Annotated in this window: 52 protein-coding genes (2 of these 52 cut by a window edge); 21 read left to right on the forward strand and 31 right to left on the reverse strand. The window is 60.1% G+C overall.

All coding sequences use genetic code 11. The features are described 5' to 3' along the window. The 8 genes from EJA72_RS02295 to EJA72_RS02330 all read left to right on the forward strand — a co-directional run. Positions 1–595 carry the 3' portion of an amino acid ABC transporter permease gene (locus tag EJA72_RS02295; RefSeq protein WP_157709921.1) on the forward strand. 71 nt of this gene lie to the left of the window's left edge, so 595 of the gene's 666 nt are visible here — the last part of the coding sequence; its start codon lies off the left edge, out of view; it ends in the stop codon at positions 593–595. Then, on the forward strand, positions 576–1,235 hold the full coding sequence (locus EJA72_RS02300; protein WP_157709922.1) for an amino acid ABC transporter permease: 660 nt from the start codon (positions 576–578) through the stop codon (positions 1,233–1,235). The genes EJA72_RS02295 and EJA72_RS02300 overlap by 20 nt, the downstream gene beginning before the upstream one ends. Then, positions 1,232–2,014 (forward strand): amino acid ABC transporter ATP-binding protein, encoded by a 783-nt coding sequence (locus EJA72_RS02305; protein ID WP_157709923.1) that lies wholly within the window; start codon positions 1,232–1,234, stop codon positions 2,012–2,014. Before EJA72_RS02300 ends, EJA72_RS02305 begins: the two co-directional genes overlap by 4 nt. Further along, positions 2,011–2,877, forward strand: a complete 867-nt coding sequence (locus tag EJA72_RS02310; protein WP_157709924.1) for a transporter substrate-binding domain-containing protein — start codon at positions 2,011–2,013, stop codon at positions 2,875–2,877. The genes EJA72_RS02305 and EJA72_RS02310 overlap by 4 nt, the downstream gene beginning before the upstream one ends. Before the next feature lie 229 nt (positions 2,878–3,106). After that, entirely contained in the window at positions 3,107–3,829 is a 723-nt protein-coding gene (locus EJA72_RS02315; RefSeq protein WP_157709925.1) for an RHS repeat-associated core domain-containing protein, read from the forward strand. Positions 3,830–4,316: 487 nt separating this feature from the next. Continuing rightward, on the forward strand, positions 4,317–5,420 hold the full coding sequence (locus EJA72_RS02320; protein ID WP_157709926.1) for an efflux RND transporter periplasmic adaptor subunit: 1,104 nt from the start codon (positions 4,317–4,319) through the stop codon (positions 5,418–5,420). After that, positions 5,417–6,484, forward strand: coding sequence for an efflux RND transporter periplasmic adaptor subunit (locus EJA72_RS02325; protein ID WP_157709927.1), 1,068 nt, complete (start codon positions 5,417–5,419; stop codon positions 6,482–6,484). The genes EJA72_RS02320 and EJA72_RS02325 overlap by 4 nt, the downstream gene beginning before the upstream one ends. Continuing rightward, complete coding sequence (locus tag EJA72_RS02330; protein WP_157709928.1) at positions 6,481–9,534, forward strand: efflux RND transporter permease subunit; 3,054 nt, start codon at positions 6,481–6,483, stop codon at positions 9,532–9,534. The genes EJA72_RS02325 and EJA72_RS02330 overlap by 4 nt, the downstream gene beginning before the upstream one ends. A gap of 134 nt (positions 9,535–9,668) precedes the next feature. On the opposite strand, the gene EJA72_RS02335 is transcribed toward EJA72_RS02330, so the two are convergent. The 13 genes from EJA72_RS02335 to EJA72_RS02395 all read right to left on the reverse strand — a co-directional run bounded on the left by EJA72_RS02335 (position 9,669) and on the right by EJA72_RS02395 (position 22,951). After that, a complete protein-coding gene (locus EJA72_RS02335; RefSeq protein WP_157709929.1) occupies positions 9,669–10,295 on the reverse strand; it encodes a bifunctional 2-polyprenyl-6-hydroxyphenol methylase/3-demethylubiquinol 3-O-methyltransferase UbiG in 627 nt (208 codons plus the stop codon). Between the two features lie 197 nt (positions 10,296–10,492). Further along, positions 10,493–10,849 carry a DUF6124 family protein gene (locus tag EJA72_RS02340; protein WP_157709930.1) on the reverse strand — a complete coding sequence of 119 codons (357 nt, stop codon included), beginning with the start codon at positions 10,847–10,849 and terminating at the stop codon, positions 10,493–10,495. Between the two features lie 520 nt (positions 10,850–11,369). Beyond that, on the reverse strand, positions 11,370–12,014 hold the full coding sequence (locus tag EJA72_RS02345; protein WP_157709931.1) for a methionine ABC transporter permease: 645 nt from the start codon (positions 12,012–12,014) through the stop codon (positions 11,370–11,372). Then, entirely contained in the window at positions 12,004–13,125 is a 1,122-nt protein-coding gene (locus EJA72_RS02350) for a methionine ABC transporter ATP-binding protein (protein ID WP_157709932.1), read from the reverse strand. The genes EJA72_RS02345 and EJA72_RS02350 overlap by 11 nt, the downstream gene beginning before the upstream one ends. A gap of 2 nt (positions 13,126–13,127) precedes the next feature. Next, positions 13,128–13,937 (reverse strand): MetQ/NlpA family ABC transporter substrate-binding protein, encoded by an 810-nt coding sequence (locus EJA72_RS02355; protein WP_157709933.1) that lies wholly within the window; start codon positions 13,935–13,937, stop codon positions 13,128–13,130. A 164-nt stretch (positions 13,938–14,101) separates the two neighbouring features. Next, positions 14,102–15,460, reverse strand: a complete 1,359-nt coding sequence (locus EJA72_RS02360) for an LLM class flavin-dependent oxidoreductase (protein WP_157709934.1) — start codon at positions 15,458–15,460, stop codon at positions 14,102–14,104. Next, positions 15,460–16,653 carry an SfnB family sulfur acquisition oxidoreductase gene (locus EJA72_RS02365; protein WP_157709935.1) on the reverse strand — a complete coding sequence of 398 codons (1,194 nt, stop codon included), beginning with the start codon at positions 16,651–16,653 and terminating at the stop codon, positions 15,460–15,462. Before EJA72_RS02365 ends, EJA72_RS02360 begins: the two co-directional genes overlap by 1 nt. A 23-nt stretch (positions 16,654–16,676) precedes the next feature. Next, complete coding sequence (locus EJA72_RS02370; protein WP_157709936.1) at positions 16,677–17,918, reverse strand: SfnB family sulfur acquisition oxidoreductase; 1,242 nt, start codon at positions 17,916–17,918, stop codon at positions 16,677–16,679. 396 nt (positions 17,919–18,314) lie between these two features. Then, positions 18,315–19,079, reverse strand: coding sequence for a hypothetical protein (locus tag EJA72_RS02375; protein WP_157709937.1), 765 nt, complete (start codon positions 19,077–19,079; stop codon positions 18,315–18,317). A gap of 399 nt (positions 19,080–19,478) precedes the next feature. Beyond that, positions 19,479–20,234 carry an L-cystine ABC transporter ATP-binding protein TcyN gene (tcyN, locus tag EJA72_RS02380; protein WP_157709938.1) on the reverse strand — a complete coding sequence of 252 codons (756 nt, stop codon included), beginning with the start codon at positions 20,232–20,234 and terminating at the stop codon, positions 19,479–19,481. Between the two features lie 4 nt (positions 20,235–20,238). Continuing rightward, positions 20,239–20,904 (reverse strand): cystine ABC transporter permease, encoded by a 666-nt coding sequence (tcyL, locus tag EJA72_RS02385; protein ID WP_157709939.1) that lies wholly within the window; start codon positions 20,902–20,904, stop codon positions 20,239–20,241. Next, the gene (gene tcyJ, locus EJA72_RS02390; protein ID WP_157709940.1) at positions 20,904–21,698 is read right to left on the reverse strand and encodes a cystine ABC transporter substrate-binding protein; all 795 of its coding nucleotides are present in this window, start codon (positions 21,696–21,698) and stop codon (positions 20,904–20,906) included. The genes tcyL and tcyJ overlap by 1 nt, the downstream gene beginning before the upstream one ends. 260 nt (positions 21,699–21,958) lie before the next feature. Further along, on the reverse strand, positions 21,959–22,951 hold the full coding sequence (locus EJA72_RS02395) for a D-cysteine desulfhydrase (RefSeq protein ID WP_157709941.1): 993 nt from the start codon (positions 22,949–22,951) through the stop codon (positions 21,959–21,961). Positions 22,952–23,141: 190 nt separating this feature from the next. Between EJA72_RS02395 and epsC the strand changes: the two genes are divergently transcribed. Both epsC and betT read left to right on the forward strand, forming a co-directional pair. Beyond that, positions 23,142–24,068, forward strand: coding sequence for a serine O-acetyltransferase EpsC (gene epsC / locus EJA72_RS02400; RefSeq protein WP_178128982.1), 927 nt, complete (start codon positions 23,142–23,144; stop codon positions 24,066–24,068). Positions 24,069–24,494: 426 nt separating this feature from the next. After that, the gene (gene betT / locus EJA72_RS02405; protein ID WP_178128988.1) at positions 24,495–26,450 is read left to right on the forward strand and encodes a choline transporter BetT; all 1,956 of its coding nucleotides are present in this window, start codon (positions 24,495–24,497) and stop codon (positions 26,448–26,450) included. An 8-nt stretch (positions 26,451–26,458) separates the two neighbouring features. On the opposite strand, the gene EJA72_RS02410 is transcribed toward betT, so the two are convergent. Then, complete coding sequence (locus tag EJA72_RS02410; protein WP_157709943.1) at positions 26,459–26,719, reverse strand: hypothetical protein; 261 nt, start codon at positions 26,717–26,719, stop codon at positions 26,459–26,461. Positions 26,720–26,855: 136 nt separating this feature from the next. Beyond that, a complete protein-coding gene (locus tag EJA72_RS02415; RefSeq protein WP_157709944.1) occupies positions 26,856–27,596 on the reverse strand; it encodes an SDR family oxidoreductase in 741 nt (246 codons plus the stop codon). 269 nt (positions 27,597–27,865) lie between these two features. Here EJA72_RS02415 and EJA72_RS02420 point away from each other — a divergent pair, with 269 nt between their 5' ends. From EJA72_RS02420 to mgrA, 3 genes are all read left to right on the forward strand, one after another. After that, positions 27,866–28,048, forward strand: a complete 183-nt coding sequence (locus EJA72_RS02420; protein ID WP_157709980.1) for a type II toxin-antitoxin system HicA family toxin — start codon at positions 27,866–27,868, stop codon at positions 28,046–28,048. Next, the gene (locus EJA72_RS02425; RefSeq protein WP_178128984.1) at positions 28,045–28,509 is read left to right on the forward strand and encodes a type II toxin-antitoxin system HicB family antitoxin; all 465 of its coding nucleotides are present in this window, start codon (positions 28,045–28,047) and stop codon (positions 28,507–28,509) included. The genes EJA72_RS02420 and EJA72_RS02425 overlap by 4 nt, the downstream gene beginning before the upstream one ends. Positions 28,510–28,673: 164 nt before the next feature. Next, complete coding sequence (mgrA, locus tag EJA72_RS02430; RefSeq protein ID WP_157709945.1) at positions 28,674–29,711, forward strand: L-glyceraldehyde 3-phosphate reductase; 1,038 nt, start codon at positions 28,674–28,676, stop codon at positions 29,709–29,711. Between the two features lie 150 nt (positions 29,712–29,861). On the opposite strand, the gene tauD is transcribed toward mgrA, so the two are convergent. From tauD to EJA72_RS02465, 7 genes are all read right to left on the reverse strand, one after another. After that, the gene (tauD, locus tag EJA72_RS02435) at positions 29,862–30,704 is read right to left on the reverse strand and encodes a taurine dioxygenase (RefSeq protein WP_157709946.1); all 843 of its coding nucleotides are present in this window, start codon (positions 30,702–30,704) and stop codon (positions 29,862–29,864) included. 64 nt (positions 30,705–30,768) lie between these two features. Continuing rightward, complete coding sequence (gene tauC, locus EJA72_RS02440; protein WP_157709947.1) at positions 30,769–31,602, reverse strand: taurine ABC transporter permease TauC; 834 nt, start codon at positions 31,600–31,602, stop codon at positions 30,769–30,771. Further along, positions 31,599–32,393 (reverse strand): taurine ABC transporter ATP-binding subunit, encoded by a 795-nt coding sequence (gene tauB, locus EJA72_RS02445; protein WP_157709948.1) that lies wholly within the window; start codon positions 32,391–32,393, stop codon positions 31,599–31,601. Before tauB ends, tauC begins: the two co-directional genes overlap by 4 nt. Before the next feature lie 15 nt (positions 32,394–32,408). After that, positions 32,409–33,386 (reverse strand): taurine ABC transporter substrate-binding protein, encoded by a 978-nt coding sequence (gene tauA, locus EJA72_RS02450; RefSeq protein ID WP_157709949.1) that lies wholly within the window; start codon positions 33,384–33,386, stop codon positions 32,409–32,411. Between the two features lie 277 nt (positions 33,387–33,663). Then, complete coding sequence (gene gshA, locus EJA72_RS02455; RefSeq protein ID WP_157709950.1) at positions 33,664–35,247, reverse strand: glutamate--cysteine ligase; 1,584 nt, start codon at positions 35,245–35,247, stop codon at positions 33,664–33,666. Positions 35,248–35,493: 246 nt separating this feature from the next. Then, positions 35,494–35,877, reverse strand: coding sequence for a PaaI family thioesterase (locus EJA72_RS02460; RefSeq protein ID WP_007972875.1), 384 nt, complete (start codon positions 35,875–35,877; stop codon positions 35,494–35,496). Next, entirely contained in the window at positions 35,877–38,201 is a 2,325-nt protein-coding gene (locus EJA72_RS02465) for a Tex family protein (protein ID WP_157709951.1), read from the reverse strand. The genes EJA72_RS02460 and EJA72_RS02465 overlap by 1 nt, the downstream gene beginning before the upstream one ends. Before the next feature lie 361 nt (positions 38,202–38,562). Here EJA72_RS02465 and ompR point away from each other — a divergent pair, with 361 nt between their 5' ends. After that, positions 38,563–39,303 carry a two-component system response regulator OmpR gene (ompR, locus tag EJA72_RS02470; RefSeq protein ID WP_157709952.1) on the forward strand — a complete coding sequence of 247 codons (741 nt, stop codon included), beginning with the start codon at positions 38,563–38,565 and terminating at the stop codon, positions 39,301–39,303. 102 nt (positions 39,304–39,405) lie between these two features. After that, positions 39,406–40,719 carry an ATP-binding protein gene (locus EJA72_RS02475; protein WP_157709953.1) on the forward strand — a complete coding sequence of 438 codons (1,314 nt, stop codon included), beginning with the start codon at positions 39,406–39,408 and terminating at the stop codon, positions 40,717–40,719. A 166-nt stretch (positions 40,720–40,885) separates the two neighbouring features. On the opposite strand, the gene rimK is transcribed toward EJA72_RS02475, so the two are convergent. Further along, on the reverse strand, positions 40,886–41,791 hold the full coding sequence (gene rimK, locus EJA72_RS02480; protein ID WP_007949201.1) for a 30S ribosomal protein S6--L-glutamate ligase: 906 nt from the start codon (positions 41,789–41,791) through the stop codon (positions 40,886–40,888). Then, entirely contained in the window at positions 41,788–42,234 is a 447-nt protein-coding gene (locus tag EJA72_RS02485; protein ID WP_178128990.1) for an ATP-dependent zinc protease, read from the reverse strand. Before EJA72_RS02485 ends, rimK begins: the two co-directional genes overlap by 4 nt. Before the next feature lie 249 nt (positions 42,235–42,483). Between EJA72_RS02485 and EJA72_RS02490 the strand changes: the two genes are divergently transcribed. The 3 genes from EJA72_RS02490 (at position 42,484) to EJA72_RS02500 (ending at position 45,800) form a co-directional block, all read left to right on the forward strand. Next, positions 42,484–42,891 carry an RNA-binding S4 domain-containing protein gene (locus tag EJA72_RS02490; RefSeq protein ID WP_157709955.1) on the forward strand — a complete coding sequence of 136 codons (408 nt, stop codon included), beginning with the start codon at positions 42,484–42,486 and terminating at the stop codon, positions 42,889–42,891. 285 nt (positions 42,892–43,176) lie between these two features. Next, entirely contained in the window at positions 43,177–44,079 is a 903-nt protein-coding gene (gene hslO / locus EJA72_RS02495; protein WP_157709956.1) for an Hsp33 family molecular chaperone HslO, read from the forward strand. 179 nt (positions 44,080–44,258) lie between these two features. Beyond that, positions 44,259–45,800 (forward strand): phosphoenolpyruvate carboxykinase, encoded by a 1,542-nt coding sequence (locus tag EJA72_RS02500; RefSeq protein WP_157709957.1) that lies wholly within the window; start codon positions 44,259–44,261, stop codon positions 45,798–45,800. A gap of 130 nt (positions 45,801–45,930) precedes the next feature. On the opposite strand, the gene EJA72_RS02505 is transcribed toward EJA72_RS02500, so the two are convergent. The 3 genes from EJA72_RS02505 to EJA72_RS02515 all read right to left on the reverse strand — a co-directional run bounded on the left by EJA72_RS02505 (position 45,931) and on the right by EJA72_RS02515 (position 47,388). Further along, complete coding sequence (locus tag EJA72_RS02505) at positions 45,931–46,296, reverse strand: DUF1493 family protein (RefSeq protein ID WP_157709958.1); 366 nt, start codon at positions 46,294–46,296, stop codon at positions 45,931–45,933. 84 nt (positions 46,297–46,380) lie between these two features. Continuing rightward, complete coding sequence (locus tag EJA72_RS02510) at positions 46,381–46,680, reverse strand: hypothetical protein (RefSeq protein WP_157709982.1); 300 nt, start codon at positions 46,678–46,680, stop codon at positions 46,381–46,383. A gap of 432 nt (positions 46,681–47,112) precedes the next feature. Then, positions 47,113–47,388 carry a hypothetical protein gene (locus EJA72_RS02515; RefSeq protein WP_157709959.1) on the reverse strand — a complete coding sequence of 92 codons (276 nt, stop codon included), beginning with the start codon at positions 47,386–47,388 and terminating at the stop codon, positions 47,113–47,115. 567 nt (positions 47,389–47,955) lie between these two features. Between EJA72_RS02515 and EJA72_RS02520 the strand changes: the two genes are divergently transcribed. From EJA72_RS02520 to EJA72_RS02530, 3 genes are all read left to right on the forward strand, one after another. Then, the gene (locus EJA72_RS02520; RefSeq protein ID WP_157709960.1) at positions 47,956–49,890 is read left to right on the forward strand and encodes an ATP-dependent DNA helicase RecQ; all 1,935 of its coding nucleotides are present in this window, start codon (positions 47,956–47,958) and stop codon (positions 49,888–49,890) included. Positions 49,891–50,038: 148 nt separating this feature from the next. Then, positions 50,039–51,274: a 3-hydroxyacyl-CoA dehydrogenase gene (locus EJA72_RS02525; RefSeq protein ID WP_157709961.1), complete on the forward strand. Its 1,236-nt coding sequence runs from the start codon at positions 50,039–50,041 to the stop codon at positions 51,272–51,274. 48 nt (positions 51,275–51,322) lie between these two features. After that, complete coding sequence (locus tag EJA72_RS02530; RefSeq protein ID WP_157709962.1) at positions 51,323–51,742, forward strand: thioesterase family protein; 420 nt, start codon at positions 51,323–51,325, stop codon at positions 51,740–51,742. A gap of 67 nt (positions 51,743–51,809) precedes the next feature. Here EJA72_RS02530 and EJA72_RS02535 read toward each other — a convergent pair whose 3' ends face one another. From EJA72_RS02535 to EJA72_RS02550, 4 genes are all read right to left on the reverse strand, one after another. Further along, positions 51,810–52,289, reverse strand: a complete 480-nt coding sequence (locus EJA72_RS02535; protein WP_157709963.1) for a glycine zipper domain-containing protein — start codon at positions 52,287–52,289, stop codon at positions 51,810–51,812. Positions 52,290–52,643: 354 nt separating this feature from the next. Beyond that, positions 52,644–54,992 (reverse strand): FdhF/YdeP family oxidoreductase, encoded by a 2,349-nt coding sequence (locus tag EJA72_RS02540; protein ID WP_178128986.1) that lies wholly within the window; start codon positions 54,990–54,992, stop codon positions 52,644–52,646. Further along, positions 54,989–55,828, reverse strand: a complete 840-nt coding sequence (gene fdhD, locus EJA72_RS02545; protein ID WP_157709964.1) for a formate dehydrogenase accessory sulfurtransferase FdhD — start codon at positions 55,826–55,828, stop codon at positions 54,989–54,991. The genes EJA72_RS02540 and fdhD overlap by 4 nt, the downstream gene beginning before the upstream one ends. A 92-nt stretch (positions 55,829–55,920) precedes the next feature. Then, positions 55,921–56,660: the 3' portion of a LysR family transcriptional regulator gene (locus EJA72_RS02550; RefSeq protein WP_157709965.1), read on the reverse strand. Its footprint extends 148 nt past the window's final position; 740 of the gene's 888 nt are visible here — the last part of the coding sequence; its start codon lies off the right edge, out of view; it ends in the stop codon at positions 55,921–55,923.

The following is a 56,660-nucleotide window of genomic DNA, read 5'->3' on the forward strand; positions in this document are numbered from 1 at the left end:
GGTCGGCTTTATCGCCATCGGTACGTCGCTGCTGGTGGCGCTGCTCAACGCGACGATTCTGGTGTTCCGCACACCCTATTTGCAGCGCCTGGTCGGCCTCTATGTCGAACTGGCGCGCAACACGCCGCTGTTGACTCAGCTGTTCTTCGTCTATTTCGCTTTGCCGGCGCTGGGCATCAAGGTCTCGGGTTTCACGGCAGCGATTATCACCATGACTTTCCTCGGCGGCGCCTACCTCACGGAAGTGCTGCGCGCAGGCGTGGACGCAGTGCCTCAGGCGCAATTGGAGTCCGGCCGGTCGATTGGCCTGTCCCACGGGCAATTGCTGCGCTACGTGATCCTGCCGCAAGCCGGGATTCTCAGCTTGCCTTCGCTGTTCGCCAATTTCATTTTCCTCCTCAAGGAAACCACGGTGGTCTCGGCGGTGGCGGTACCGGAAATTCTCTACACCACCAAGAGCTACATCGCGCTGTATTACAAAACCTACGAAATGCTCGCCGTGCTGACGCTGATTTGTGTCCTCCTGTTTTTGCCGCTGTCGCTGCTGCTCAGCCGTCTGGAAAGGAGGCTCCAGCATGGCCAGTTCGGGTCTTGAGTTGCTCTGGGTGTCGTTGCCGCAACTGGGTAAAGGCGCGGCGCAAACCTTGTCGATTTCTTTTCTGAGCATCGCCATCAGCACCCTTGGCGGCGTGCTCTATGGCGTGTTGTGCACACTGAATGTGAAATGGCTGAACGCGATTTTGCGGGTCTATCTGGAACTGTTCCGGGCGATTCCGGTGCTGGTCTGGTTGTACCTGCTGTTCTTCGGCTTGCCGATCTTCTTTGGCCTGAGCATTCCGAGCTTCTGGTGCGCGGTGCTGGTGTTGTCGCTGTGGGGCGCCAGCGAGGTCGGCGAGGTGGTGCGTGGCGCGTTGCATTCGTTGCCGCGCGGGCAGCGTGAGGCCGGGTTGTCGCTTGGCCTGAACACCCCGCAACTCTACGGCTACGTGCTGTTGCCTCAAGCGCTGAAACGCATGACCCCGCCGACCATCAACGTTTACACGCGGATCATCAAGACCAGTTCCCTGGCCGTGCTGATCGGCGTGGTGGACGTGATCAAGGTCGGCCAGCAGATCATCGAGCGCACTTACGAATCGGTGCTGATCTACGGCGCCCTGTTCCTGTTTTTCTTCTTCATCTGCTACCCGCTGTCAGCCGCCTCGCGCGTGCTGGAGCGGCGCTGGACGCAAGCATGAGTGCATTGATCGAGTTCAAAGGCTTCAACAAGTTTTTCGGCGAGCAGCAGGTGCTGAACGGCATCGACCTGACGGTGAACCCCGGCGAAGTCATCGTCATCCTCGGCCCCAGCGGCTGCGGCAAAAGCACCTTGCTGCGATGCCTCAATGGCCTGGAAGTCGCCCACAGCGGCAGCCTGAAATTTGCCGGACGCGAGCTGCTGGACAAGGGCACCGACTGGCGCGAGGTGCGTCAGCAGATCGGCATGGTGTTCCAGAGTTACCACCTGTTCCCGCACATGAGCGTGCTCGACAACCTGCTGCTGGGCCCGCTCAAAGTGCAGAGGCGCGAACCGCTTGAAGCCCGTGCCCAGGCTGAAGCGTTTCTGGAGCGCGTGGGGCTGTCGGACAAGCGCGACGCCTTCCCGCGTCAGCTTTCCGGTGGCCAGCAGCAACGTATCGCCATCGTCCGTTCGCTGTGCATGAACCCCAACGTCATGCTCTTCGACGAAGTCACCGCCGCCCTTGATCCGGAGATGGTCAAGGAAGTGCTGGAAGTGATTCAGGGGCTGGCCCGCGAGGGCATGACCCTGTTGATCGTCACCCACGAAATGGCCTTCGCCCGTGCCGTGGCTGACCGAATTGTGTTCATGGATGCCGGGCGAATCCTCGAACAGAACCCTCCCGAGATTTTCTTTACGAACCCGCAAACCGCACGAGCGCAGCAGTTCCTGGAGAAATTCTCCTACGTCGCCGCACTACCCAAAACGACTCAAACAAAGGAACTGGAACTGCCATGAAAACTGCCAAGTCTTCACTCTTTCTCCTGCCGTTGCTCGGCCTCGCATTGCTTGCCGGCTGCAACAAAGCCCAAGAGCCCACCAAGCCTGTGGCCTCCAGCGCCAGCTACCTGGAAAAAATTAAAGCTCGGGACAAGCTGATCGTCGGTGTCTTTACGGACAAGCCGCCGTTCGGGTTTGTAAATGAGGCCGGGCGCTACGTCGGTTTCGATACCGACATCGGCCGTCAATTTGCCAAGGACCTGCTGGGTGATGAAAACAAGGTCGAGTTTGTCGCGGTGGAGCCGGCCAGCCGGATTCCGTTCCTGCAAAGCGACAAGGTCGATCTGATCCTGGCCAACATGACCGTCACCCCGGAGCGCAAGGACGCGGTGGATTTCACCCACCCGAACCTCAAGGTCGCGGTGCAGGCGCTGGTGCCAGATGCCAGCGGTGTGAAGCAACTGGATGACCTGGCGACCCGCACCACTATCGTGACCATCGGCACCACGGCGGACCTCTGGCTGACCAAGAACCACCCGGACTGGAAACTGCTGAAATTCGAGAAAAACTCCGAGTCCTTGCAAGCCTTGGCCAACGGTCGCGGTGATGCGTATGCGCAAGACAACCTGGTGCTCTTCAGCTGGGCCAAGCAGAACCCTGGCTACCGGGTGCTCGACCAGAAACTCGGCGCCGAAGCACCGATTGCGCCGGCCGTGAAGAAGGGCAACGTCGAGCTGCGTGACTGGGTCAACGTAGAGCTGGCGAAATTGGGTGAAGAGAAATTCCTGCTCAAGTTGTACGACCAATATGTGCGCAAGGAATTGAGCGATGACACCAAGCCTGAGAGCGTGATTGTCGAGGGTGGGAAGTGGCAGGGGTGATTCTGTAATTTTTTGCGGCGGTTTCACTGCCGCCTTCGCGAGCAGGCTCGCTCCTACAGGATTCACGTGATCCCTGTGGGAGAGAGCCAGCTCGCGAAAAACTTTCAGGCGCCGCTTGATCCGGCGACATTCACACGCTCATCCATCTGACACCTAGCAGTTCTACTAGGTGTGTGAACGCCATGACCGGTGCAAGCTCAAGCCATGCACTGAAATGGGGGGATCGCTGATGAGCGAGTCAAAAAACCTGATATGTCGCTACCGCTATGATGCTCTGGATCAATTGGCCGGGGCTGACCGTGTAGGGCAAGAAAATCAGCAGCGTTTTTACTGTCGAGACCATCTGGTGAGCGAGCTTCAAGGCGCCTCCAGTCAGCGTGTATTGCGGCACGAATCGCAACTGCTGGCGCGGCAAGCACGCGCCTTCGGTAACCTGGATTGTCAGTTGCTGACCACCGACCAGCAGCGTTCAGTCTTGCAAGTCACCGATGCCGCAGACTCGGTGCAGCAGGTCTATACGGCTTACGGTCATCGGTGGGTTGAACGGGGTTCCGGTAGCCTGTCGGGGTTTGCCGGCGAACCGGTTGATCCGGTGACCGGGCATTATTTGTTGGGCAATGGTCACCGGGCATTTAACCCTGTCTTGATGCGCTTCAACGGCCCGGACCATTTAAGTCCGTTCGGGCGGGGTGGGCTCAATCCTTATGCGTATTGCCTGGGCGACCCCGTAAATTTTACTGATCCGACGGGGCGGTTTGCCGAGTTTGGCCGTTTATTCACGAGTCTCTTGGGCCTGTCGAACACACGGCTAGGGATGTCCCCTGTCATCCCCTCCTATAAATTAGCCAAGGATGCATTGAGATGGGGGCAGTGGGAAAATTGCCAGCCAGGCAGGCCACTGCGGCAGTCAGTACGGTCATGGCCAGTGGTGCGATATTTACAACAGCTTTGACGGGAATAGCCAGCGCCGTTGCGGCGATCACCAAGGACACTAAAGCGGCCGAAATACTGGGGTACGTTTCTTTAGGGCTGACTGCGTTGGCGTTCGTATCGAGAGGGGTTACTTATTGGGCGGCGAAAGCCCCCGGGACTGAAGCCGGTCTGAGGAGTTTTGTGAAGAATAAGGGGCAGGTAATCCCAGCGGCAACGCCTGCTGGATCCCGTCGTTCGTCCCTGTCTTTGTCGACTATCGAGCCCTCGGCTCCGCCGCTCACACCCGCACCCATTGGCTTTGAAAGATTCCTAGAAGGTAGCGATCGAACGTTTTTCAGGAATATCAGAAATATTCGCCGTCATTCCATTTAGAACATCGCATAACATCGGTCGATCAATCTGGCGCACTGGTTTATTTGACGGTGGTCAGGTGCGCCCTTGGAACCCTGTTCTAAGCTCACAGTCGTAACGTCACTGTCCCGTCCGTACAACGCAAAGGAGTCTGCATGGCTGGTCCCGGATTGAAAACAGTGATCGGCCTGAGCCTCGTGGCTTTGCTGAGCGCTTGCGGCGATAAGCCCCAGGCCGAAAAAGACCGCCCACGGGTGTTTGTGCAAGAGGTCAAACCGGCTGATTACGCGGCATCCGTGACCCTCACGGGCGATGTCCAGGCACGTGTGCAGACCGAGTTGTCGTTCCGTGTCGGCGGCAAGATTATCCAGCGCGCGGTCGATGTCGGTGATCGGGTGTCGGCCAAGCAAGTGCTGGCCAGGCTCGACCCCAAGGACCTGCAAACCAGCGTCGACTCGGCCCAGGCCCAGGTTGTTGCGGAACAGGCGCGGGTCAAACAGACCGCTGCCGCCTTCGTTCGCCAGCAAAAACTTCTGCCCAAGGGCTACACCAGTCAAAGCGAATTCGATTCGGCCCAAGCTGCTTTGCGTAGTAGTCAGAGCGCGTTGACCGCCGCCGAGGCGCAACTGGCCAACGCCCGTGAGCAACTGAGTTACACCGCGCTGATCGCCGATGCGCCGGGCGTCATTACCGCGCGCCAGGCCGAAGTCGGCCAGGTGGTGCAGGCCACCGTGCCGATTTTCAGCCTGGCCCGTGACGGTGAGCGCGATGCCGTGTTCAACGTCTACGAATCGCTGCTGGCCGAGGCGCCGGAAGATAAAACGATCGTGGTCAGCCTGCTGGACAACCCCGCGATCAAAACCACCGGCACCGTTCGGGAAATCACCCCGGCGGTGTCCGCGCAGACCGGCACCGTACAGGTCAAAGTCACCCTCAACGGTTTGCCGGACGGCATGCAACTCGGCTCGGTCGTGAGCGCCACCGCCAAGACCCCGGGGAAATCCGCGGTGGAACTGCCCTGGTCCGCGCTGACCAAAAACATCAGCGAACCGGCCGTGTGGCTGGTGGACGCAGAGGGCAAGGCGCAACTCCAATCGGTCACCGTCGGCCGCTACCTGACCGGCAAAGTCATCATCAGCGCCGGACTGACCGGCGGCGAAAAAGTCATCATCGCCGGCGGCCAGCTGCTGCACCCCGGCGTGTTGGTGGAAATCGCCGAAAACACCTACAAGGATTTGCAAGTGGGAGCCCAGCCATGAAGCGTTTGGTGCTGGTGCTCGCCGGTGTGATGCTGGTGGCCTGCTCGAAAAAAGAACCGCCGCCCGAGCCGGTACGCCCGGTGCTGTCGATCAAGGTACAAGCGCTGGCCGAGGAAAACCTCGGCCGCTTCGCCGGCAGTATCCAGGCCCGCTATGAAAGCAATGTCGGGTTCCGGGTGCCGGGCCGCATTGCCAGCCGCGCCGTCGATGTGGGGGCCGAAGTCGATAAAGGCGCCTTGCTCGCCACGCTGGACCCCACCGACCAACAGAACCAGTTGCGCTCCGCCCAGGGCAATCTGGCGAACATCCAGGCGCAATTCATCAACGCCCAGGCCAACGCTCGGCGCCAGCAGGAATTGTTCGATCGCGGCGTGGGCGCACAAGCCCAGCTCGACGTCGCCCAGACCGACCTCAAAACCACCCAGGCCTCCCTCGATCAGGCGCAGGCAGCGGTCGAACAGGCCAAGGACCAGCTCAATTACGTCGAGCTGCGCGCCGACCACAAAGCCGTGGTCACCGCGTGGAACGCCGAAGCCGGGCAAGTGGTGACCGCCGGCCAGCAAGTGGTGACCCTGGCGCAACCGGACATCAAGGAAGCGGTGATCGACCTGCCAGACACGCTGGTCGACCAATTGCCGCCAGACGTGGTGTTCCAGGTCGCCGCCCAACTGGACCCGGCCATCAACACCACGGCCACCCTCCGTGAAATCGAACCCCAGGCCCAAAGCGCCACCCGCACCCGGCGCGCGCGCCTGACCCTGGCCGAAACCCCACTGGGCTTTCGCCTCGGCACGGCAATCAGCGTGACCCTCAGCTCCGCGATCAAACCGCGTATCGAACTGCCCGCCACCGCGCTGCAAGAGGTGGAGGGCAAGTCGCGAATCTGGGTCATCGACCCACAGGCCAAAACCGTGTCGCCCCGTGACGTCAACGTCATCAGTCGCACGGACAGCACCGTGGTGCTGGCGGACGGCGTCAAGCCGGGCGAGCACGTGGTCAGTGCCGGTGTGAATAGCCTGAAACCCGGGCAATCCGTGAAAGTCGACGAGGACAGCCCACAATGAAAGGGAGTTTCAACTTATCCGAATGGGCCCTCAAACATCAGTCGTTTGTCTGGTATTTGATGTTCGTCGCGCTGCTGATGGGCGTGTTCTCGTACCTGAACCTGGGCCGCGAGGAAGACCCTTCGTTCACCATCAAGACCATGGTCATCCAGACGCGCTGGCCGGGCGCGACCCAGGAAGAAACCCTCAAGCAGGTCACTGACCGCATCGAGAAAAAACTCGAAGAACTCGACTCCCTCGACTACGTGAAAAGCTACACGCGCCCGGGCGAGTCCACGGTGTTCGTGTACCTGCGCGACACCACCAGCGCCAAGGACATCCCGGAAATCTGGTACCAGGTGCGCAAGAAGATCAACGACATTCGCGGCGACTTCCCCAAAGGCCTGCAAGGGCCGGGGTTCAACGACGAGTTCGGTGATGTGTTCGGTTCGGTGTACGCCTTCACGGCGGACGGCTTGTCGATGCGCCAGTTGCGCGACTACGTGGAACAGGTGCGTGCCCAGATCCGTGATGTGCCGGGGTTGGGCAAGGTCGAAATGATCGGCGAGCAGGACGAAGTCCTTTACCTGAACTTCTCCACCCGCAAACTGGCGGCGCTGGGCATCGATCAGCGCCAGGTGGTGCAGAGCCTGCAAGCCCAGAACGCGGTGACTCCGGCCGGGGTGATCGAGGCCGGTCCCGAGCGGATTTCCGTGCGCACCTCGGGCCAGTTCGCGTCCGAGAAAGACCTGGCCAACGTCAACCTGCGGCTCAATGATCGTTTCTACCGACTGGCCGACGTCGCCGACATCAGCCGTGGCTACGTCGACCCGGCGACCCCGGAGTTTCGCTACAACGGCCACCCGGCCATCGGCCTGGCCATCGCCATGAAGAAGGGCGGCAACATTCAGGTGTTCGGCAAGGCGCTGCACCAGCGCATGACCGACCTGACCGCAGACCTTCCGGTCGGCGTCGGCGTGCACACCGTTTCCGATCAGGCCGAAGTGGTGGAAAAAGCCGTCGGCGGCTTCACCAGCGCCTTGTTCGAGGCGGTGGTGATCGTGCTCATCGTCAGCTTCGTCAGCCTCGGCGTGCGCGCCGGCCTGGTGGTGGCGTGCTCCATTCCTCTGGTGCTGGCGATGGTCTTCCTGTTCATGGAATACAGCGGCATCACCATGCAACGGATTTCCCTGGGCGCCTTGATCATCGCCCTCGGCCTGCTGGTGGATGACGCGATGATCACGGTCGAAATGATGGTCACTCGCCTGGAGATGGGCGACACCAAGGAGCAGGCGGCGACATTCGCCTACACCTCGACCGCGTTCCCGATGCTGACCGGCACCCTGGTGACCGTCGCCGGTTTTGTGCCGATCGGCCTCAACGCCAGTTCGGCGGGCGAGTACACCTTCACGCTCTTCGCGGTGATTGCCGTGGCGATGATCGTGTCGTGGATTGTCGCGGTGCTGTTCGCCCCGGTGATCGGCGTGCACATTCTCAGCGCCAACGTGAAACCGCATTCGGCAGAACCGGGTCGCATCGGCCGGGCGTTCAATGCCGGGATGTTTTGGGCCATGCGCAATCGCTGGTGGGCCATCGGCATTACGATCGCGCTGTTCGTGGCGTCGGTGTTTTCCATGCAGTTCGTGCAGAACCAGTTCTTCCCGTCCTCGGACCGTCCGGAAATTCTCGTCGACCTGAACCTGCCGCAAAACGCTTCGATTGCCGAAACGCGCAAGGCGGTGGACAAGCTCGAAGCAGCGCTCAAGGACGACCCGGACATCGTGCGCTGGAGCACGTACATCGGCGAAGGGGCGATCCGTTTCTACCTGCCCCTCGACCAGCAATTGCAGAACCCGTACTACGCGCAGTTGATCATCGTGAGCAAAGGCCTGGAGTCACGCGTTGCGCTGAGCCAGCGTTTGCGTGAGCGCTTGCGCAAGGAATTCGTCGGCATCGGCAGTTACGTCCAGGCGCTGGAAATGGGCCCACCGGTCGGGCGTCCGATCCAGTACCGGGTCAGCGGCAACGACATCGATCAGGTGCGCAAACACGCCATCGCGCTGGCCACCGAGCTGGATAAAAATTCCCACATCGGCGAGATCATTTACGACTGGAACGAGCCTGGCAAAGTACTGCGCATCGACATCGCCCAGGACAAGGCCCGGCAATTGGGGCTGTCGTCGGAGGACGTGGCGAACCTGATGAACAGCATCGTCGTCGGTGCGCCGGTGACTCAGGTCGACGACGATATCTATTTGATCAACGTCGTCGGTCGCGCGGAAGACGCGGAGCGGGGCACGCCTGAAACCTTGCAGAACCTGCAAATCGTCACGCCCAGCGGCACGTCGATTCCACTGTTGGCTTTTGCCACGGTGCGTTATGAACTGGAGCAACCCTTGGTCTGGCGCCGTGACCGCAAGCCGACGATCACGATCAAGGCCGCCGTGCGGGACGAGATTCAGCCGACTGACCTAGTGAAACAGCTCAAACCTGCTATCGACAATTTCGCCGCTACGTTGCCGGTCGGCTACAAAGTCGCCACCGGCGGCACCGTGGAGGAAAGCGCCAAGGCCCAAGGGCCGATTGCCAAGGTGGTGCCGTTGATGCTGTTTTTGATGGCGACCTTCCTGATGATCCAGTTGCACAGCGTGCAGAAGCTGTTCCTGGTGGCCAGCGTTGCGCCGCTGGGGTTGATTGGCGTGGTGCTGGCGCTGATCCCGACCGGCACGCCGATGGGCTTTGTGGCGATTCTGGGGATTCTGGCGTTGATCGGCATCATCATCCGCAACTCGGTGATTCTGGTAACCCAGATCGATGCGTTGGAGAAGGAGGGCCTTGCCCCGTGGGATGCGGTGGCGAAGGCCACGGAGCATCGACGTCGACCGATTCTGCTGACGGCCGCTGCGGCGAGCCTGGGGATGATCCCGATTGCCCGGGAAGTGTTCTGGGGGCCGATGGCGTACGCGATGATTGGCGGGATCATTATTGCGACGTTGCTGACGCTGCTGTTTTTGCCGGCGCTTTACGTCGCCTGGTACAAGATTCGCGAGCCGAAGAAGGGGGCGCAGTAAGGCGAGCGCTTCGCGCTCTAATCGCGAGCCGGCTCGCTCCCACAGTTGACCGAGTCGCTCACGCAAACCCGGTTTCCTGTGGGAGCGAGCCTGCTCGCGATGGCAATAGCTCAGGCACCGCTGATCGGAGAGCCTTATACCCTGCGCCAAACACTCGCCAACCAAGGCTGCTGCTCCCGCGGCAGCCCCGCCGGCCGGTAGTAATGCTCCAGCTCCACAAACCCCGCCGCGGTCAATAACCCCTGCCACGCCGGCCAATCGTGATACGCCCCATACCGCGGCCCGTTCCACCCTTCCTGATTCTCGCCACGCGGGTTGGAACTGAACAACACGCCACCCGGTTTCAAGGCACCGTGCAGCTCCTTCAACACCCGAGGCAATTCCTGACGCGGAATGTGGAACAACACCGCATTGGCAAAAATCCCGTCGAAGCGCTCGGCCGGCAGATCGAGCTTCAGAAAATCCTGCTGCCAGACCTCGCAGCCACTGTCCTCGCGCGCCATCTGCGCAAACTTCTGCGAGCCGTCGAGGCCGATGGCGATGTGGCCCATACGGGTAAAAGTCTGCAAGTCACGGCCGGGGCCGCAGCCGAAATCGAGAAGGCTGAAGGGCGCGTCCCCCTGAATGTGCCGCAGCAACGCATCGATGTTCTGGCTGACATCGTGATCGCGAGTCCCCTCGCGAAAACCTTCAGCCACCGAGTTGTAATGGCCCAGGGTGGTGGAGGTGATCTGTTCGAGGTCGTCGGGGGTCTGTTTCATGGTCGGCTGCGCAGGCAATGTGAGTTTGCCGAATATACGCCATCAAATCCGGGGCTGCTGCGCAGCCCATCGTCGGAACGCCGCCCGGAGCAGGCTCACTCCCACAGTGATCGCGTCGTACACAATTATTGTGCTGACCGCTATCCACTGTGGGAGCGAGCCTGCTCGCGATGGCGATATCACTGGCGACTAATGTCTCAGCCCTGCTTCATCCCCAAACACTCAATGGACCGATCAACCATCGCCTTGGCAATCTCCAGCAAATGCCAGATGGAAAACACCATGGCCCTGTCGGCGCCTTTGAGGTGGTCACCGCACTGATACGCGGTGACCGAGGCACAACGCAGTAGGTCGGCGACGTAGAGTTGGGCGTCTTCGAAACTCACGTCTTTGCTCACGTTGTAGAACCGCAGCTCGTCCGGTGCGGTGGGCTGTTCGCCGGTGAGGTAGAAATCGATCGCGCGATAAAGGGCGGAACGGTCTCTTAGGGGCTCGTCGGCGGGTTTGTCTTTGGGGGATGTTTCGGGAGGTGGATCGGGGACGGATCTTTTCATGGGTGTTGCTCCTGGTATGAGTTGGAGCCAACCGATATCGCGACTAAACGAACAGGGGAGGCGGCTGCACACAGGTTAGTCGACCGGATACCAGGAACCCCGGCGCACCCGAGGGTGCCCTGCGCACAGCCACCATAATGTTCAGGCGAAAAAGTACCTGACAGGAGATAGCGCAATGCGCCTGGTAAGATCCGGGCGACTAAACCCGATCACTGATAAGCAGTGACGGACCGAAGACTAGCCACCGGATTTGGCAGGCGCAAGCGAGCAGAATCATCTAGGAAACGTCCTGCAAAAGAAAGGGATTGGCCCTGTAGGAGCGCTGATTTTTCTGTACGAAAACTTACCTGCGGTGAACACGCTTTTGTGGCGAGGGAGCTTGCTCCCGCTGGGCTGCGAAGCAGCCCCAAAAGCCATTCACCGAGGTGTATCAGGTAAACCCATTGGCAGGTTTTGCGATTGCTGCGCAATCGAGCGGGAGCAAGCTCCCTCGCCACAAAAGCGCTGACCCCCTCAGAAATCAGCGCTTGTTGAGGCCCCGAGCCAAGCGGTCGCCGCCGAGCTGGATGATCGCCACTAACACCACCAGCAACACAATCACCGTCAGCATGATCTGGCTGTCAAACCGCTGATACCCATACCGATAAGCAATGTCCCCCAGCCCACCGGCGCCAATCGCCCCGGCCATGGCCGACGAGTTGATCATCGTCACCAGCGTAATCGTGAAACCGCCCACAATCCCCGGCAGCGCCTCTGGCAACAGCACGTGCCAGACGATGTGCCAACGCCGGCAACCCATCGCTTGCGCCGCTTCGATCAACCCGAAATCCACCTCACGCAAACTGACTTCGGCAATGCGCGCAAAGAACGGCGTAGCGGCGATGGTCAACGGCACCACAGCAGCCCAGACCCCATACGTGGTGCCGACAATCAACCGCGTAAACGGTATCAACGCCACCATCAGAATCAGAAACGGGATCGAGCGGAACAGGTTCACGAACGCGCCCAATGCCCGGTTCAGCGCCGGTGCTTCGTAGATGCCGCCCTTGGAGCTGGTGACCAGAATCACCGCCAACGGGATGCCCGCCAGCAGTGCGATCAGCGACGACACGCCGACCATCAAAAACGTGTCGATAAAACCCTGCAGCAAGCGATCAAACCACATAACCCAGCACCTCCACCTGTTGCGCCCATTGGCCGGCGCGTTGGCGCAATTCCTCAGCATCGTGGGACGAGTCGGTCACCGCCAGCAGCAATTGCCCGAGGGCATGTCCCTGAATCCGTTCCACGCCACCCTGCAACAGACGCACGCGACCGCCGAGGGCCGCGAACAGGGCGGCCAGGTCCGGTTCGTCGGTGGCGCTGCCGGTGAATTGCAAACGCAGTACCACGGCCGCATCCGGGGAGTGCGGATGTGCCTGCAATCGGTTTTGCAGCTCTTGCGGCAGCGCGTGTTGCAGCGGCGCCAGCAAGGTTTTGCTGACTTCATGCTGCGGGTTGCCAAAGACTTCCCACACCGGGCCTTGCTCGACGATCCGCCCGTGTTCCAGCACCACTACTCGATCACAGATATCGCGGATGACCGACATTTCGTGGGTGATCAATACGATGGTCAGCCCCAGGCGCTGGTTGATTTCGCGCAGCAGGCCGAGAATCGATTGCGTCGTCTCTGGGTCCAGCGCTGAAGTCGCTTCGTCGCACAGCAGAATGGCCGGGTCATGCACCAGCGCCCGGGCAATGCCGACGCGCTGTTTCTGGCCACCGGAGAGTTGCGCCGGATACGCCTTGTGCTTGCCTTCCAGACCCACCAGCTCCAGCAGCTCACGCACCTTTTGCTCGCGCTTTTCCTTGGGCACACCGGCCACTTTCAATGGCAATTCGACGTTCTGCCAAACCGTCTTGGCCGACATCAGGTTGAAGTGCTGAAAGATCATGCCGATCCGCCGGCGCAGCGCCACCAGACGGTCTTCGTCGAACTCGCCGATGTCGACTTGATCGATCAACACCCGGCCCGTGCTCGGTTGTTCGAGGCGGTTGATGGTGCGGATCAGCGACGACTTGCCGGCACCGCTGCGGCCGATGATGCCGAACACTTCACCGCGCTGGATCGCCAGGTCGATGCCGTGTAGGGCCGCCACCGGACCTTGCTGGCCGTTGTAGGTTTTGCCCAGGCCAATGAAGCGCACGTGCGCGCGGTTCAGGTCCGGGTGCAGCTCAGCCTGTTCGGCTTTTTGAGGCTCTGGAATTTCCAGTCGCCGTTGGATAGCGGCTGTCATGCTCAGCTTTCCCAACCGGCTTGGTAGAGCTTGCCGTGGGCTTTATCCAGCGCTGCGCGAACGGCAGGCGAATGCTGGTAAATGTCGACGAATTTGATCAGGCGCGGGTCGGTTTTGCTTTTCGGCTGGATCACGAACTGGATCACGTATTCCTTGTGATCGAGGCCGTCGAACAGCAGCGCCGAGCCGGCATCGAAGGTCTTCGACAGGCGGATGTAGGCCGGGTAGCCCTGGACCAGATCGGCGTCGTCATAGGCACGCACCAGTTGCACGGCTTCGACCTGGAGGATTTTGATTTTCTTCGGGTTGGCGATGATGTCTTCTTCGGTGGCTTTGTAGCCGACACCCGGTTTAAGGGTGATCAGCCCGGCCTTGGCCAGCAGTTGCAGGCCGCGCCCGCTGTTGATCGGGTCGTTGGCGATGGCGACGCTGGCGCCTTCGGGCAGCTCGTCGAAGCTTTTGTATTTCTTCGAGTAGAGACCGACGTTGTTGATGATGCCTGGCGCGAACGGCACAAGATCAAAACCGGCGGCGGCCTTGGCGTTTTCCAGGAACGGGACGTGCTGGAAATAGTTCACGTCAATGTCGCCGGCGGCGAGGCTGACGTTCGGGGCGATCCAGTCGCTGAACTCCACGAGTTCGACTTTCAGGCCTTGTTTGTTGGCTTCTTCGACGGCCGCTTCCAGGGGAATGGCGAAGGCGGCGGTGGTGCCGACTTTCAGCGGCGCGTCGGCGGCGAAGGAGATCGAGCTGAAGAGGCCTAGGGCCAGGGCCAGTGCTTTGACTGGGTGAGAGAGGTAGTTCTTGGTCATGAGATTTTTCCAGTCAGTTATTTAATATGTGGCGAGGGAGCTTGCTCCCGCTGGGCTGCGAAGCGGCCCCCAAACCATTCAATGAGGTGTGTCAGGACAATCGGCTCTGCAGGTTTTGCGACTGCTGCGCAGTCGAGCGGGAGCAAGCTCCCTCGCCACAGATGTTAGCGTCGGTAGTGGGCGCCCGTATGTTGCTCAGGCAAATGTGCCTCGGCGTGAAACAGCTTTTCCCGCAAGCTGCCCTCGTCATAAGCCGTCTTGTACGACCCCCGACGCTGCAACTCCGGAATCACCAGGTCGATGAAATCCACGTAGCTTTCCGGGGTGACAATCCGCGTCAGGTTGAAGCCGTCGAGGCCGGTTTCGGCAATCCACGATTCCAGCTCGTCGGCGACCTGTTCAGGCGAACCCACCACGGTGATGTAGCGGCCACCCAACGCGTGTTGCTCAAGCAACTTGCGCCGGGTCCAGTCGTTGTTTTGCAGATTCTTGGTGGCCGACTGAATGGCATTGCTCTTCACGTACTGGATCGGCTCATCAATCTCGTATTCGGAAAAATCGATCCCCGTGGACGCCGAAAAATGCGCCACGCCGGCCTCGGCGCTGGCATAGCTCAAGTACTCGGCGTGCTTGGCCCAGGCCAGTTCTTCGGTGGCGCCGACAATCACGTTCAAGCCCATGAACACCTTGATGTCCTCGGGATTGCGCCCGGCTTCGACGGCGCTGGCGCGGACCTTGTCCACCTGAACTTTGGTCGACGGCTTGTTCTGGCCGCTGATGAACACGCACTCGGCGTGGCGTCCGGCAAACAGCAACCCGCGATCCGAACTGCCGGCCTGGAACAGCACCGGCGTGCGCTGCGGCGACGGTTCGCAGAGGTGATAACCCTCGACCTGGTAGAACTCGCCCTTGTGCTCGACCTTGTGCACTTTTTCCGGTTGGGCGTAGATCCGCTGTTGCGGATCGTTGAGCACCGCACCGTTTTCCCAGCTGCCTTCCCAGAGTTTGTAGAGCACTTGCAGGTACTCATCAGCCTGGTCGTAACGACGGTCATGTTCGACCTGCTCGCTCAGGCCCATGGCTTTGGCGGCACTGTCGAGGTAGCCGGTGACGATGTTCCAGCCGACCCGGCCGCGACTCAGATGGTCGAGCGTCGACATGCGACGGGCGAACAGGTACGGCGGCTCGTACGTCAGGTTGGCGGTGAGGCCGAACCCGAGGTTTTTGGTGACGGCCGCCATGGCCGAAACCAGCAAAAGGGGATCGTTGACCGGCAGCTGGATCGACTCTTTGAGCGGTACATCGACCGAATTCTGGTAGACGTCGTACACGCCGACGATGTCGGCGATGAACAAACCGTCGAACAGCCCGCGCTCCAGCAACTGCGCGAGCCCGGTCCAGTATTCGATGGTTTTGTATTGCGTCGAGGTGTCCCGTGGATGCGTCCACAGGCCATGGTTGATGTGCCCGATGCAGTTCATGTTGAACGCGTTGAGCAGGATTTTCTTTTTCGCGTCGGCCATCAGATGGTCCCCCGCAGCGGCGGGTTTTCATCGTTGAGGTAGTAATTGCCGACGGCGTGATATTTCCAGCGCACCGGGTCGTGCAGGGTGTGCACCCGAGCGTTGCGCCAGTGCCGGTCCAGGCCGTGTTCGACCAGGGTCGCCTGGCTGCCTGCCAATTCGAACAGCGTGCTGCCGGCGGCGAGGGAAATTTCGGTGCTGATGGCGCGCGCTTCGGCGACGGCAATCGACGCGGCAGCGACGGTCTCGGCATTGGTCTCGGCTTGCGCCTTGTCGAGGAATTCGCCGGCGCGTTCCAGCAGTGCTTCAGTGGCGTGCAGACGGATACTCAAGTGGCCGAAGCTCTTGAGGGTCAGCGGGTCGTCGGTGGCTTTTTCGTGAGTGGCGTCGATCCACGGGCGGGTTTTGGTTCGCACGAAATGCAGCGCATCTTCATAGGCTGCACGGGCGATGCCGGTGTCGATGGCCGCGTGAAGAATCTGCGCCAGCGGGCCGACCGGGGTCGGGCGTTCGAAAGCACTTTGAAACGGGATCACGTCTTCGGCGAAGACGTAGACGTCTTCGAAGACCACCGAACCGCTGCCGGTGGTGCGCTGGCCGAAGCCGCTCCAGTCGTCGATGACGGTCAGGCCTTTGCTGTCGCGCGGGACGAACGCCAATTGCTGCACGCCGTTCTCATCCACGACCGATGTCGGGATGCGTTGCGCGTAAATGGCGCCCGTGGCGTAGAACTTGCGACCGTTGATGCGATAGCCGTCACCGTCGCGGGTCAGGCGCGTGACGCGGTCATGAGCGGTTTTGGTGCCAAGTTCGGCGAGGGCGTTACCGAAGCGCTGGCCGGCCAATACTTCGGCGTACAGGCGTTTTTTCTGCTCCTCGTTGCCGTTCACGCGCAGCACTTCGAGGGCATAAAAATGGTTCTGCGGGATTTGCCCGAGCGAACCGTCAGCCTGGGCGATCAGCGCGATGACCCGGGCCAGCGTGACGTTGGAAACGCCTGCGCCACCATATTCCTTGGGCACGGTGATGCCCCAAAGACCCGAACGGGAAAACACTTCCAGCTCCGGGTGCGGCAAGCGACGTTCGCGGTCGCGCAGGGCGCTGTCGCGTTTGAAATCTTCCGCCAGATCACTGGCGACAATCAGGGCTTGCTCATCGCTGGTTATGACCGCGACGTGGTGAGAAAGAGTCATGTGTTTCTCCAGATGTCTGGTCGTTAAATCCAGGAGTGGCGAGCGGGTAACGTGCCGTTCAGGTAGTAGGCGCCGACGGCGTGGTATTTCCAGCGCACCGGGTCATGCAGCGTGTGCACCCGGGCGTTGCGCCAGTGGCGGTCGAGGTTGAATTCGGCGAGGGTGGCGCGGCTGCCGGCCAGTTCGAAGAGCTTTTCGCTGGCCAGCAACGAAATCTCGGTGGTTAACACTTTGGCTTCGGCCACGGCAATCGAGGCACGAGCGGCAGACTCGGCGGTCAGCGGCGCCGCGTTGACCTGATCGAGCACTTGCCCGGCCTTGCGCAGCAGTGCTTCGGCGGCGTGCAATTCGATTTTCAGCTTGCCGATGTCAGCGATCACATAGAGGTCGTCGCTGGCCCGTTCGACCTTGGCTTCAATCCAGGGCCGGGCGCGGGTTTTCACGAACTCGATGGCGTCGTCGATGGCACCGCGTGCGATGCCGGCATCAATCGCGGCTTGGATCAACTGCGACACGGCGCCCTGGATGTTCGGCTTGTCGTTGATCTTCCAGTTATCCACCACCAGTTCAGCGTCGACCCGCACGTTGTTCAGCAAAATGGTGCCGCTGGCGGTGGTGCGCTGACCGAAACCGGACCAGTCATCGACGATGCGCAAACCCGGGGTGCCGCGACGGACGAAGGCCAGCACTTGCTTGCCATCATCGTTCAGCGCCTTGACCGCCACCCAGTGGGCGAACAGGGCGCCGGTGGAGTAGAACTTCTGCCCGCTGACGACAAAACCGTCGCCGTCGGCGGTGATCCGGGCCTTGAGTTCCAGGGTGTTTTTGGTGCCGCGTTCCGGCCCGGCATTGCCGATGCGCCAGCCTTCGAGCACGCTTTTGAACAGCTGCTTTTTCTGCGCCTCGGTCGCGCTGCCGAGCACCAGGTTGAGAATGCCGAACTGGTTCTGCGGGATCTGTCCCAAGGCCGGGTCCACCGCGGAAATGATCGCGAACACCTCGGCCAGCGTGACGAACGACACCTGCGGGCCGCCGTACTCGCGCGGGAGGGTGATGCTGCCCAGGCCGCTGCGCGTGAACTGTTCGATTTCCGACCACGGCAGCTTGCGCTGCTGGTCACGTTTGGCCGCTTGCAGGCGGGCGACGTGCGCCAGCTCATGGGCGGCCTTGATGGCTTGTGCGTCGTTGCGCAAGACCTGCGCGGGCAACAACAACGGGGCGATGTCCAGATCACTCTGAACGATTGCATCTGCAAGACTGGACATCAGTGCCGCTCCTTGGCTGCTGCACGCAATGCCCTGGCGATCTGCACTGGGGTGATTGTGTTCCGGACCATACCTACCTCACATCTCATGGAATCGCCGCGATGGGGGCGGCGAAGTAAAAACAAGAAGGTCCGGTGGTCCGGTGCATATACCCTAAGCGTGTATAAAAATTTAATAAACTAACTTTTAGGAATATGAATAGAAGTGTGAAAACAACCACTGTTTGCCACGCAACACTTGCCCTGTAGCAGCTGGCGAAGCCTGCGTCCGGCTGCGCAGCAGTCGTGAATCAGCCCGCGCGGTATTTCAGGAAGACCACGTGTGCAGGTTTGACGACTGCTGCGCAGCCGGACGCAGGCTTCGCCAGCTGCTACAGGGATCTCGGCGCTAGGGAGGTCAGCGTTTCCGGCGTTCGGCGGCCATGAGCGTTTCTTTTGGGCGGATTTTCAGATAGGGATTGGCACAACCAATCTTCAACTTGCACGGCGGTGCCCAGCGCGAGTTGTTGCCTACCCGGTCGAGGATGCAATAAGTGACTTCCAGCCGCAGGTCTTCACCCGCTTCCAGAATGATCGCGGGCGGCACCCAGACCTGAATCGCCTGGCCGACGTCGCACGCCTTGAGCCGTGGCAGGTCCATGCGCACATCACCCCAGCGCAGGGTGATTTCGTCGTCGGCCGCCATGTTCAGGTACGGCTCGATGGTCAAGGGCACGCCGCGCTTGATCTGGTTCGGATTGACCCCTTGACGGCGGATGGTCTCGGGAATGTTCACCGGTGCCAGGCTCTGGTTTTCGTCACCACACAACGCGGACGGCTGGCCTCCGGGGCAATCGAGTTTGATGTGGACACGTACGGCGGCGGACAACGACGGCCCGTGCCCGACTTGCATCACCCGGTATTGGACACGCACGGTGCCACTGGCGACGAAACTTTCCGGCACCCGCAAGCTGACGACGCTGCCGATATCGTCGGCAGTCAGCACTCGGGAGGCGACGTAGCAGTTGTCCCAGAACAGTTCGATCACGTCGCCGGCGTCCATGCCGGGATAGGGTGCGACGTCGACCAGAAGGTTAGCTGCCCCGTTGATGCTGATACCGCCTTTGTTTGAATGCGCCAGCGCCGGCGCCGCAAGTCCGGATTTATTCGAAAGGGTGTTCATGAGTTTCTCCTTGAAGTCTTGCAGCGAAGTCCGTTTCTGAAAAAGTATAAAAACGGGGGTAATAGTTTGCACTTGCGGCACTAGATAAGAGTGCGCATCAATGAGTGTCAATAGGCTTTGTTAGTTGTGCGTGTAGTTGCAGGTTATTCAGAAAAGTCCTACGCGCAACTGTTAATAAACGCTAGCGCGCTGTCGAATATGACCACTGAATGAGGGGCTTTTACGCTTGGTTTGGGTCTGGCAGGAAGTGGCGGGGCAGGTGCGATCAAACTTCTACTGAATATAGATATGTACCGCACAGGTAACTTCAGAGAAGTATAAGTTTGGGGGGAATGCGGGAGGGTGCAGAAAAACAATGTCACTTCCATCCCTGGAAGTTGTCATTGGCTTAACAACAACTCAGTGATGAGCGTTGTTTAGAAACTTGCTGAGGAATTGTTTCGTCCGTTCTTCTTTGGGGTTGGCAAACAGTGCCTTGGCTTCGCCTTGCTCGACGATCACACCCTTGTCGAAAAACACCACACGGTTCGCCACGTCGCGAGCAAAGCCCATTTCGTGGGTGACGATGACCATGGTGCGCTTCTCTTCGGCCAGGCTGCGAATGGTCGCCAGCACTTCACCTACCAACTCAGGATCGAGCGCCGAGGTCGGTTCATCGAACAGGATGACTTCCGGCTCCATCGCCAGCGCCCGGGCAATCGCCACGCGCTGTTGCTGACCACCGGAAAGGCGTCGCGGGTAAGCATCTTCCTTGCCCGCCAGGCCAACCCTGGCCAACAGCTTTTTACCCAGGGTGATGGCATCGGCGCGCGGGATTTTTTTCACCACGATCGGGCCTTCGATGACGTTTTCCAGGGCGGTGCGATGGGGGAACAGGTTGAAGTTCTGGAATACGAAGCCGACGTGCTGGCGCAAACGCCGCACCAGGCTCTGCTGCTGGTTCAACGGGCGGCTGCCATCGATCTCGATGTCGCCGACCTTGATCCGGCCGCTGCTGGGTTCTTCCAGAAAGTTCAGGCAACGCAGAAACGTGGTTTTACCCGAGCCGCTCGGCCCGATGATGGCCACGACTTCGCCTTCCTTCACTTCCAGATCGATGCCGTTGAGCACCACTTGACCCTTGAACTGCTTTGTCAGTTTTTCCACGACAATCATTGGGTCAGGACTCCTGGTCGTGCCGATTGACCCGCGCTTCCAGCTGGTTCTGCAGGTGCGAAAGCATCGTTGCGAGAATCCAGTAGATCAGTGCGGCGGCCAGATACATGGTGAACACTTCGAAGGTGCGGGCGGTGATCAACTGGGCCTGACGGAACAGCTCCGGCACCTGGATGGTGGCCGCCAGCGCGGTGTCCTTGACCAGCGAAATAAAGCTGTTGCCCAGCGGCGGCAATGCGGTGCGCATCGCCTGCGGCAGGATGGCCCGGCGCAAGGTCTGCGCGCGGGTCATGCCGATACTGGCAGCCGCTTCCCACTGGCCACGTTCGATGGAGCTGATCGCGGCGCGCAGGATTTCACAGGCGTAGGCGGCCATGTTCAGCGAGAAGCCGATCATCGCTGCCGGAATTGGATCGAGTTCCATGCCCAATTGCGGCAAGCCGTAATAGATCACGAACAATTGCACCAGCAACGGCGTGCCGCGAAAGAACGACACGTAGATGCGGGCGATCCAGCTCACCAGTTTGAAGCGCGACAGGCGCATCAATGCCAGGCCGAAGCCCAGTATGAGGCCGAAGAACATCCCGCCGAGGCTCAAGATGACCGTGTAGTACGCGCCCTTCAGCAGGAAGGGCGCGGAATCCAGCGCGAGTTGGAAAGCTGCTTCCATTATTGAGTGACGTCAGCGCTGAAGTATTTTTCCGAAAGCTTTTTCAGCGTGCCATCGGCGCGCAGCTTGTCGATCGCCTTGTTCACTGCGGCCAGCAGTTCAGGCTCGCCTTTGCGCAGGGCAATGCCGGCTTCCTGACGGGAAAACGCTTCGCCGGCGGCGACAGTGTCGGTGGCTTTCTTGGCGTATTCCAGTGCGGCGAGACGGTCAATCAGGATGGCGTCGATGCGGCCGACGCGCAGGTCCTGGAACTTGGTCGGATCATCGTCATAGGTCTTGATGATGGCTTTAGGCTGGTTGTCCTTGAGCCACTGCTCGTAGTTGGTCCCAAGGCCCACGCCGACTTTTTTGCCGTCCAGGTCAGCGGCTGTCTTGATGGAGTCTTTGTTCTTGGCCAGAACCAGCGCCTGAATCCCGGAAACGGTGTACGGCTCGGAGAAGTCGTACTTCTTCTTGCGCTCTTCGGAGATGGTGACCTGGTTGATCACTGCGTCCAGACGCTTGGATTCCAGCGCCGCGAGGATACCGTCCCATTTGGTCGGTTGCAGTTTGACCTTGACGCCCAGCTCTTTGGCCAGGGCTTCGGAGAACTCGACTTCGAAGCCGGCCAGTTTGCCGTCGGTGTCGACGAAACTGAACGGTGGGTAGGTGCCTTCCAGACCAACGTTGATCACGCCGGCGTCCTTGATTTTTTGCAGTTGCTCACCGGCAACGGCCTGCCCCAGCAGGCCGGCACCGAGTGCCAGGCCCAGCGAACCCACCAGCAGATTTCGACGTAGTGCGGAAAAATTCATGACAAGCCCCTGTGTTTTCTTATGAAGACGCTTTGTAGGAAAGTTGGCAAAAACGGGATTTGGACGACAGCAGTATCCTGCCCTAAAGCAGCATATGCGTCTCTCAGCAAATTCGCCTGCGGCGTGACTATATGATGAGGTTGTTAGATAAGAAAATAATAAATATTATATTTGTTATTCTTTTATCGAATAACCGATGTTCACATCCTTGTGGCGAGGGAGCAAGCGCCCTCGCCACAAAAAACTATCCCTCGCGAAACTTAGAACGCTGTGTTGTAGGCAAACAACGCCGGTGCGCCACCGGTGTGCAGGAAGATGATTGGGCCGTCATCGAAACGCTGACGGCCAATCCCGTCGAGCAACCCCGCCATGGCCTTGCCGGTGTACACCGGGTCCAGCAACAAGCCTTCCTGGCTCGCCACCAGTTTCACCGCCGCCAGGGTCCCGGCGTTCGGTTCGCCATAGCGCGGGCCGAAATATTCGTCCCACAACTCGACCTTGAAAGAGGTTGGCAGGCTGACGCCCAGCAACTCAGCGGTGCGCTCGGCGAGCCCTTGGACTTTCGGCCGCTGAGCTTCGTCGGTACGGGACACCGTGACCCCAATCACTGGCAAATCCGGCAGTACTTCACTGAGTGCCAGCGCCAGGCCGCTGTGAGTCCCGGCGCTGCCCGACGCCAGGACCACGGCTGCGAACGTCAGGCCGGTGTCCTTGATTTGCTCGGCCAGTTCCAGCCCTGCACGCACATAGCCCAAGGCACCCAGCGCGTTGGAGCCACCAATCGGCACCAGGTACGGTTTTTTGCCGTTCTGGCGCAGTCGCTCGGCCAGCGCCTGCAATTGCTCGTCGGCATTGTCGAGGTTGTCCACGAGCTCGACCTTGGCTTCGAACAAGTCCAGCAACAGGCGATTGCCGTTGCCGACATAGTTGGCGTCGTCGGTGCCCAAGGGGTTTTCCAGCAGGGCGACGCAACCCAGACCAAGCCTGGCGGCCAGGGCGGCCGTCTGGCGCACGTGATTGGACTGAAGCGCACCCGCGGTGATCAAGGTATCGGCACCCTGGGCCAGGGCATCGGCGGCCAGGTATTCGAGTTTGCGCAGCTTGTTGCCACCCATTGCCAGCGGCGTCAGGTCGTCGCGTTTGACGTACACGTCGCGGCCCAGCCAGGTCGACAGGCGTTCAAGTTTTTCCAGCGGCGTGGAGTGGCCCAGCAGTTCGAGGCGGTCAAAACGGGCGAGCTGTTGTTTGATCATGGTTCCGTACTGGCGGAGGAAGATGTCAGGACTATAGGCACCGGTAAAAAGCGCGGCAACTGCCAATCGCTTATAGCCAATTGCTCTGAGCACAGCACTATTGGTTCTTAATTCGACTTCCAGACGTTGCCGTAAAGTAAGCGCCGTCAGTGCGGCCAGACAGTCCGGCCGCCCGTGAGGAGTTTTTACCGTGAGCGAGCGTTCCAGCCATTGGCAATTGCAGACCATCGTCAGCCAGCTGCGCACGGCGCGTGACCAGTGGCGCGCACAAAACGGCCGCGTCAGCGGCGAGCAGGGCGGTCGCGAACTGCCTTCGCGGGCGGCGATGGCTGAGATTCTTGAGGCGTTGTGCGGTGCGCTGTTCCCGATGCGCCTGGGCCCGGTAGACCTGCGCGAAGAGAGTGAAGATTTTTACGTCGGCCACACGCTGGACGTGGCGCTCAATGCATTGCTGGCCCAGGCGCGACTCGAACTGCGTTATGCCGCGCGCCACAGCGAAGAGGCCGGCGCCGAAGTCGAAGCCAAGACCATTTCGATCATTCAGGGCTTTGCCCTCGCGTTGCCGGGCCTGCGCAGCTTGCTGGACACCGACGTGCTCGCGGCGTATCACGGCGACCCCGCCGCGCGCAGCGTCGATGAAGTGCTGCTGTGCTACCCGGGGATCCTGGCGGTGATTCACCATCGCCTGGCCCACTATTTGTACCGTGCGGGTTTGCCGCTGCTGGCGCGGATCAGCGCGGAGATTGCGCATTCGGCGACCGGAATCGATATTCACCCTGGCGCGCAGATCGGCCGCAGCTTCTTTATCGATCACGGGACCGGCGTGGTGATCGGCGAGACCGCGATCATCGGCGAGCGCGTGCGCATTTATCAGGCCGTGACCCTGGGCGCCAAGCGCTTCCCGGCGGACGAGGACGGCCAGTTGCAGAAGGGCCATCCGCGGCACCCGATCGTTGAAGACGACGTGGTGATTTATGCCGGTGCGACCATCCTTGGACGGATCACCATTGGCAAGGGCTCAACCATTGGCGGCAACGTCTGGCTGACCCGCAGCGTGCCGCCGGGGTGCAACCTGACGCAGGCGAATTTGCAGCATGATGATGGGACGCAGAAGTAGGGCCCAGGATTTTCGCTGACTGATCTGGCCTCATCGCGAGCAGGCTCGCTCCCACAGTAGAAAGGTGTTGGACCACAGTTTTGTGAACGACACTTCTCCCTGTGGGAGCGAGCCTGCTCGCGATGGTTTCAAGCCGAACCGAAACAATGGGATTTAGCTAATTCCCCGCCGAACAAATCCCCCGAATCCCGCGCCATCCCCATCCTTGAACTAGCGTAGGAAAGCGACCGCCGAGCCCTGCGATTAGTCCTTAGCCCCCTATCCATGTTTAACTTGAACGTTCATTCAAGTTAAACCGGTGGTTCGCCGCCCGCTCACAACAGGAGGCTTGCCTTTGCTGAGTCTGATTTCCACAGCCACGTTTTACTGCTTTGAGGTGCACCGTTCATGAGTGCATCGTCTCTCCCTTCAAGCGGCCAGGTCCGCATGAATCCGCCGGTGTTTTACTTCTCGGCGACGTTCATCTTTTTGTTCGGCATCGTGGTCATTGCCATGCCCGAGCAGGCCGGTGCGTGGCTGTTGCAGGCGCAAAACTGGGCGGCCAATACGGTCGGCTGGTATTACATGCTCGCGATGTCGCTGTATCTGGTCTTCGTGGTGGTCACCGCCTTGTCTGGCTACGGCAAGATCAAGCTTGGTGCCGACCACGACGAGCCCGAATTCAGTTACCTGTCCTGGGCCGGCATGCTGTTCGCCGCCGGGATCAGCATCACGCTGTTCTTCTTTTGCGTGTCCGAACCCCTGACCCATATGCTGCAACCGCCTCAGGGCGAGGCGGGCACGGCTGATGCGGCGCGCCAGGCGATGCAGATTCTGTTTTTGCACTGGGGCCTGCATGGCTGGGGCGTGTTCGCCTTCGTCGGCATGGCGCTGGCCTATTTCGCTTACCGCCATAACCTGCCTTTGGCGTTGCGGTCGGCGCTGTATCCGTTGATTGGCAAACGCATCAACGGACCGATCGGTTATGCGGTGGATGGCTTCGGCATCATCGCCACGGTGTTCGGTCTTGGGGCCGACATGGGCTTTGGCGTGTTGCACCTCAACTCGGGTCTGGATTATCTGTTCGGCATCGCCCACACCCAGTGGATTCAGGTCGGCCTGATCACGTTGATGATGGGCGCGGCAATCATTGTCGCGGTGTCCGGCGTCGACAAAGGCGTGCGAGTGATGTCCGACATCAACATGCTGCTGGCCTGCGCGCTGCTGCTGTTCGTGTTGTTCGCCGGCCCGACACAGCACTTGCTCAACACCCTGATACAGAACATCGGCGACTACCTCGGCGCATTGCCGATGAAAAGTTTTGACCTCTACGCCTATGACAAACCCAGCGACTGGCTGGGCGGCTGGACGGTGTTTTATTGGGCCTGGTGGATTGCGTGGTCGCCGTTCGTGGGCTTGTTCATCGCACGGATTTCCCGTGGCCGGACCATCCGCGAATTCGTCTTCGGCGTGCTGCTGATCCCATTGGGTTTCACCCTGGCGTGGATGTCGATCTTCGGCAACAGCGCCATTGATCAAGTGCTCAACCACGGCATGAGCGCCCTCGGCATGTCCGCCATCGACAACCCGTCGATGACCCTCTACCTGCTGCTGGAAACGTACCCGTGGAGCAAAACGGTGATCGCGGTCACGGTGTTTATCAGCTTCGTGTTCTTCGTCACCTCGGCCGACTCCGGCACGGTGGTGCTGTCGACGTTATCGGCCAAGGGCGGCAACCCGGATGAAGACGGGCCGAAATGGCTGCGGGTGTTTTGGGGTGCGATGACCGCGCTGGTCACCAGTGCGCTGTTGTTCTCTGGCAGCATCGATGCGCTGAAGTCAGCGGTGGTGCTGACTTCGCTGCCGTTCTCGATGATTTTGCTGCTGATGATGTGGGGGCTGCACAAGGCGTTTTACCTGGAGTCGCAGAAGCAGATTGCGCAACTGCATTCCCTGGCGCCGGTGTCCGGTTCGCGTCGTGGTGGCTGGCGTCAACGCTTGAGCCAGGCCGTGCATTTCCCGTCGCGGGATGAGGTCTATCGCTTCCTCGATACGACGGTGCGTCCAGCCATTGAAGAAGTGTCGGCCGTGTTCGCCGAAAAAGGGCTGAACGTGATCACTCAGCCGGACCCGGTGAACGACAGCGTCAGCCTGGAGATCGGTCACGGCGAGGAGCATCCGTTCATTTATCAGGTGCAGATGCGCGGCTATTTCACGCCGTCTTTTGCGCGGGGCGGCATGGGTTCCAAACAACTCAACAACCGTCGTTATTACCGGGCCGAAGTGCATTTGAGCGAGGGCAGTCAGGACTACGATCTGGTGGGTTACACCAAGGAGCAGATCATCAACGACATTCTTGATCAGTACGAGCGGCACCTGCAGTTCTTGCATCTGGTGCGTTGATTAAGCCGTTACGTTTCGCTGGTCAACACCATGAACAACACCAGCGCCGCCACCGGCACACCGAACACCGCGCTGCCGACGGCCAGTTCCGTGCTCAACGGCTGGCCGGCGTGGACGATGCCGACTGCGCCGTTGATCAGCGTCAGCGCGAGCCACAGCACGACAAAGCTGTAGGCCATTGTCTGGCGGCTGAAACCGATTCGCTCGCCGATGAACAGCATCAGCGCGAGGAGGATCAGGCCGAAGGTGGTGATGATTGTGGTGTGCATGAGGTTCCGTCCGTTAGAGGGGCGCTGTTTTTGAGGCCGCCATCGCGGGCAGGCTCGCTCCCACAGGGATCACCGCCATACCTGTGGGAGCGAGCCTGCTCGCGATGGGGTCACTGCGGTATCTGACTGAGCATAGTTAAACCAACCCACCATTAACCCGCAGAATCTGCCCATTGACCCACGCCGATTCCGGCCCCACCAGAAACGACACAACACGGGCAATATCCTCCGGCTGACCCAAACGTTCCAGCGGTGCCATCTTCGCAAAATTCTGGATCTGCTCTTCACTCTTGCCGTGCAAAAACAACTCCGTCGCCACCGGGCCCGGCGCGACGGCATTCACGGTGATTTCACGTCCGCGCATTTCCTTGGCAAACACCTGAGTCAGCGATTCCACCGCTGCTTTGCTGGCGATGTACACCGCGTACCCCGGCAGGTTCATGCCGACGGTGCTGCTGGAAAAATTGACGATCCGCCCACCGTTGTTCATACGCGTCGCCGCTTCACGCAGGGTGTTGAACGTACCCCGCGCGTGGATATTGAAGGTCTGCTCGAACAGCTCATCGGAGTGCTGCGCCAGCGGCATCACTTTAAGAATGCCGGCGTTGTTGATCAGCGCATCGACCTTGCCCAGTTGAGTTTCAGTCTCCTCGAACATACGGCGCACATCGTCGGCATTAGCCACGTCCGCCTTGATCGCTATGGCCCGATGGCCGGCCTGACGCAACTCGACCACCAGTGCCGATGCTTCGGTGGCGCTGCTGGCGTAATTGATTGCCACGGCAAAACCGTCGCTGGCCAGTTGTCTGGCAATGACCGCGCCGATGCCACGGGAGGCGCCGGTCACGATGGCAACTTTGGAAGTCTGAGAAGTCATGGTGGTGTTTCCTTTGCAGGAGATGGTTTAGGGGACGCCAATTTCACATGTTTATCCAGGCCAATAAATGCACTAGATCTGCCTTCACTATTCAAGAATCGCCAACAATCGATCCTCGGGAAATTGAGCGGGTGCTGACTGGCCGCTGGTCCACGGGCATTTCAGGGTTCTCCCCCTGGGCTAATATTTATCAGGGTGTGTATCGTGTGTATTGGAAGGGCGTTCGTCGCGTAATGTGCGCACCAAGTGCTGCACACAAGGACGAAGTAATGCGAAGTCGGGAAATGATCAGGATGATCGAGGAGGATGGTTGGCATCTGGTGGCGGTGAAGGGTAGCCATCATCAGTACAAACATCCGTACAAGTCAGGGAGAGTGACGATAAAGCACCCTGACTCAGATCTTCCGAAAGGAACGATCAACAGCATATTGAAACAGGCAGGGCTGAAATGATGCCCCACATCGGATACGAACGCCCCGAAGGGGCCACATCACAGGAAGGACTCACCGAAATGAAATTTCCGGTCGTTCTGCACAAGGATGCCGACTCAGACTACGGAGTGATCGTCCCGGACGTACCAGGCTGTTTTTCTGCAGGCAGCACCGTGTCGCAGGCATTCGAAAACGTGAAAGAAGCGTTATCTCTGCACTATGAAGGACTGGTGGCCGATGGAGAACCACTGCCGCAAGTACGCGAGATCGACGTCCACCTTGATAATCCTGATTACGCGGACGGTATTTGGGGGGTGGTGGATTTCGATATCACGCCGTACTTCGGCAAGTCGGTACGTTTCAATGCCTCCCTGCCCGAGCAGTTGCTCGAGCGTATCGATCAGACCGTCAGGCGGGATCAGCGATACAGTTCACGGTCCGGTTTTTTGGCCGCAGCGGCTTTGCGCGAGCTGTCGACATAAGCGTAAGCGGAGTTTTTTGACGTCTCGGCGGGTGTCAGATCAAAAATCTGTGAAACGTTTCAGCATTTTCTCGAGTCCGGGGTTTATCGGCGTTTGTCTGGGGGTATGCTGGGCAACTCGCGAAGCAGTCGATACCAAGTTCAAGACAGACAAGAGAGGATTCGATGACCTACACCGCTGCCGAAAACCGCTATGACTCCATCCCTTACCGCCGCGTCGGCCGCAGCGGTCTGGTGCTGCCGGCGTTGTCCCTGGGGCTGTGGCACAACTTCGGTGACAGCACACCGATCGACGCCCAGCGCTCGTTGCTGCGCACGGCGTTCGACCTGGGGATCAACCACTTCGACCTGGCCAACAATTACGGCCCGCCGTATGGCAGCGCCGAGATCAATTTCGGCCGTGTGCTGCGTGAAGACTTCAAGCAGCATCGCGACGAGCTGATCATCTCCAGCAAGGCCGGTTGGGATATGTGGCCGGGCCCTTATGGGCAGGGCGGCGGTTCACGCAAATATGTTCTGGCGAGCCTCGACCAGAGCCTGCAGCGGCTGGGCCTGGACTACGTGGATATTTTCTATTCCCACCGTTTTGACCCGGACACGCCGCTGGAAGAAACGGCCAGCGCACTGGCCACTGCGGTGCAGCAGGGCAAGGCGCTGTACATCGGCATCTCGTCGTATTCCGGGGTGAAAACCCGTGAGATGGCGGCGCTGTTGAAAGAGTGGAAAGTGCCTTTGCTGATTCATCAGCCGGCCTACAACCTGCTCAATCGTTGGGTGGAAAAGGATCTGCTGGATGTCACTGACGAACTGGGCACCGGAGTGATTGCGTTCACGCCGCTGGCGCAGGGCCTGCTGACCGACAAGTACCTCAACGGCATTCCGAAGGATGCGCGGGTCAATCGTCCGGGCGGTGGTTCTTTGCAATCCTCGCACCTGTCCGAAGCCAACATCGCCCATGTGCGTGGGCTCAATGAAATCGCCAAGCGTCGGGGTCAGAGCCTGGCGCAACTGGCGTTGGCATGGACGCTGCGCGATCCACGCGTGACGTCGGCGCTGATCGGTGCGAGCCGGCCGGAGCAGATTATCGAGAACGTCGGGGCGTTGAAGAACTTGAGCTTTAGCGCGGAAGAGTTGGCGGAGATTGACCGGTTTGCCCAGGAGGGCGGGATCAATCTTTGGGAGAAGCCTTCGACGGCTGAGTAAGCCTTCGGCGCCGGGTTCTCCGGCGCCTGTTCTGGCCCCATCGCCGGCAAGCCGGTCTCACTCCCACAGTGGATCTGCGTCAGGCACAACCCTTGTAGGAGCGGGCTTGCCCGCGATAGGGCCATTAAAGTCAGTAAAGACCTTCAGGTTTCACCGAAAAAACGGCACATCCCCCAACACCGTCGCCCGCTGCATCACCCGCCGCGCCGGCCGGTAATCATCCACCGCGTAATGCTGCGTCACGCGGTTATCCCAGAACGCCACGTCATCCTTCTGCCAGCGCCAGCGAATGGTGAATTCCGGCCGCGTCGCATGGGCAAACAACAACTTAAGAATCGCCTCGCTTTCAGTCTCCGACAGCTCATTGATCTTCGACGTGAAGCCTTCGTTGACGAACAACGACCGACGCCCGCTCACGGGATGCGTACGAATCACCGGGTGCGAAAGCAGTGGGTTTTTGCGGCGTGCTTCTTCCCACTGCGCCAACGCTTCAGGCGTGTTGCCATAGCGTTCGAGGGGGAACGAGCGAGTAAAGTCGTGCGTCGCCGTCAGCCCTTCGAGCAAGGTTTTCATCGGTGCGGACAGCGCTTCATACGCGGCAATGCCGCTGGCCCACAAGGTGTCACCGCCAAACTCCGGCAGCAGCTTGGCGCTGAGCACCGCGCCCATGGCCGGGGTCGGCAGGAAGGTCACATCGGTGTGCCAGATCGCGTTATCACGCACGTCGGTGACGGCGGTGTCGAGGATCAGTACTTCCGGCTGTTCCGGCACGTTGGGGTAAATCGGGTGGATGTGCAGGTCGCCGAAGTTGGCTGCGAAACGCGCTTGTTGCTGCGGCGTAATCGGCTGGTCACGAAAGAACAGCACCTGATGCTTGAGCAGCGCCTGCTCGATGGCATCGCGTTGTTCCAGGTCCAGCGGCTGGCTGATGTCGATGCCGCTGATTTGCGCGCCCAGCGCGTAACTGAGGGGGACGATTGTCAGGTTGCTCATGGTCTTTCTCTTCAATCCGGGTGCCGACATGTGAGAGCAGGCCTGCTCCCACAGGGAGGAATTTTCAGTGAGCCTGGCCGTGCCAAGGCACCAGTTTGCGTTGCAGGGCACGCAGGCCCATTTCCATCGCGAAGGCGATCAGGGCGATGACCAGAATCCCCAGCACCACCACATCGGTGACCAGGAACTGCGCGGCCGACTGCACCATGAACCCCAGGCCGCTGGTGGCGGCGATCAGTTCGGCGGCGACCAGCGTCGACCAACCCACACCCAGACCAATGCGCACACCGGTCAAAATGTCCGGCAGGGCGCTGGGCAAAATCACATGGCGAATCAACTGCGCTCGCGTCGCCCCCAAAGACTGGGCGGCGCGCAACTTGGCCGGGTCTACGGTGCGCACACCGGTGGCGGTGGCGATGGCAATCGGGGCGAAAATCGCCAGATAGATCAGCAACACTTTCGACAGCTCACCGATGCCGCACCAAATCACGATCAGGGGCAGATAGGCCAACGGCGGAATCGGGCGGTAAAACTCGATCAGCGGATCGAGAATGCCGCGGGCGATGCGGTTGTGGCCGATGGCGATGCCGACCGGCACGGCGGTCAGCACTGCAAAACCAAGGCCCAGGCCGATTCGGCTGAGACTCGCGCCCAGGTGCTGCCACAACGTCGAATCCATGTAGCCGGTGGTCGCCAGCAACCAGCCTTTTTGAAGCACGGCGGACGGTGGTGGCAGGAACAACGGTTCGATCAGGCCGGTGGCGGTGACGGCCCACCAGATGAACACGAGCGCGACCAGAGTCAGAACGCTGATCCAGCGAGTGCTGAGGCTGCGACGAACAGGCATCACCGTCGAACCCGGTTTCACCGTCACGGCTGGAATTTCGTAGCTGCTCATGCGCGCTCCTGCCGCTGGGCGGCGCTGCGTTGGGAGAACACTTTGGCGAGCACGTGTTCGCGGGTTTCGATGAAGCGCGGGTCGGACTTGATCGCCCGTGCCGACTCGCCGGCGGCGTAGCGCTGACCGAAATCAAGGCTCAGGCGTTCAACGATTTGTCCGGGGTTTGGCGCCAGCAGAATCAGGTCCGTGGCCAGAAACACCGCTTCTTCAATGTCGTGGGTAATCAGGAAGACGGGCTTTGCGGTGCGCTGCCAGACTTGCAGCAGCAGCTCCTGCATCTGTTCGCGGGTGAAGGCATCGAGGGCGCCGAACGGCTCATCCATCAGCAGGACGCGCGGGTCGGCCGCAAGCGCGCGGGCCAAGCCAACACGTTGCTTCTGACCACCCGACAATTGCCAGATGCGGCGGTTTTCAAAACCGGAAAGGTCGACCAGTGCGAGCATTTCCCGAGCGCGCAGTTCACGTTTTTCCCGCGCAATGCCTGCCAGTTCCAGACCAAAGCCAACGTTGGCCAGCACATCCTGCCAAGGCAGTAACGCATCGTCCTGAAACACCACGCCGCGTTCAGCGCTCGGGCCTTTGACCGGCACGCCGTCGAGGGTGATGCGCCCGGCGCTTGGCTCGACGAAACCGGCAATCAGGTTCAACAGCGAAGTCTTGCCACTGCCGGACGGGCCGAGGGCCACCAGCAACTGCTGGGGACCAAGGCTCAGGGAAATATCCGCCAGCACCGGCTCCGGGCTGCCGGGGTACTGTGCGCTGATGCGCTCCAGCTGTAGCAAAGCCATCGCGGTTAACTCCGATCAGTTGGTGATGAATTTGGCGCTGACGTACGGGGCGTAGTCGGGCAGTACGGCTTCGACCTTGCCTTGTTCCTTGAGGAACGCAGCAGTGTCGGTGATGGCCTTGGTGGTCGGTGCGCCGAGGGTGATCACCTGATCAGCCGCCAGCGGGTAGACGTTGCCTTGCAGCAGCAATGGAATATCGCTGGCCTTGGCGCCTGACAGTTTTACGAGCTTGTCGACGTTGCTTTGGTTGGCGAGCCAGGCTTTCGGGTCTTTGCGGTAGTCGGCGTAGGCGTCCAGGGTCACTTTGGCGAACGCGGTCACGATTTCAGGGTGCTTCTCGGCGAAGTCTTTACGCACGATCCACGCATCGAAAGTCGGCGCGCCGAACTTGGCCAGTTCGCCGGAGGTGATCAGCACTTTGCCGTTTTCCTTGGCGACGCCGAGCGCCGGGTCCCACACGTAAGTGGCGTCGATGTCACCGCGTTTCCAGGCGGCAATAATGGCTGGTGGCGCGAGGTTGAGGACGGTGACTTTCGACGGATCGATGTTCCAGTGCTTCAGCGCGGCGAGCAGGCTGTAGTGGCCGGTGGAAACGAACGGTACGGCGATTTTTTTGCCGATCAGGTCTTGCGGCGTCTTGATGCCGGAACCGTCTCGAGCAACCAGCGCTTCGGCGGCGCCGATCTGGGTGGCGATCAGGAAGGTTTCAACTGGCACCTTGCGGGTAATGGCGGCAGTCAGAGGGCTGGAGCCGAGGTAACCGATCTGCACGTCGCCGGAGGCGATGGCCGCGATGATGTCGGCACCGTTGTCGAATTTGCGCCAGTCGATCTTGGCGTTGGTGGCTTTTTCGTAAGCGCCGTCGGCCTGGGCGACTTTCGCCGGGTCAACGGTGGTCTGGTAGGCGACGGTGACGTCGGCTGCCTGGGCAAAGAAACTCGCTGCAGCCAAAGACGCGGCCGCCAGGAGGCGAAGAGGGAAATGCAGTTTCATGTGGAAGCTCCTTGTCAGGCGACCGAGAGTCGGCGTGAAAGGAGACTAAATGATATAAGAATCGAAAAATAAATAACTTTTTCGCATTAGCTTATGAGCGGAAGATTTTAGCGTCTTTGCTGTGGATCGCCTTTGTGGCGAGGGAGCTTGCTCCCGCTGGAGGCCGAAGGACTCCCAACCTGGCAGCTGCATACTTTCAGTGAGCACACGGTTGCCTGATTTTGCGGCTGCTGCGCAGCCGAGCGGGAGCGAGCTCCCTCGCCACAAGGGTTTTGTGTCAGTTACTGATCGACAGAATGCTCGCCTGATACGACCCGACAAATACGTCGAAATCGCCGACTTCGTTCTGCTCGAGCTCTACTTGCTCGGCCAGCGACGAACGCGCTCGTTCTTCGAACTTCGCCTGGTCTTCGCTGGAAAGGGGCTCGCTGCGGAAAAACTCCGCGTGCGCACGGCTCTGGCGCAGGGAGAACTGACTGAAGCTCTCCTTGTGTTCGGCCATCGCCACCAACACTTGCGCCGACGGTGTCAGGGACGAATCCTTGACCTTCGCCATCTGCGCATCCAGTGCTTTGCTGTGGGCGTCGCCACCCTGGCTTTGGTCCAGAATCGCAGCCAGCGGCGCGATCTTCTCCAGCAACTCGCTGGCCCACTCCTTCAGGTCCACCGGCTGGCCATCGCGATGCAGCTGCAACCCTGGACGCCGACCTTCCTTGACGACGCTGAGGAAGTTCGACGTCGCGTTGCTGCAAGAGGTATTGGTCAGCAGCGGGCTGTCGTTCAGCGCGCAGTACAGCAGGAACGCGTCGAGGAAGCGCGACTCGGTGAGGTCGATGCCCATCGGCAGGAACGGGTTAATGTCCAGGCATCGCACTTCAACATATTGAATGCCACGGGCCACCAGCGCCTGGATCGGCCGCTCGCCGGTGTACGTCACGCGCTTCGGACGGATGTTGGAGTAGTACTCGTTTTCGATCTGCAGGATGTTGGTGTTGAGCTGAACCCACTCGCCGTCCTGGTGCGTGCCGATTTCGACATAAGGTGCATACGGTGTCGCCACCGCTTTGCGCAGGCTGTCGGTGTAGCTGGGCAGGTCGTTGTAGCACGGCGTCAAACCGGCCTGGGCGTTGCTCTGGTAACCGAGGTCGCTCATGCGCAGGCTGGTGGCGTACGGCAGGTACAAGGTGTCCGGGTCCAGTTGTTCCAACTGGTGCGAGCGACCGCGCAGGAAACCGGCATCCAGCGCTGGCGATGCACCGAACAGGTACATCAGCAGCCAGCTGTAGCGGCGGAAGTTGCGGATCAGCGCGATGTAAGCCGACGACTGATAGTCGCGGTCGGTGCCGACAAACCCTTCAGCGTTCTTGAGCAGCGGCCAGAGTTGTTCCGGCAGGGAAAAATTGTAGTGAATCCCGGCGATGCACTGCATGGTCTTGCCGTAACGCAGGGCCAGGCCCTTGCGATAGACGTACTTGAGCTGACCGATGTTGGACGTGCCGTAATAGGCAATCGGGATGTCTTCCTCGGCCGGCAACGGGCACGGCATCGAAGGGCTCCACAGAAACTCGTTGCCGAGCTTGCTGTAGGCAAAGCGATGAATGCTGTCCAGGCTGGCCAGTGTATCCGCAGGGTCTGGCAGGGCCGGGGTAATGAACTCCAGCAGCGACTCGGAATAGTCGGTGGTGATTTGTTCATTGGTCAGCGCGGAACCCAATTCTTCCGGGTGCGGCGTTTGCGCCAGGCGACCTTCGCCGGTCACGCGCAGGCATTCACGTTCGATGCCGTGAAGGCACTGTTCGAGCAGAGAGAGGTTAGCGCGCTCGCCGAGCAGAGCCAGGCGGCGGTTGAGAAGTTCGCTCAAGTTGGATTCCTTCACGCGTCAGTCGCCCCAATATGGGGGTGGGCAGGACGGTCTACAAGGGTGAAGTTAAAACTGGCGTTTTCGCCTGGTTTTGGAGCCGTACGGCGTTGCCCCTGTAGGAGCGAGCCTGCTCGCGATGAGGGAGTGTCAGTCAACCGATTAGTCTTCTGACACACCGCCATCGCGAGCAGGCTCGCTCCTACAGGTTTCGTATTGCCGAAATTACCTCAAATCGATGACGGCTAGCTACAGGACAGCGAACGTGCCTTGCGCTTTTGCGACCAGCTTGTCGCCCTGCATCACGTCAGCCTCGACCACCAGCGTGCGGCGGCCCGGGTGGATGACCCGTGCCGTGCACATCACTTCGCCGTCGGACACGGCGCGAATGTAATTGATCTTGCATTCGATGGTCGCGCTTTGCTGGTCAAAGCCGTGGGTGCTGGAACAGGCCAGCCCCATGGCAATGTCCACCAGACTGAACAAGGCCCCGCCGTGCAGCTTGCCGCCGCGATTGCGCAGTTCTGGCTCCAGTGCCAGTGCGACTTGCGCCACCCCGGTTTCCAGACTGTGCAAGCGACACCCCAGCAGCTTGAAAAACGCGCTTTCGGTCAGCCCGGCAGGAATGTCCATCAGCGTTTCTTCAACTGCTTGGCGTTGGCGAACAGCGAAGCCATGGCGTTGTTGGCCGGAGCGGCCGCCGTGGTTTCCTTGCGCGGTGCGGTGTTCTGGGACTGGCGTGGTGCCGACCCCGGACGCGCGCCACGTGCACCGTCGATTTTCTCGCCCGGCGTGTCGCTCATGCGCATCGACAGGCCCACGCGTTTGCGCGGGATATCGACTTCCATGACCTTCACTTTCACCACGTCACCGGCCTTCACCGCTTCGCGTGGATCCTTGATGAACTTCTCCGAAAGCGCAGAGATGTGCACCAAACCGTCCTGATGCACGCCGATGTCGACGAAAGCGCCAAAGTTGGTCACGTTGGTGACGACGCCTTCGAGGATCATGCCCAGTTGCAGGTCCTTGAGGTCTTCGACGCCTTCCTGGAACTCGGCGGTCTTGAACTCCGGACGCGGATCGCGGCCAGGTTTTTCCAGCTCTTGCAGAATGTCGGTGACCGTTGGCAGACCGAAGGTTTCGTCGGTGTATTTCTTCGGGTCCAGGCGCTTGAGGAAGCTGGCGTCGCCGATCAACGAGCGGATGTCGCGGTCGGTTTCAGCGGCAATGCGCTGTACCAGCGGATAGGCTTCCGGGTGAACGGCGGACGAATCCAGCGGGTTGTCGCCGTTCATGACACGCAGGAAGCCGGCCGCCTGTTCGAAGGTTTTTTCACCCAGGCGCGCGACTTTCTTCAGCGCGGCGCGCGTCTTGAATGCACCGTGCTCGTCGCGGTGGCTGACGATGTTCTGCGCCAGGGTCGCGTTGAGGCCCGAGATACGCGCCAGCAGCGCCACGGAGGCCGTGTTCACGTCCACACCCACGGCGTTCACGCAGTCTTCGACTACGGCGTCCAGGCCACGGGCCAGTTTCAGCTGCGACACGTCGTGTTGGTACTGGCCGACACCGATGGATTTCGGGTCGATCTTCACCAGTTCAGCCAACGGATCTTGCAGACGACGGGCAATCGAGACCGCACCACGGATCGACACGTCGAGGTCCGGGAATTCCTTGGAGGCCAGTTCCGACGCCGAGTAAACCGATGCGCCGGCCTCGGAGACCATGATCTTGGTCATCTTCATCGCGGGGTATTTTTTGATCAGTTCAGCGGCCAGCTTGTCGGTTTCGCGGCTGGCGGTGCCGTTGCCGATGGCGATCAGGTCCACCGCATGCTTGGCGCACAGGGCGGCGAGAATCGCGAGGGTCTGGTCCCACTTGTTGTGCGGCACGTGCGGGTAAACCGTGGCGTGATCCAGCAGCTTGCCGGTGGCATCGACCACCGCCACCTTGCAACCGGTGCGCAGGCCCGGGTCGAGGCCCAGGGTGGCGCGCGGGCCGGCCGGGGCCGACAGCAGCAAGTCGTGCAGGTTGTGCGCGAACACATTGATCGCTTCGGTTTCCGCGCCATCGCGCAGTTCGCCCAGCAGGTCGGTTTCAAGGTGGGTGTAGAGCTTGACCTTCCAGGTCCAGCGCACCACTTCACCCAGCCATTTGTCGGCGGCACGGTTCTGATTCTGGATACCGAATTGCTGGCCGATCATGCCTTCGCACGGGTGCATGGTGCCCGGCAGCTCGTCACCCACTTTCAGCGCGGAGCTGAGGATGCCTTCGTTACGGCCACGGAAAATCGCCAGCGCGCGGTGCGACGGCATGCTTTTCAGCGGTTCATCGTGTTCGAAATAGTCGCGGAACTTCGCGCCTTCCTCTTCCTTGCCGGCAATCACGCGGGCACTGAGGGTGGCTTCCTGCTTGAGGTAGTTGCGCAGCTTGTCCAGCAGGCCGGCGTCTTCGGCGAAGCGCTCCATGAGGATGTACTTGGCGCCTTCGAGCGCGGCTTTCACGTCGGCCACGCATTTTTCTGCGTTGACGAAGCGTGCGGCTTCGGCGTCTGGCGTCAGGCTCGGATCGTTGAACAGGCCGTCGGCCAGTTCGCCGAGGCCGGCTTCCAGGGCAATCTGGCCCTTGGTGCGGCGCTTCTGTTTGTACGGCAGGTACAAGTCTTCGAGGCGGGTCTTGGTGTCGGCGAGCTTGATATCGCGTTCCAGTTGCGGGGTCAGTTTCCCTTGTTCCTGGATGCTGGCGAGGATGCTGATGCGCCGTTCGTCGAGTTCTCGCAGGTAGCGCAGACGCTCTTCCAGATGACGCAACTGGATGTCATCGAGGCTGCCGGTCACTTCTTTCCGGTAACGGGCGATGAAGGGAACGGTAGAGCCTTCATCGAGTAGCGCGACGGCCGCTTCGACCTGTTGTGGGCGTACACCGAGTTCCTCGGCGATGCGGCTGTTGATGCTGTCCATAAAACCACCTGACAAATTGTGAAAGCAGGCTCGCAGGCGCAGAGATAGAGGCTCGGCGAGTCTGGTTGAGCGGCCTGGCCTGCGCCGCTACCTGGATCAACAGGCATCCCGTTGACCCGTGAAATCGAACAAATGCTGCCAGCGCCATGAAAATAAAAAGCGGCGGCCGACAGCAATGATCAGACGTTGCCTGACACAAAAGGCCGCGCATTATAACCAGCGTTCTATCATTCGGGGGCAACACAGGCTGTAGGCACAATCCCCTGATTTCTGGCAGTGAAGGAAAAATCTGCTAACAATGCACACGGTGCGTATAACGGCAGCTACGCCATAATGCGCGCCGAGATCAAAGGAGCATCTAATGAGCAGCACTGCAAACATTGCTGAAGGCGAAAAAATTCTTATTGTTGACGACGATCCGGGGCTCAGCAGCCTGCTGGAGCGTTTTTTCGTCAGCAAGGGCTACCGCGCCCGTGCCGTACCGAACACGGAACAAATGGACCGCCTGCTGGCGCGTGAAGTGTTCAACCTGATCGTTCTCGACCTGATGCTGCCCGGCGAAGACGGTCTGACCGCCTGCCGCCGGCTGCGTGGCGCGAACAACCAGATCCCCATCATCATGCTCACCGCCAAGGGCGACGAGCTGAGCCGGATCAAGGGCCTTGAACTGGGCGCCGACGATTACCTGGCCAAGCCGTTCAACCCGGACGAGCTGATGGCCCGGGTCAAAGCAGTCTTGCGCCGTCAGTCGACGCCCGTGCCGGGCGCACCGGGTAGCGAAGACGAAAGCGTGACCTTTGGTGACTACGAGCTGTCGCTGGCCACCCGCGAGCTCAAGCGTGGTGACGAAGTGCACATGCTCACCACCGGCGAGTTTGCCGTGCTCAAGGCGTTGGTGATGAACGCGCGCCAGCCGCTGACCCGCGACAAGCTGATGAACCTCGCCCGTGGTCGCGAATGGGATGCCCTGGAGCGGTCCATCGACGTGCAGATCTCCCGTCTACGCCGCATGATCGAACCCGACCCGTCCAAACCACGCTACATCCAGACCGTTTGGGGCGTGGGTTACGTGTTCGTTCCGGATGGCGCCGCCACCAAGTGATCGGCGATTTGTAGGAGCGGGTCTTGCGGTCGATCAGGCCGCAGACTCGCCATCCGCAATATGCGAGCATCGCTCGCTCCTGCAAGTGTGTAGCGGTTATCCATGAAAACCCCCGTTTGGTTCCCCCAGAGCTTTTTCTCCCGCACCCTGTGGCTGGTGCTGATTGTCGTCCTGTTCTCCAAAGCACTGACGCTGGTTTATCTGCTGATGAACGAAGACGTGCTGGTGGATCGCCAATACAGCCACGGCGTCGCCCTGACGCTGCGCGCTTATTGGGCCGCCGATGAAAACAATCGCGAAAAGATCGCTGAAGCCGCCACGTTGATCCGGGTGGTGGGCACCGGCGTGCCGGAGGGTGAGCAGCACTGGCCCTACAGCGAGATCTACCAGCGGCAGATGCAGGCCGAGCTGGGGGCCGACACCGAAGTCCGGTTGCGCATGCATTCGCCGCCGGCCCTGTGGGTCCGGGCGCCGAGCCTGGGTGATGGCTGGCTGAAAGTGCCGCTTTATCCCCACCCGCTGCGCGGTCAGAAAATCTGGAACGTGCTCGGCTGGTTCCTCGCCATTGGCTTGCTGTCCACCGCCTCGGCATGGATCTTCGTCAGCCAGCTCAATCAACCGCTGAAGCGCCTCGTCTATGCCGCCAGACAACTGGGTCAGGGCCGCAGCGTGCGCTTGCCGATCAGTGATACGCCGAGCGAGATGGCCGAGGTGTATCGCGCCTTCAACCAGATGGCCGAGGACGTCGAGCAGGCCGGTCGCGAGCGTGAGCTGATGCTGGCGGGCGTGTCCCATGACCTGCGAACGCCGCTGACCCGTTTGCGGCTGTCGCTGGAGCTGATGGGTGACCGCAACGACCTGACGGACGACATGGTCCGCGACATCGAGGACATGGACGCGATTCTTGATCAGTTCCTGGCGTTTATCCGTGATGGTCGCGACGAGTCGGTGGAAGAGGTGGACTTGACCGATCTGGTGCGTGAAGTCGCCGCGCCGTACAACCAGAACGAAGAGAAAGTGCGCTTGCGCCTGGAGCCTATCCAGCCGTTCCCATTGCGTCGGGTGTCGATGAAACGGTTGCTGAACAACCTGATCGGCAACGCGTTGCATCACGCGGGCAGTGGTGTTGAAGTCGCGGCTTATGTGTCCGGGGATGTGAGCGCACCGTACGTGGTGCTGAGCGTCATGGACCGTGGCGCGGGGATCGATCCGTCGGAGCTGGAAGCGATTTTCAACCCGTTCACCCGGGGTGATCGTGCCCGGGGCGGGAAAGGCACCGGGTTGGGCTTGGCAATCGTGAAGCGAATTGCTTCGATGCATGGCGGCAATGTCGAGTTGCGCAACCGCACCGGTGGCGGTCTGGAAGCGCGCGTGCGGTTGCCGCTTGGGTTGATGTTGCCTCGGGATGCGGTTTAAACGCCACATCCAACCCCTGTGGCGAGGGAGCTTGCTCCCGCTGGAGGCCGAAGGACTCCCCAATGCAGCTATGACGTTGTGCCAGGACGAGCACCATCGCTGATTTTGCGGCTGCTGCGCAGCCGAGCGGGAGCAAGCTCCCTCGCCACAGGGGACCGAGCCAGGGTTAACCCTTACCCTTGGTCCGCGTCATATTCGGCCCACCATTTTTCTCAAGATGCTCAATGATGATCCCCGCCACGTTCTTCCCCGTGGTGGTTTCAATTCCCTCCAGGCCTGGAGACGAATTCACTTCCATCACCAACGGCCCGTGATTGGAACGCAAGATATCCACACCCGCCACCGCCAACCCCATGACCTTCGCCGCACGCAACGCAGTCATGCGTTCTTCCGGGGTGATCTTGATCAAGCTGGCGCTGCCACCCCGATGCAGGTTGGAGCGAAACTCCCCAGGTTTGGCCTGGCGCTTCATCGCCGCAATCACCTTGTCGCCGACCACGAAGCAGCGAATGTCCGCCCCACCGGCTTCCTTGATGTACTCCTGAACCATGATGTTCTGCTTGAGGCCCATGAACGCCTCGATCACCGATTCCGCCGCCGTCGCGGTTTCACACAGCACCACACCGATGCCCTGGGTGCCTTCCAGCACCTTGATCACCAGTGGTGCGCCGTTGACCATATCGATCAAGTCGGGAATATCATCCGGGGAGTGGGCAAACCCCGTGACCGGCAAGCCGATTCCGCGGCGTGACAGCAACTGCAGCGACCGCAGCTTGTCCCGGGAGCGCGCAATGGCCACCGATTCGTTGAGCGGAAACACCCCCATCATTTCAAACTGGCGCAACACCGCGCAGCCATAGAAGGTTACCGATGCCCCGATCCTCGGGATCACCGCGTCGAAACCTTCCAGCGGCTTGCCGCGGTAGTGGATCTGCGGTTTGTGGCTGGCAATGTTCATGTAGGCGCGCAGGGTGTCGATCACCACCATTTCATGGCCTCGTTCGGTACCGGCCTCGACCAGACGACGAGTGGAATACAGACGCGGGTTCCGCGACAGCACAGCGATCTTCATGCAACACCTGTGGAGGAGGTAGATACCGGGAACACCGGCTTGTCTTGTACATACTTAATGCCCGGATTGACCACCAGCTGGCCGTCGATCAGGGCTTTGGAGCCGAGGAGCAGCCGATAACGCATCGACTTGCGGCAGGCGAGCGTGAACTCGACGGGCCAGACCCGATCCCCGAGTGCCAGGGTCGTGCTGACCACGTAGCGCTTTTGCGCCTGGCCGTTGGAGCTTTTAATGGATTTCATGGTGACCAGCGGTGCTTCACAGCGTCGATGCCGCAACTGCACGACGGTCCCCAGGTGCGCGGTAAATCGCACCCACTGTTCGCCGTCGCGCTCGAACGGCTCGATGTCGGTGGCATGCAGGCTGGAGGTGCTGGCACCGGTGTCGATTTTCGCCCGAAGGCCCGCGACTCCCAAATTCGGGAGCGCCACCCACTCGCGCAGACCGACAACGGTCAAATGGTCAAATGTCTTCAAAGGTACTCAACCGGCAAAAACCGCTCGGGCCGCAGGCGGCCGAATTCGCGGTATTCACGCAGAATAATGGTTAAAAGGCGACAGATATCTACGGCCTGGATTTTCAGCTTCTCGAGGAGTTGCTGGAATGCACGCATTGTAGTCCGAGCCGGCGTAATTCATGGCACGACAGAAACGGTAGTACAGTTCACCAATATTTCAGAATGAGGTCATCCGATGACACAAAAAAGCGAAGAGGACGACAAAGTCCGTCTCGATAAGTGGTTGTGGGCTGCACGTTTCTATAAAACACGTGCCTTGGCCAAAGCGGCGATAGAAAGCGGCAAGGTGCATTGCCGGGGCGAACGCTGCAAGCCGGGCAAGGAGCCGAGGATCGGCGACGAGTTCCAGATTCGCACCGGGTTTGAAGAGCGCACGGTGGTGGTCCAGGCATTGTCGATCGTGCGTCGCGGGGCGCCGGAGGCTCAGGCGCTGTACGCCGAAACCGAAGCCAGCATCGCCAAGCGCGAAGCGGCCGCGGCCATGCGCAAGGCCGGCGCGTTGGGCGTGAGCACCGACGGCAAACCGAGCAAGAAGCAGCGGCGGGACTTGTTTAAATTTCGTGGGAACAGCAACGACGAGTGAGTCAGTTGCTACCGTGTTGTCTGGGTGGATGCCTTCGCGAGCAGCCTCGTTCCCAGAGGTATTGTGCAGTTCAGGTCACCACATCTGACGAACGCAGACTTGCAATCGCTCAGGTGCGCAGCCATATCAGGTAGACCGACGGGCGCTCCACCTTGCTTGGAACAATCCCGTATTGTTCATAAAATGCCACCCAAGGCTGAACAATTCACACCGAAATATCGCCTGTTGAGGCGAGTTTTGTGATTTTTCGAAATTTTTTGTCATTTACTTCAGATACCCAGACCTATGACCGATCTTCCGGATACCGACTACACCCAACGCTTCATCTTCGATGACAGCGACACCCGCGGCGAGCTGGTTTCGTTGGAGCGCAGCTACGCTGAAGTCCTTGCCAAACACACGTATCCGGAACCAGTCGCGCAACTGCTTGGCGAACTGATGGCGGCGGCGTCGTTGCTGGTCGGCACCTTGAAGTTCGATGGCTTGCTGATTCTCCAGGCGCGCTCCGACGGCCCGATCCCGATGCTGATGATCGAGTGCTCCAGCGAGCGCGAAATCCGTGGCCTGGCCCGCTACGAAGCAGACCAGATTGCCCCCGATGCGACCTTGGCTGACCTGATGCCCAATGGTGTGTTGGCGTTGACCGTCGACCCGACCGTAGGCCAGCGCTATCAGGGCATCGTTGACCTCGATGGCGAAACCCTGTCGGAGTGCTTCACCAATTACTTCGTGATGTCGCAACAAGTGGGCACGCGTTTCTGGCTGTACGCCGATGGCCGCCGCGCCCGTGGCCTGCTGCTGCAGCAATTGCCGGCCGACCGACTGAAGGATGAAGAAGAACGCGCCGACAGCTGGCGGCACGTCACCGCGCTGGCCAGCACCCTGACCGCCGATGAATTGCTCAGCCTGGACAACGAAACCGTACTGCATCGCCTCTACCACGAAGAGCAGGTTCGGCTGTTCGATGTGAACAAGCTGCGTTTCCATTGCAGTTGCTCGCGTGAACGCTCCGGCAATGCGCTGGTCAGCCTGGGGATGGAAGACGCCCAGGCCCTGGTCATCGAACACGGTGGCCACATCGAGATCGATTGCCAGTTCTGCAACCAGCGTTACCTGTTCGATGCCACCGATGTGACTCAATTATTCGCTGGGGCAGGCGTCGAGACGCCGTCAGATACCCGTCACTAAAACGGTTCAGCGCAGGTAAATTCACTGGCCTGTGCCGGAATAACGCCGTTACGACGGGAGGGCCCTACTTTTTTTGGGCTTTTCTGGCATAATCCGGGCCACTTTTTTCGCGGTAGTAGTGCACGACTTTCTACTACAAAACGTTTGGAGCACTCGGCCACTGGCCGACGGGGAACCTCATGACGCAAGCCAATAACGCCGTGTACACCGATCTGAGTGTTGATGATCTGGTTAAAGAAGCCCTGAGTCGCGGTGAAGGCGAGCTTGCCGATACCGGCGCGCTGGTTGTTCGTACCGGTCACCGTACCGGTCGCTCGCCAGTCGATCGTTTCATCGTTGAAGAGCCGTCCACTCAGGCCGCCATCGCCTGGGGCCCGATCAACCGCAAGTTCCCGGCCGACAAGTTCGATGCCCTGTGGGCTCGCGTCGAAGCGTTCAACAACGCGCAAGAGCATTTCGTTTCCCACGTTCATGTAGGCGCGTCGGAAGATCACTACCTGGCCGTGAAAATGACCACACAGACTGCCTGGCAGAACCTGTTTGGTCGTTGCCTGTTCATCAACCCTGCCCAGTACAACCCGGCAGGTCGTGAAGAGTGGCAAGTGCTGAACGTTGCCAACTTCGAATGCGTGCCAGAGCGTGACGGCACCAACTCCGACGGCTGCGTGATCCTCAACTTCGCACAAAAGAAAGTGCTGATCGCCGGCATGCGTTACGCCGGTGAAATGAAGAAAGCCATGTTCTCGGTGCAGAACTTCCTGCTGCCGGCGGCCGACGTTCTGCCGATGCACTGCGCCGCCAACATTGGCGAAGCCGGCGACGTGACCCTGTTCTTCGGTCTTTCCGGCACCGGTAAAACCACCCTGTCCGCTGACGAAAGCCGTTACCTGATCGGTGACGACGAACATGGCTGGGGCGAAGGCGTTGTCTTCAACATCGAAGGCGGCTGCTACGCCAAGTGCATCGACCTGTCCGAGAAGAACGAGCCGGTTATCTGGAAAGCCATCAAGCACGGCGCCGTCCTGGAAAACGTCGTGATCGACGACGCCAAGCACGCCGACTACGCCGATGTCAGCCTGACCCAGAACAGCCGCGCCGCCTACCCGCTGGAAAACGTTGCCAAGCGCTCCGAGAAAAACCTCGGTGGCGAGCCAAACGCTGTGATCTTCCTGACCTGCGACCTGACCGGCGTACTGCCGCCCGTGTCGATCCTGAGCGAAGAACAAGCGGCCTACCACTTCCTGTCCGGCTACACCGCACTGGTGGGCTCGACTGAAATGGGTTCCGGCAGCGGCATCAAGTCGACCTTCTCCACCTGCTTCGGCGCACCGTTCTTCCCGCGTCCGGCTGGCGAATACGCAGAACTGCTGATCAAGCGCATCCGCGGCTTCGGCTCCAAGGTTTACCTGGTCAACACCGGCTGGACCGGCGGCGGCTACGGCGTCGGCAACCGCTTCAACATCCCGACCACTCGCGGCGTGATCGCAGCGATCCAGAGCGGCGCGTTGATCGGTGCTGAAACCGAACACCTGGACACCATCAACCTCGACGTGCCACTGGCCGTACCGGGCGTTGAGACTGGCCTGTTGAACCCACGTAACACCTGGGCTGACAAGGCTGCTTACGATGAAGCGGCTAAGGCACTGGCCGGGTTGTTCGTTGAGAACTTCAAGAAGTTCGACGTGAGCGACGCGATCAAGGCAGCTGGGCCGAAGTTGTAAGACTTGGTTTAGCGAAATGAAAAAGCCGCCCTTTGGGGCGGCTTTTTTGTGGGTGTTCGATTTATATCGTCACGCGCACAAATGCCAATATTCCAGCCGAATGGCTACTAAACAACCAGAATATTGGCACTTAGGTGTTCAATTGGGTTTGTTCCAATGCCTGCGTGTCCCATCGCTGCACCTTGATCGCCCGGTAAAGCATTCCGATGGTCAGCGGGACTTTATCGCCACGGCCCTTCGCTCTGCGCTTGAAAAACACATCAAAATTTTCGGGCTGGAAGTAGCGGTAGGCGTCGTAGTCCACGAGGTCGATCCCGAACTGTTCTTCCAGCACTTCCATCAAATGTCGCGCATCGGAACCGTCGCAGCCCAAGTCGAAATTGATCGAAGTGGTGAGGCTGATGGTTTTGCGTTCGGGCAGGCCGATTTCTACGTGCAGCAGCTGCATGAGCAGGTGCATGGTTTGGTCGTCGGGGAAGTTGGGGGCGAGGTTCATGGTTATCTCCTGTGTTCGATGGCGGCTCTCAACTCTGTTAAACCGTTCTCACGCAGAACGTGAGAACGATTTGTTCGCGCGACGTTAGGCAGGCGCCTTCCATCCCATCATGCGTTGTTGGGCGACTTTGAGCAGGTCGCAACCGTCCTGGGTCAGGAGGTAGAGCGCGTGGGTGATGTGGGGGATGTCTTCGATATCGGCTTGTTCGACGCTTTGGCAGTGCAGGGTTCGGAGCAGTTCGCTGGAGGCTCGGATGCGCTGGAGGGCGGCTTCGAGGATATCTTGCGGGTTGGCCTCTGTGTCGATGATCAGGGGCGGGGAATCGGTGAGGTTGGTTTGGAGTGGAAGGTAGCGATCGTTAGTGAACGGATTCCATTTATTCATTTTAATTTTCTCTTTTATGTATCTAAAGGCCCGCCAGTATCGTGACCAAACGATGGGTGGCGGACTGTGTTCAGGTTGGTCAACCAGGGAGAGAAAACCCGGGTACGCAGAAGCGTCCCAAACACAGCCGCCATAAAGCGTGCTGACATAAAAGATGCCGGCAGCATACAAGGGCATGCATAAGTTTTCTCTCAAATTCAGGTGACCAAACCCGAGCCGCTGATTTGGCAGCGACGGTCCGACTATAGATATGAGTCGCCGGTTGGCGATAGGCGACAAAGTGACTTCGGTTGTAGGACCGGGACGAAGTTTTGATAGGGCGTTGCCTACGGACTTATCCATAGCCGACTTCTCTCGTTTATCTGTATCCAGGCACACCGCGTTATCGTTCATCGCGAGCAGGCTCGCTCCCACAGTGGAGTCCGCTGGGCGTCAGGTTGTGGTGGGTTTCGGGAGGCGTTGGCGGGCGATGTCGAGGAGTTCGGTGCCGTCCTGGGTCAGCAGGTAGAGCGCGTTGACGAGGTTGGGAATGTCGCTCGCATCGGCTTGTTTGAAGCACAGGCAATACAGCGTTTCGAGCAGGTCGCTGGCGGCGCGGATGCGTTGTCGGGCGGCGTCGAGGATTTCGTGGGGGTCTGCTTCGGTGTCGATGACCAATACCGGGGTGTCGCTGTAGCGGCTTTTAAGTGGGCGATAGCGGTCTTGCATCTAGGGTCAGTCCTGTAGAAAGTCGGGCGGGCCGACGCAGGTGTTCAGCGGCGCCGGAAACTATGAAGGGGGCGACGTGGCGCAGCAATACCGCCGCAATGGACAGGGCTTGTAGGGGATTTACCGGGTTTCGGGGATGCGTCCTACATGATTTCTGGGCTTTTTTGACCGAGTTGCCGATGGGTGAAATTTCTTACGTGTTGGTCAGGCGCAGCGCTGGGGGTCTCGGTATGGCGTCCGCCAGAATGTGTAGGGCATTTCGAAAATGCGGGGTAAGTGGTTGAAGGGGATTTGTCTGCTGGTGGTGACTGTGCTGGCCTCATCGCCAGCAGGCTGGCTCCCACAGGTGATCTTCAGTGAATTTGAATGGGGCGTATCACCGAAAACCATCGTGGGAGTGAGCCTGCTCGCGATGAGGCTCGAGAGCTGGCGTATTCCTCGACCCCTGCGATTCCTCCGATCCATACGCTGTATCATCCCGTATCGTTTTGCCCCCGACCTTTTCTCGACTCGCTGCGATCACCGGCTAGGCTTTGGGCTTCGCAGCGGTCAACGGAGTGACAGCTTATGCACAACACCCTGGAACAGGTTTTCGGTTATCCACAGTTTCGACCCGGTCAGGAGGCGGCGATCAGCGCGGTGCTTGCCGGGCGTTCGGCGGCGGCGATTTTTCCCACGGGGTCGGGCAAGTCCCTGTGTTACCAATTGTCGGCCGTGCTGCTGCCGCACCTGACGCTGGTGGTCTCGCCGTTGTTGGCGTTGATGCAGGATCAACTGGCCTTCCTTCAACGGCATGGCATTGCGGCGGGCAGTATCGATTCGGCCCAGAGCCGCGATGAAACCAGCGATGTGATGGCCCGCGCCAAGTCCGGCGAATTGAAGATTCTGATGATCTCCGTGGAGCGCTTGAAGAACGAGCGCTTCCGCAATTTCCTGCAGCAGGTACCGATCTCGTTGCTCGTGGTGGACGAGGCGCATTGCATCTCGGAGTGGGGCCACAACTTCCGCCCCGACTACCTCAAGCTTCCGGACTACCAGCGCCAGTTCAACATTCCTCAGGCACTGCTGCTGACGGCTACCGCGACGCCCAAGGTGATCGCCGACATGGAAGCCAAGTTCGCCATCGCTCCGGAAGACGTAGTGACCACCGGTTTCTATCGGCCAAATCTCAATCTGCTGGTGGAGCCAGTGCGGGGTCAGGACAAGCGCCGACGCCTTGTCGAATGGATGAGCGAACGTCCCGGCCAGCCCAGCATCGTCTACGTCACCTTGCAGAAAACCGCCGAGCACATCGCCGAGCACTTGGGCCGTAATGGCATTCAGGTCGAGGCATATCACGCCGGTTTGCCCCACGAACAAAGGGAAGCGATCCAGAAGCGGTTCATGGGTGGGCAGTCCAATTGCATCGTTGCCACCATCGCCTTCGGCATGGGCATCGACAAGAGTGACATCCGCAACGTCGTGCATTTCGACCTGCCCAAATCCATCGAAAACTACAGCCAGGAAATCGGCCGCGCCGGACGTGACGGGCAACCGTCGGACTGTCTGGTTCTGGCCAACCGCGACAGCCTCAACGTGCTGGAAAATTTTGTCTACGGCGACACGCCGGAGCTCGACGGCATCCGTCACGTGCTCGACGAATTGCAAGCCGCTGCGCCCGACGGGCAGTGGGAATTTCTGCTCGGGCCGCTGGGCGATCAGAGCAATATCCGCCAGTTACCGCTCAAGACGTTGCTGGTGCAGTTGGAGCTACGCGGGATCATCGCGCCGCGTTACGCCTATTACGCTGAGTACCGCTTCAAGTATCTGCAGGAGCCGGAAGCGTTGCTGGCCCGCTTTGAGGGAGAGCGCAAGGATTTCGTCGCGGCCATCATCCAGACGTCCAGCCGCGCGCGGACCTGGGCGACCGTGAATTTTGACGCGTTGTACGAGCGGCATCAGGCCGAGCGCAGTCGGGTGGTCAAGGCGCTGGACTACTTCCAAGAGAAGGGCTGGGTCGAACTGGAAAGCAAACAGATGACCGAGGTCTACAGCCTTCTGCAAAAGGATTTCGACAGCCAGGCAGTGAGTGCCGGGCTGCACGCGGTGTTCACCCGGCATGAGCGCACCGAGATCGCGCGGATTCACGCCATGCTCGATTTGTTCGCCACTGATCGATGCCTGGGTTATCGCCTGGCTGAGTACTTTGGCGACGAAAACGCGCCGCAGCAGTGCGGGCATTGTTCGGTGTGTCACGGGAATGTGGCGCGACTGCCGGCGCCGCCGGAGTTGCCGGCGCTTGTGGATAAAAGCTTTGAGGCGTTGTGCGGGGATTTTATCCACAGGCACGAGCAACACACCGGCTACATTCCTTCGGCTGAACGTGTGACGCGATTTTTGTGCGGGATCAGCGTGCCGCTGTTTACCAAGCTCAAGGCGAGGTCGATTTCGGGGTTTGGGGTGTTGGAGGATTACCCGTATGCGGAGGTTCGGGGGTGGGCTACGCAACATCTACCAGGCTGAACCATGTCCTTGTAGGAGCAAGCTCGCTCCTACAGGAGGCGGATACATCCATCCGCTGAATGTTGCTCATCACAGGAATAAATTTCAAAAATCCGCGGTGGCTGACTATGGTGGGGGCTGTCTTTGGATCGCCAACAAGAGAACAATCATGAGCCAGACACCGTTCAATATTCAGCGCGCAGCCGTCATCGGCGCGGGCACCATGGGCCGTGGCATTGTCATGTGCCTGGCCAACGCCGGGGTGCCGGTGCAATGGGTTGATAACAACCCGCAGATGCTTGAGCAGGCACTGGCCACGGTGGCCGAGACCTACGCGCACAATGTGCGTCAGGGCCGGATCGATCAGGTGGAAGCGGATGCCCGCATTGCACGCGTCACGGCCGCTGCAGACTACGCAGCGATTCGCGATGTCGATCTGGTGATTGAAGCGGTCTACGAAAATCTCGAGCTGAAGAGGAAAATTTTCCGCGAACTGGATGGCCTGCTGAAACCCGAGGCCGTTCTGGCGAGCAACACGTCGGCGCTGGACATTGACGCGATCGCGGCGGCCACTCGCCGTCCGCAGCAAGTCCTGGGCCTGCACTTCTTCAGCCCGGCGCACATCATGAAACTGCTGGAAATCGTCCGGGGTGCGCAGACGGCTCCGGCAGTGCTCGAAGCGGCCCTGGAGCTGGGCAAACGCATGGGCAAGGTCAGCGTTGTGTCGGGCAATTGCGAGGGGTTCATTGGCAACCGCATGCTCAATACCTACGTGCTTGAAGCGCGCAAGATGCTGCTTGAAGGTGCCTACCCTTATCAGGTCGATGCGGCGCTGCAAGGCTTCGGTTTTGCCATGGGGCCATTCCGCATGTACGACGTGGTCGGCGTCGACCTGGGTTGGCGGGCGCGTGAACTCGCGGGCACCGGGCAAGATGCTCCCGAGGTTCAGGTGGATAACCGTCTTTGTGAATTGGGCCGTTTTGGGCAGAAGAGTGGCAACGGCTATTACCACTACGAGCCGGGTAGTCGCCAGGCTGAGCATGATGTCGAAGTGGATGCGCTGGTGCTCAAGGTCAGCGAAGAGTTGGGCTTTCAGCGCCGCGAAATAGGGCCTGAGGAAATTCTGGAGCGCTGCTTGCTGGCACTGGTCAACGAGGGGGCGAAGATTCTTCAGGAGGGCATTGCCGGGTCTGCGCATGACATCGATCTGGTGTACCTCAATGGGTATGGCTTCCCGGCAGACAAGGGTGGCCCGATGACGTGGGCGGACCAGCAGGGGTTGGCGGATATTCATCAGCGGTTGATGCAACTTGAAACCAGGCGGGGTGATCACTGGAAGCCGGCGCAGTTGATTGGGGAGTTGGCGGAGGTGGGTAAAGGGTTTGCTGCTCGCGAAGAACGATAACGCGGTTTTCACCTTAGACTGGCCCCCTGACTTCAGGAATTGACGCTGATGCCCCAACGCTCCGATTACCCTCACTTCCAGCCCATCACCACCCGCTGGCATGACAACGATGCCTACGGTCATGTGAATAACGTCACCTACTACAGCTTTTTCGACACGGCGGTGAACACCTACCTGATCGAGGTCGGTGGCCTGGATATCCATGACGGCGAAGTGGTGGGGTTTGTGGTGAGCTCGGCCTGCGATTACTTTGCGTCCATCGCGTTTCCGGATCGCATCGAAATCGGCTTGCGCGTGGGCAAGTTGGGCAACAGCTCCGTGCAATACGAATTGGCAGTATTCAAGGTCGGTGAAGACGAAGCCTGTGCGGCGGGGCGCTTCGTGCATGTGTTTGTGAATCGGGAGACCAATCAACCTGTCACAATTCCTGTCGGGTTGCGCGGAGCACTGGAGCGATTGGTGGTTTGACCGGCAAAAAAAATCGCAGCCCTTGGGCTGCGATTTTTGATCTACCGGTAAGCGAGGCGATTCAGCCTCAGTCGCGATAGCGATGTTTGCGATGGCCGTAGTGGTGGCCACGATCGTGGTGACGATCACGGTAGTAGCGACGGTCGTCATGGCCGCCACGATAGGAGCGACGATCATCTTCCTCGTCGCTCTTGTTGCCCATGTAGTTACCCAGCGCGCCACCCGCGCCGCCGCCGGCTGCGGAGCCGATCAGGCTGCCGCTGGTGCCGCCCATGCTGCGGCCAACCACGTTACCGCCCGCTGCGCCCAACGCACCGCCAATGGCGGCTTCGCCACGGCTGCGTTTGTCTGCGCCAACGGCGCTACCACCCGCGCCGCCCAGGGCCGCGCCAATGGTCGAACCTGTATTGCCGCCTAAAGACTGACCGACGACTGAGCCCAGAACCCCGCCCAATGCGCCGCCCACGCCTGCTTCGGTAGTGCCGCCTGCAGAAGCGAAACCACTGACCAGGCCAAGGGACAACAAGAGAATCGAGGAGAACTTCATAGAGGAACCTCAAGGGGATGACGGCGCGATCCTGAGGCTGTGTCATAGTTGTGACAATCGAATTCCGACGAGTAACACGACTTGAGCACATTTCTATAAGTTGCTGTTTTTTAGGCGGAACTTAAGTGTTTTTCGTCGGTCTTTAGTTACTTCGGACAGGCCGTTTTTGTGAAAAAGCGGCCTTTTTTGTGGGCGATTGGAAAGTGTCCGGCCTGGAAAATGGGTTGTTTGTTCCACCGCTATCGCGAGCAGGCTCGCTCCTACAGTGGGCCCTCTGTGAACACAAATGCGGTGTTCGCAAAGATCCAATGTGGGAGCGAGCCTGCTCGCGATGAGGTCAGTCCAGACGCTACGTTACGCCGATTTGGCCAAAATCAGCCCCGTCTCACTCGCCGCTTCCAAACGGATCGCCACGAACTTCGACGTCGGCGTATGGCTGCCATCCCCGGTGCTCTCCAGCGGCACTAGCGGGTTCACCTCCGGGTAATACGCCGCAGCCTGCCCCGCTGGAATATCAAACGCCAGCAGCGTGAAGCCTTTGACCCGACGCTCGCGGCCGTCGTCCCAGATCGAAACGATGTCCGCTTTCTGCCCCGGTTTGAACCCCAAACGAATAATGTCGGCCTCGTTCACAAACAACACATCCCGCTGACCCTTCACCCCACGATAACGGTCATCCAGCCCATAAATGGTGGTGTTGTACTGATCGTGGGATCGCATCGACTGCATGATCAGGTCCGGCAGCACGCCTGTCGCGCGGGTGCGTTCGTGCACCAGATCCATGGGGAGGACATTCGGGCGGAAATTGGCCCGGCCCGACGCCGTGCTCCAGCGGCGAGCGCCGGCGCTGTTGCCGAGGTAGAAACCGCCCGGGTTCTTGATCTTCTCGTTGAAGTCCTTGAAGCCCGGAATGGTGTCGGCGATCAGGTCGCGAATGCGATCGTAGTCCGCCACCAGCCAGTTCCAGTCCACCGGTTTGCTGCCCAGGGTTGCGGCCGCAATGCCCGCGATGATGGCGGGCTCGGAGCGCATCTGGTTCGACAGCGCCTGCAACTGGCCGTTGGAGGCGTGGACCATGCTGAACGAATCCTCCACGGTCACCGCTTGCGCGCCTTCGGTCTGGAGATCGATGTCGGTGCGGCCCAGGCACGGCAGGATCAGCGCGTCTTTGCCGTGAGTCAAATGGCTGCGGTTGAGCTTGGTGCTGATCTGCACTGTCAGGTCGCAGCTGCTCAGGGCCTGGAAGGTGCGCGGACTGTCCGGCGTGGCCTGGGCGAAGTTGCCGCCGAGGCCGATGAAGACTTTGGCGCGACCTTCGGCCATGGCATGAATCGCCTCGACCACGTTGTGGCCGTTTTCGCGCGGGACCTTGAACTGGAAACGACGCTCCAGGGAATCGAGAAACGCCACCGGCGGACGCTCGTTGATGCCCATGGTTCGGTCGCCCTGCACGTTACTGTGGCCACGCACCGGGCACAGACCGGCGCCGGGGCGGCCGATGTTGCCGCGCAGCAGCATCAGGTTGGCGATTTCCTGGATGGTCGCCACCGAATGGCGATGCTGAGTGATGCCCATCGCCCAGCACATGATCACGTTCTTGCCTTTGGCGTACATGCGCGCCGCTTGCTCGATGTCCACCAGCGTCAGGCCGGATTGCTCGACGATCTGCTCCCACGGCGTGTCATCGACGGCGCCCAGGTATTCCAGCACGTTGGCGCTGTGTTCATTGAGGAAGTCATGGTCGAACACGGCAGGCTCGCCGGCTTTCTGCGCGTCGCGTTCCCATTGCAGCAGGAATTTCGCCATGCCGCGCATGATCGCCATGTCACCGCCCAGTGCCGGACGGAAGTACGCGGTGTTGGTCGGCTTGTCGCCGTTGGTGAGCATTTCGAACGGGTGCTGCGGGTGCTGGAAGCGCTCCAGGCCGCGCTCTTTCAACGGGTTGATGCACACCACTTGAGCCCCGCGCTTCACCGCTTCACGCAGCGGTTCGAGCATCCGTGGGTGATTGGTGCCGGGGTTCTGGCCCCAGACGAAAATCGCGTCGGCGTGTTCGAAGTCGTCGAAGGTCACGGTGCCTTTACCGACGCCTACGCTCTGCGCCAAGGCAACACCGCTGGCCTCGTGGCACATATTCGAACAGTCGGGGAAATTGTTGGTGCCATAGGCGCGCACGAACAATTGATAGAGAAACGCCGCTTCGTTGCTGGCGCGTCCCGAGGTGTAGAACTCGGCTTGATTGGGGCTCGATAAACCGTGCAGGTGTTTGGCGATCAGGGCAAACGCATCCTCCCAGCTGATGGGCTGGTAGCGATCGGTTTCGGCGTTGTAGCTCATCGGCTCGGTCAGGCGGCCCTGATATTCAAGCCAGTAATCGCTCTGTTCCAGCAGCGAAGTGACGCTGTGTTTGGCGAAGAATTTGCCGTCGACACGCCGTTTGGTCGCTTCCCAGTTCACCGCTTTGGCGCCGTTCTCGCAGAACATCACCATGCCTTTTTCCGGCGAATCACCCCAGGCGCAGCCGGGGCAGTCGAAGCCCCCGTTCTGGTTGGTCTTGAGCATGATGCGCAGGTTTTTCAGGGCGTTGTCGCTGGTCAACCAGGCTTGGGCGACGCTGATCAGCGCGCCCCAACCACCGGCCGGACCCTTGTAGGGCTTGTAACGTGGAACAGGTTTCTGGTCGGCTTGACGGTGTTGACTCACGCTTGACTCTCCAAGGCGGGGCTGTAAACCCGCGGCGCATTCTTCTGGGGCAGGTGGATAAGGTTTAAGTTGTGTCGACGGGCCCATTGCACGGCGAGGCCGGTGGGCGACGACAGGCTGACCAGGGTCTGGATACCCGCGCGCAACACTTTCTGGATCAATTCGAGGCTGCAACGGCTGGTGACAATCGCCAGTCCGCCGGTGGTGGGAATCTTCTGGCGGATCAGTCCGCCGATCAGCTTGTCGAGCGCGTTGTGCCGGCCGATATCTTCGCGGCCCAGCAGCAATTCACCCTGGGCGTTCATGAACACCGCTGCATGCACGGCACCGCAATGCTGCCCCAGTGGCTGGAAGGCGCCGATGCGCTGGCGCAAACCGTCAAGCCATTCGGCCGGCGGCAAGGGGGCGCCAGGTAAAACCTTGAGGTCCGGCAAGGCCTGCTCGACTGCTTCAACGCCGCACAGCCCGCAACCGCTGGTGCCGGCGAGTTGCCGACGCTGTTGCTTGAGGTTCCAGAAGGCGCGATTGGCGATGGTCACTTGCGCGTATTGCGCCGAGCCCGATCCGCTGAGTTGCAGGTCATAGATATCGCTGGCGTCTTCGATGATTCCGCTGCCGAGGCTGAAGCCGACGATGAAGTCTTCCAGGTCCGTCGGCGTCACCAGCATCACGGCCTGGCTGATCCCGTTGTAGGCAATCGCCAACGCGACTTCCTCAGCCAGCGCGGTGCTGGCTGATTCGGTGTAGTGGAGATCGCAGTAGCTGTAGGTCTGGCTTGCGTCTGGCGCGGGCGTTTCGAGTGCGGGCGCCGCGCAGGTGGGGCGCTTGGTGTTCATGGCATCACCGACGGTTTAGTCAGGTTTAAGCCTAGGCGCGTCAACTTGTCGCGTCTAATCGCTATTACTGATCTACCGATAGATGACGTCGATTAAGAGCCTGTCAGTGATTTCTGATAGATCGCGAAACAGGCCTCCGCCAACGCCGAACGGGGCGCGCTGCGACGCATGATCAGCCCCAGCCGGGCGAGAGTCTGGGCTTTTTCAATGGGGTGCAGGCGCAGATGGTCGGTCAGGTTTTCCAGACCGCCGTCCAGTGGCATCACCGCGCAGCAAAAACCGCCATGCACGGCTTGTAACAATTGGTGGACGGCATCGGTCTGCAACAGTGGCTGCGGGGTCAGGCCGCGACTGTGGAAGTTGTGGTCGATGGATTGGCGAAAATGCATGCCGCTGGTGAGCATGCCCAGTGGCAATTCGATCAACGATTCCCACGTCAGTGGTTCCGGGCCGAAGCTGAAGTGGCGCTGGTCGTAGAGCAGGCCCATGTGGGTTTCACTGAAGGCCAGGGAGTCAAAGCGCTCGCCGTCCAGGCGTTCCAGATAGGACACGCCCAGGTCCAGTCGGTTGTTCGCCAGTTGCTCAAGAATCTGCTCGGAGCTGAGGGCAGAGAGTTCGAAGCGCAGGTTCGGGTGTTCGGCGTGCAGGCGTTGCATCAGAGGCAGCGGGTCGAAGCTCGACAGGGGCACGACGCCCAGGCGCAAGGTGCCGACCAGGTTGCCGCGACAGGCAGCGGCCTCGGCCTGCAAACCGTCGTAGGCCGCCAGCACGGTTCGCGCCCACGCCAGCACCCGCTCGCCCGGCGCGGTAAAGCCTTCGAAGCGCTGCCCGC

The sequence above is a fragment of the Pseudomonas sp. PB120 genome (genome assembly GCF_009761815.1).
In the GTDB taxonomy this organism is placed as follows: Bacteria; Pseudomonadota; Gammaproteobacteria; order Pseudomonadales; family Pseudomonadaceae; genus Aquipseudomonas.

What these genes read in the sequence shown, in the direction of transcription:
- EJA72_RS02355 (WP_157709933.1), bottom strand. Translation starts at nt 13,937, where the DNA reads ATGACCAAGAACTACCTCTCTCACCCAGTCAAAGCACTGGCCCTGGCC.
- EJA72_RS02420 (WP_157709980.1), top strand. Translation starts at nt 27,866, where the DNA reads ATGCGAAGTCGGGAAATGATCAGGATGATCGAGGAGGATGGTTGGCAT.
- tcyN (WP_157709938.1), bottom strand. Translation starts at nt 20,234, where the DNA reads ATGATTGTCGTGGAAAAACTGACAAAGCAGTTCAAGGGTCAAGTGGTG.
- tcyL (WP_157709939.1), bottom strand. Translation starts at nt 20,904, where the DNA reads ATGGAAGCAGCTTTCCAACTCGCGCTGGATTCCGCGCCCTTCCTGCTG.
- EJA72_RS02530 (WP_157709962.1), top strand. Translation starts at nt 51,323, where the DNA reads ATGCCCCAACGCTCCGATTACCCTCACTTCCAGCCCATCACCACCCGC.
- EJA72_RS02410 (WP_157709943.1), bottom strand. Translation starts at nt 26,719, where the DNA reads ATGCACACCACAATCATCACCACCTTCGGCCTGATCCTCCTCGCGCTG.
- EJA72_RS02340 (WP_157709930.1), bottom strand. Translation starts at nt 10,849, where the DNA reads ATGAAAAGATCCGTCCCCGATCCACCTCCCGAAACATCCCCCAAAGAC.
- EJA72_RS02490 (WP_157709955.1), top strand. Translation starts at nt 42,484, where the DNA reads ATGACACAAAAAAGCGAAGAGGACGACAAAGTCCGTCTCGATAAGTGG.
- hslO (WP_157709956.1), top strand. Translation starts at nt 43,177, where the DNA reads ATGACCGATCTTCCGGATACCGACTACACCCAACGCTTCATCTTCGAT.
- EJA72_RS02300 (WP_157709922.1), top strand. Translation starts at nt 576, where the DNA reads ATGGCCAGTTCGGGTCTTGAGTTGCTCTGGGTGTCGTTGCCGCAACTG.
- EJA72_RS02500 (WP_157709957.1), top strand. Translation starts at nt 44,259, where the DNA reads ATGACGCAAGCCAATAACGCCGTGTACACCGATCTGAGTGTTGATGAT.
- EJA72_RS02510 (WP_157709982.1), bottom strand. Translation starts at nt 46,680, where the DNA reads ATGAATAAATGGAATCCGTTCACTAACGATCGCTACCTTCCACTCCAA.
- EJA72_RS02465 (WP_157709951.1), bottom strand. Translation starts at nt 38,201, where the DNA reads ATGGACAGCATCAACAGCCGCATCGCCGAGGAACTCGGTGTACGCCCA.
- EJA72_RS02525 (WP_157709961.1), top strand. Translation starts at nt 50,039, where the DNA reads ATGAGCCAGACACCGTTCAATATTCAGCGCGCAGCCGTCATCGGCGCG.
- EJA72_RS02505 (WP_157709958.1), bottom strand. Translation starts at nt 46,296, where the DNA reads ATGAACCTCGCCCCCAACTTCCCCGACGACCAAACCATGCACCTGCTC.
- mgrA (WP_157709945.1), top strand. Translation starts at nt 28,674, where the DNA reads ATGACCTACACCGCTGCCGAAAACCGCTATGACTCCATCCCTTACCGC.
- tauA (WP_157709949.1), bottom strand. Translation starts at nt 33,386, where the DNA reads ATGAAACTGCATTTCCCTCTTCGCCTCCTGGCGGCCGCGTCTTTGGCT.
- tauD (WP_157709946.1), bottom strand. Translation starts at nt 30,704, where the DNA reads ATGAGCAACCTGACAATCGTCCCCCTCAGTTACGCGCTGGGCGCGCAA.
- EJA72_RS02360 (WP_157709934.1), bottom strand. Translation starts at nt 15,460, where the DNA reads ATGGCCGACGCGAAAAAGAAAATCCTGCTCAACGCGTTCAACATGAAC.
- EJA72_RS02315 (WP_157709925.1), top strand. Translation starts at nt 3,107, where the DNA reads ATGAGCGAGTCAAAAAACCTGATATGTCGCTACCGCTATGATGCTCTG.
- EJA72_RS02330 (WP_157709928.1), top strand. Translation starts at nt 6,481, where the DNA reads ATGAAAGGGAGTTTCAACTTATCCGAATGGGCCCTCAAACATCAGTCG.
- EJA72_RS02305 (WP_157709923.1), top strand. Translation starts at nt 1,232, where the DNA reads ATGAGTGCATTGATCGAGTTCAAAGGCTTCAACAAGTTTTTCGGCGAG.
- EJA72_RS02415 (WP_157709944.1), bottom strand. Translation starts at nt 27,596, where the DNA reads ATGACTTCTCAGACTTCCAAAGTTGCCATCGTGACCGGCGCCTCCCGT.
- EJA72_RS02310 (WP_157709924.1), top strand. Translation starts at nt 2,011, where the DNA reads ATGAAAACTGCCAAGTCTTCACTCTTTCTCCTGCCGTTGCTCGGCCTC.
- fdhD (WP_157709964.1), bottom strand. Translation starts at nt 55,828, where the DNA reads ATGAACACCAAGCGCCCCACCTGCGCGGCGCCCGCACTCGAAACGCCC.
- EJA72_RS02345 (WP_157709931.1), bottom strand. Translation starts at nt 12,014, where the DNA reads ATGTGGTTTGATCGCTTGCTGCAGGGTTTTATCGACACGTTTTTGATG.
- ompR (WP_157709952.1), top strand. Translation starts at nt 38,563, where the DNA reads ATGAGCAGCACTGCAAACATTGCTGAAGGCGAAAAAATTCTTATTGTT.
- EJA72_RS02370 (WP_157709936.1), bottom strand. Translation starts at nt 17,918, where the DNA reads ATGTCCAGTCTTGCAGATGCAATCGTTCAGAGTGATCTGGACATCGCC.
- EJA72_RS02460 (WP_007972875.1), bottom strand. Translation starts at nt 35,877, where the DNA reads ATGGACATTCCTGCCGGGCTGACCGAAAGCGCGTTTTTCAAGCTGCTG.
- EJA72_RS02520 (WP_157709960.1), top strand. Translation starts at nt 47,956, where the DNA reads ATGCACAACACCCTGGAACAGGTTTTCGGTTATCCACAGTTTCGACCC.
- rimK (WP_007949201.1), bottom strand. Translation starts at nt 41,791, where the DNA reads ATGAAGATCGCTGTGCTGTCGCGGAACCCGCGTCTGTATTCCACTCGT.
- tauB (WP_157709948.1), bottom strand. Translation starts at nt 32,393, where the DNA reads ATGGCTTTGCTACAGCTGGAGCGCATCAGCGCACAGTACCCCGGCAGC.
- EJA72_RS02375 (WP_157709937.1), bottom strand. Translation starts at nt 19,079, where the DNA reads ATGAACACCCTTTCGAATAAATCCGGACTTGCGGCGCCGGCGCTGGCG.
- EJA72_RS02325 (WP_157709927.1), top strand. Translation starts at nt 5,417, where the DNA reads ATGAAGCGTTTGGTGCTGGTGCTCGCCGGTGTGATGCTGGTGGCCTGC.
- EJA72_RS02350 (WP_157709932.1), bottom strand. Translation starts at nt 13,125, where the DNA reads ATGACAGCCGCTATCCAACGGCGACTGGAAATTCCAGAGCCTCAAAAA.
- betT (WP_178128988.1), top strand. Translation starts at nt 24,495, where the DNA reads ATGAATCCGCCGGTGTTTTACTTCTCGGCGACGTTCATCTTTTTGTTC.
- tcyJ (WP_157709940.1), bottom strand. Translation starts at nt 21,698, where the DNA reads ATGAATTTTTCCGCACTACGTCGAAATCTGCTGGTGGGTTCGCTGGGC.
- EJA72_RS02425 (WP_178128984.1), top strand. Translation starts at nt 28,045, where the DNA reads ATGATGCCCCACATCGGATACGAACGCCCCGAAGGGGCCACATCACAG.
- EJA72_RS02335 (WP_157709929.1), bottom strand. Translation starts at nt 10,295, where the DNA reads ATGAAACAGACCCCCGACGACCTCGAACAGATCACCTCCACCACCCTG.
- EJA72_RS02320 (WP_157709926.1), top strand. Translation starts at nt 4,317, where the DNA reads ATGGCTGGTCCCGGATTGAAAACAGTGATCGGCCTGAGCCTCGTGGCT.
- EJA72_RS02475 (WP_157709953.1), top strand. Translation starts at nt 39,406, where the DNA reads ATGAAAACCCCCGTTTGGTTCCCCCAGAGCTTTTTCTCCCGCACCCTG.
- EJA72_RS02535 (WP_157709963.1), bottom strand. Translation starts at nt 52,289, where the DNA reads ATGAAGTTCTCCTCGATTCTCTTGTTGTCCCTTGGCCTGGTCAGTGGT.
- tauC (WP_157709947.1), bottom strand. Translation starts at nt 31,602, where the DNA reads ATGAGCAGCTACGAAATTCCAGCCGTGACGGTGAAACCGGGTTCGACG.
- EJA72_RS02395 (WP_157709941.1), bottom strand. Translation starts at nt 22,951, where the DNA reads ATGATCAAACAACAGCTCGCCCGTTTTGACCGCCTCGAACTGCTGGGC.
- EJA72_RS02515 (WP_157709959.1), bottom strand. Translation starts at nt 47,388, where the DNA reads ATGCAAGACCGCTATCGCCCACTTAAAAGCCGCTACAGCGACACCCCG.
- EJA72_RS02365 (WP_157709935.1), bottom strand. Translation starts at nt 16,653, where the DNA reads ATGACTCTTTCTCACCACGTCGCGGTCATAACCAGCGATGAGCAAGCC.